Origin of the sequence: Spirillospora sp. NPDC000708 (assembly GCF_040299565.1) — a bacterium.
In the GTDB taxonomy this organism is placed as follows: Bacteria; Actinomycetota; Actinomycetes; order Streptosporangiales; family Streptosporangiaceae; genus Spirillospora.
In genome coordinates this window covers 57,672-115,342 of record NZ_JBEPCJ010000024.1, presented here as the reverse complement: position 1 = coordinate 115,342, position 57,671 = coordinate 57,672, and the positions used below count along the sequence as shown (strand labels likewise).

Sequence of the window (57,671 nt, the reverse complement as noted above, 5' to 3'; positions counted from 1 at the left end):
TGCGCGAGGCCGCCGACCTGCCGGTCGGCCGCGCACGCGTACTGGGTCAGGTCGTTGGTGCCGATGCTGAAGAACTCCACCTCCGGCGCCAGGTCGCGGGCGCGCAGCGCGGCGGCCGGCACCTCGATCATGACGCCGGGATGCGCGATGCCGGCCTCCCGGCAGGCCCCGGCGAAGAACGCGGCTTCCGCCGCGTCCGTCACCATCGGGGCCATGACCTGGAGCTTCACGCTGAGCCCGGCGGCGGCGCGGGCGAGGGCGGCGAGCTGGGCGGTCAGCACGTCCGGATGCCGGCGCGCCATCCGCAGCCCGCGCTCGCCGCGCGCCGGGTTCGGCTCCTCGCCGGGAGGCGGGAGGAACGCGAGGGGCTTGTCGGCGCCGGCGTCGAGCGTCCGGACGACCACGCGGCCCTCCGGGAACGCCTCCAGCACCTTGCGGTAGGCGTCCTCCTGCTCCTCGTCGGACGGCGGCACCGACCGGTCGAGGAACAGGAACTCGGTGCGGTACAGGCCGACGCCCTCCGCGCCGTTCGCGAGCGCGGCGTCCAGGTCCTTCGGCCCGCCGACGTTCGCCAGCAGCGGGACGGCGTGCCCGTCCTTGGTCGCGCCCGGCCCGGACGCCTCCGCGAGCGCGGAGTCGCGGGCCGCGGCCGCGGCGAGCGCGGCGGCGACCTCGGCCTCGGACGGGTCGGGCCGGACGGTCCCGGCGGACCCGTCGACGAGGACGCGGGTGCCGTCGGCGAGCTCCGTCGCGCCCGGCAGCGCCACCACGGCCGGGACGCCCATCGTGCGGGCGAGGATCGCGGTGTGGCTGGTCGGGCCGCCCTCCTCGGTGACGAACGCGACGACCTGCGCCGGGTCGAGCACCGCGGTGTCGGCGGGCGCGAGGTCCCGCGCGACCAGCACGAACGGCTCGTCCGACTCCGGCACGCCGGGCATCGGCAGGTCGAGGAGGCGGGCGATCGCCCGGTCCCGGATGTCGTCGAGGTCGCTGACCCGGGCGGCCATGTACTCCCCCGCCCCGGCGAGCATCTCCCGGTACACCCCGAACGCCTCGAACACCGCGCGGGCCGCGGCCGTGCCCTCGCCGATCTTGGCGGTGACGCCGTCGGCGAGGCCCGGGTCGCGGGCCATCAGCGCCTGCGCGTTCAGCACGTCCCGGCCGTCGGTGTTACCGGCGGCCGCCGCGCGCGCGCCGCGCTCCTCCAGGTCGGCGGCGACGGCTTCGAGCGCGGCCAGCGCGCCGTCGCGTTCGGCCGCCGCGTCGCCGCCGTGCCGGGAACCGGCCTCCGGCTCCGGGACGGCGCCGGCGATGCGCCGCACCGGGCCCGCGCCCACCCCCGGGCTGACGCCCGCGCCGCGCAGGACCTCAGGCACCTTCCGGCTCCGGCGTGGACAGCAGCGCCTCCAGGCTGTCCAGCAGCTCGTCGGCGCCGTCGCCGTCGGCGGCCAGCACGACCTCCTCGCCGTGCCGGGCGTCCAGGCCGAGGACCGCGAGGATGCTTTTGGCGTTCACCGGCGAGCCCCCGCGCTTGGCCACGGTCACGTCCATCGGCGCCTTGGCCGCGGTCTGGACGAACAGCGCGGCCGGCCGCGCGTGCAGCCCCACCCTGGACTCGATCTTGACGTTGCGCTCGCTCACAGAATCTCCCTTGCGCCGCCGCGCACCCGCAGCGCGGGGCCCGGCTCGACATTGACTTCCTTCAGGTCCGCGACCACGTGGTCCGCCGCGGCGAGCGCCGCCACCGGCTGGGTGGTGGCGACGCCGACGCAGGTCATCCCGGCCGCCTTCACGGCCGCGACGCCCGCGGGCGCGTCCTCGAACCCGACCGCCTCGCCCGGCGGGACGCCCAGGTCGCGCGCGGCGGCCAGGTACCCCTCCGGGTGCGGCTTGCCGGTCAGGACGTCCCCGGCGGTCACGACGATGTCCATCAGCTCGCGGATGCCCAGTGCGGCCAGCAGCCGCTCGGCGTACGAGCGCTGCCCCGACGTGACGACGGCCAGCGGGACGCCCGCGTCCGCCAGCGACCGCACCAGCTCGACCGCCCCCGGCACCGGGACGTCCGCCGGCACGCCGGGCGCCGTCTCGTACGCCACGGCCTGCTCGAACAGCTCCTCGGCGGTGCGGCCGGGGAACAGGTGCAGCAGCTCCTCCAGCACCTCGATGCCGCGGCGCCCCGCGAACGACCCGATCAGCTCGTCGTCGAACGGCACGCCGTGCGCGTCGAACAGCCGCGCCCACATCACCCGGTTGCGCGGCTCGGTGTCCATCAGGGTGCCGTCGAGGTCGAACACCGCCGCGCGCAGGCCGATCAGCCCCATCCGATCAGCTCCATGTGAACAGCTCGGCCCCCTTGACGACCTCGCCCGCCTCCACGACGTCCGACAGCGCGTCGGCGCCGGCGTCCAGCGCCACCACGGCGCAGATCGGCGAGCGGCCGCCCGCCTCGATGACGGCGGGGTCCCAGGCGACCACCCGCTGGCCGGCCGTGACCTGGTCGCCCTCGGCGACCAGCAGCTCGAACCCCTTGCCCTTCAGCTTGACGGTGTCGATGCCGAGGTGCACGAGCACGCCGTGCTCCTCCTCGTCCACCACCACGTAGGCGTGCGGGTGCAGCTTGACGATCTTCCCGGTGACGGGGGCGATGGCGTGGCCGGGGCCGCGCTCGGGGTCGACGGCGGTGCCCGGGCCGACCATGGCCTGCGCGAACACCGGGTCCGGGACGCCGGCGAGGCCGACCACCCGGCCGGCCACCGGGGACAGTACTCGGGTCATGCGGGGGTTCCTTCTGCTCGGTCGGTACGCGGGTCGGCGCGCCGCTGGGGCGGACTCGCGGCCCCGGGCGCGCGCCCGGGAACGGATCAGTCGAGGATGTCCTCGATGTCGCTGGCGATGGTGTCGGCCTCCGGGCCGACGACGACCTGCACGACGGTGCCGCTGCGCATGACGCCGAACGCGCCCGCCTTCTTCAGCGCCGCCTCGTCGACCTTGCCGCCGTCGGAGACCTCGGTGCGCAGCCGGGTCGCGCAGGGCTCGATCTCCACGATGTTGTCGGCGCCGCCCAGCGCGGCGACGATGGCCTCGGCCTTGTCCATGTCGTTCTCTTCCCTCGGTGCGTCCGGTCAGTCCGTCTGGGTGACCTTGTTGAGGCCGCGCGGGACGTCGGGGTCGACGCCGAGCCGGCGGGCCAGGTTCTCGACCATGAGCTGGCCGGGGACGATGAGGCCCAGCGGCGCCACCCACTCGGGCAGGCCGGGGCCGGGCAGCGCGGCCGAGCAGGCGTCCGCCAGGCCGTCGCCGCCGCCGACGCCGAACGCCTTGGCGCCCGCGCCCTCCACCCGGCGCGCCAGCGCGATGGTGCCCGGCAGCGTCGGGCCGGAGTCGGCCGCGACCAGCAGCGCGGGGGTCTGCGCGTCGACCACGGCGATCGGGCCGTGCAGCAGGTCGGCGTACGACAGGCCCATGGCGTGCAGGTAGCACGCCTCCTTGATCTTCAGCGCGAGCTCCAGCGCGGTGCCGAACGCGATGCCGCGCCCGGACACGACCGTGCCGGGGACCTTCGCCAGCTCCTCGACGATCTCGGGCAGCGCTGGGGACGCCTCCGCCGCCGCGATCAGCCGCGCCACCTCGTCGGGGACGCGGCGCAGGTCGTCCACGGCGACGTCGGCGCCGAGCCCGAGGCCGAGCACCGCCAGCGCGGCGAGCTGGGTCGTGTAGGTCTTGGTGGCGGGGACCGCGATCTCGTCGCCCGCCTCGGTGATCAGCGCGACCTCGGCGGCCTCCGCCAGCGGCGACCCGGCGCCGTTGGTGACGGCGACGGTACGGGCGCCGCAGTCCTTCGCCCAGTCGAGGGTCTCGACGATCTCCTCGGTCTTGCCGGACTGGCTGATCGCGACGGCGAGCACGCCCGACAGGTCCAGGCGCCGCTTGTAGGTCGTCGCGATGGACGGGGCGGCGAGGGTGGCCAGCCGCCCGGCGTGCGACTCCACCAGGTAGCGGCCGTACACAGCGGCGTTGTCGGACGAGCCGCGCGCGATGAACAGCACCTGCCGCGTCTCCCGGGCGAGCGCCCCGATGTCGGGCGTGCGCGGCAGCAGCGCGTCGATCGTCCGGCGCAGCGCGTCGGGCTGCTCACCGATCTCGGCGCGCATCAGACTGGTCATGATCCCCCTCCGAAGAGTTCCTGCCCGTTGATCCAGGTCGTACGCGCCCGGTGGTCCGGCCCGAGCCAGACGAGGTCGGCGGCCGCGCCGGGCGCGATGCGGCCGAGGTCGGGGCGGCCGATCAGGTCGGCCGGAACGCGGGTCGCCGCGTCGACCGCCGCGGCCGGGTCGAGGCCGAGGCCGATGGCGTTGCCGACCGCCTCGTCCAGCCGCAGCCCGGATCCGGCGATGGTGCCGTCGGCGCGCAGCGGCGGGCCCTGCTCGGGCATGGTGATCGGCTCGCCGCCCAGCTCGTAGGTGCCGGGCGGCATCCCGGCGGCGGACGCGGCGTCGGTGACGAGCACGACGCGTCCGGCGGCGGCGCGCAGCACCAGCCGCGCGACCTCCGGGCCGACGTGGTGCAGGTCGAGGATGAGGCCGGGGTGCAGCCGCTCGTCGATGAGCGCCTGGACGGCCACGCCGGGGTCGCGGTGGTGGACGCCGCTCTGCGCGTTGAAGATGTGGGTGACCTTGCGGGCGCCGGCGTCGGCCGCGGCGGCGACCTGCGCGGCGGTCGCGTCGCTGTGCCCGACGCTGACCAGCACGCCGGCCTCGGTGAGGCGGCGGATCGCGGCGAGCGCGCCGTCCCGCTCGGGCGCGAGGGTGACGAGCTTGACGAGCCCGGTCTCCAGCAGCGCCTCGACCGCTTCGGGCGCCGGGTCGGCGAGGTGCGCGGCGTTGTGCGCGCCCTTGCGCTTCGGGGAGAGGAACGGCCCCTCCAGGTGGACGCCGAGCACGCGGGCGCCGGGCGGGAGCGCGGGCAGCAGGTCGCGGGTGCGGCGCAGCGCCTCGGCCTGCGCCGCGACGGGCGCGGTGATGAACGTGGGCAGGAACGCGGTCACGCCGGTCTCGGGGAGCCGGGCGACGACCTCGTGCCAGCCGGTCTCGCCGGCGTCCGCCATGTCGTGCCCGAAGAACCCGTTGACCTGGAGGTCGACCAGGCCCGGGGCGAGCAGCCCGTCGGCCAGGTGCGCGTCGGCGCCGGGCGGCGTGCCCTCGCCGGCCTCCGCGATGACACCGTCCTCGACGCGGACGTATCCCGGGGAGACCGCGCGGGTAGGACCGTCCGCGGGGGTCATGATCACCCGCTCCGCGGTGATCAGCAGTGATGCCATGGGGGTGCACTCTCCGTGATGCGACCGGTCGCCGCCTGCGCGGCGTACTGGTCTAGTCCGGACTAGACCAGTACGCACCATACTCCACGAATCGGATGGAGCTAAAGATGTCGGCCCGAACTCGTCCGGAACGTCCCTGCCAGGGGGGTCGTGACCTGCACGTTCACCTGATCTTGCACCCCCGGGCATGTGGCCCGGCCGTTACGGTTTCGTGCATTGACACGACTTTCCATAATGTGGTCTAGTCCGGCCTAGACCAGTACGAACAAGTCGATTCACGTCATCCGCCAACGCGTCGATACGGCCGCCGAGGCCATCGAGGACACCCCCAGTGACGACCATCGATCCGCACAGCCCCGTCCCGAAGTACTTCCAGCTGCGCGCCATCCTGCTCGACCTCATCGAGAGCGCCGAGCTCCCCGTCGACGCCCCGATCCCCTCGGAGCGCGAGCTGTGCGTGCGGTACGGGCTGTCCCGCATGACCGTCCGCCAGGGCGTCGACCAGCTCGTGTCGGAGGGGCGGCTGTACCGCGTCCCCGGCAAGGGCACCTTCGTCGCCCGGCCCAAGATCGAGATGCCGCTGCGGCTCGTCTCGTTCACCGAGGACATGCTCGCCCGCGGGCTGCGGCCCGGCGCCGTCGACCTGGACCGCCGCACCGTCCCCGCGGACGCCCGGCTGGCCCGGATCTTCGAGGTCGAGCCCGGCACCGAGATCCACGTGATCGAGCGGCTGCGCACCGCCGACGGCGAGCCCATGGCGCTCGAACGCGCGCACATCCTCGCCTCGCTCGCGCCCGACCTGCTGGACCGCCGCCTCGCCGACCGCTCCCTGTACGGCGTCCTCGAAGCGGTGTACGGGCTGGTCTTCGACGCCGGGGACCAGACCATCGACGCCAGCCTGGCGGACGCGGCCGACGCCAAGCACCTGCAGATCCCGAAGGGCAGCGCCGTGCTGCTCCTGCAACGCCGCTCCTACACCGGAGGCGTCTGCGCCGAGCTGGGAGTGTCGACCTACCGGGCCGACCGCTACCAGATCCACACGGCACTCGGAAATCCCCCGCCGCACTCCTGACACACCCCTGAGGAGGAACCTCTCGATGACTTCGACCACCGTGGACGCCGCGCCGCGGCGGGGGTCGCGCGCCCTCGCGGTGCTGCAGCGGATCGGCCGCAGCCTCATGCTGCCGATCGCCGTGCTGCCCGCCGCGGCCCTGCTGCTGCGCTTCGGCCAGCCGGACATGCTCGGCAAGGACGGCCTCGGCTGGATCCGCGTCGCCGAGGTCGTCGGCGGCGCCGGCCAGGCCCTGTTCGACCACCTGCCGCTGCTGTTCGCGGTCGGCGTCGCGATCGGCTTCGCCAAGAAGTCCGACGGCTCCACCGCGCTCGCCGCCGTCGTCGGCTACCTGGTCTTCGACCAGGTCACCAAGATCATGTTCTCGCACTCGGCCGACCTCAAGGGCCAGGTGCTGATCACCAAGGTGACCGACGGGACCGCCGCGCCGGCCATCGACTTCGGCGCCAAGAACCCGACGGACGTGCTCGGCGGCATCCTCATCGGCGTCGTCGCCGCCCTGCTCTACCAGCGCTTCTACCGGGTGAAGCTGCCCACCTACCTGGCGTTCTTCGGCGGCCGCCGGTTCGTCCCGATCATCACCGCGCTCGCCGCGCTGGTGCTCGGCGTGCTCATCGGCTTCATCTGGCCGGTGTTCGGCGGCTGGCTCACCGACTTCGGCAACTGGATCACCGGCGCGGGCGCCGCGGGCGCCGGCATCTACGGCGTCGTCAACCGGCTGCTCCTGCCGTTCGGCCTGCACCACATCCCGAACTCGCTCATCTGGTTCGTGTTCGGCTCCTACAACGGACCGGACGGCGTCGTGCACGGCGAGATCAACCGGTACCTCGCGGGCGACCCGCACTCGGGCGGCTTCCTCGCCGGATTCTTCCCCGTGCTGATGTTCGGCCTGCCCGGCGCCGCGCTCGCCATGTGGCGCGCCGCTCCCCCGCACCGCCGCTCCGCGGTCGGCGGCATCATGATCTCCGCCGCGCTCACCGCGTTCGTCACCGGCGTCACCGAGCCGATCGAGTTCGCGTTCATGTTCGTCGCGCCCGTGCTGTACGCGGTGCACGTCGTCCTCACCGGCGTCTCGATGGCGATCCTCAACGCCGCCGGCGCCCAGCTCGGCTTCGGCTTCTCGGCGGGCGGCATCGACATGCTGCTGAACGCGTCGAAGGACAACACCAAGGGCCTGCCGCTCATCATCGGCATGGGCGTCCTGTATTTCGTCATCTACTACTTCCTCTTCAAGTTCCTGATCGTGAAGTTCGACTTCGCGACACCGGGACGGGAACCGGAGGACGTGGAGTCCGTCGCCGCCGACCCGGGGTCCAACCCGGAGCTGGCGGGCGGCGAGAAGAAGGCGTCGCGCCGCCGCAAGCCGGAGGCCGAACCCGCCGACTCCTCCAGCACCACCTGACCGACCTCTGCCACCTCGACGGCGGCGGGACGCCCTACAGGGCGCCCGCCGCCGTCCGCATTTCCGGGGTCGGGCTCCGGGGACCGAGACGGCGCCTTTGGCGTTACGGCCGTGGCCGTACGTGGTCAGGGGCGTATTTTTCCGCTGCCTCGCGACTCCTGTTCAGAAACGAATGAGGAGGCACGCATGGGACGACGTCCGGTCAGGAGTTCGGCGGTCCGCATCGTCCGGTACCGCGCCGCGCCGCCGCGGCCGACGGACGGCGCGCTGGCGCGCGATCCCGCGCAGGCGGCGGCGCGGCGGCGGGCAGCAGCGCCCGAACAGAAGGCCGGGGCACCGCCGGGCGGGGCCGTCCTGCCGGGCCGTCGCGAGCCGGGGCCACTGCGAGTGGTGCGGCCCGCGGACGGGATGGACGCGGAGGTCCGGGCCGTCGCCGACACCACGCTGCGGATCGTCGTCGAAGTACTCGCCGGGACGCGCCCGCCGCACCAGCTGTCGCTGGTCGCGGTCCCGGCGGTGTGCCGCGGCCTGGCGCCGCACCGCCGTGCCGTGCCCGGCGGGCGGCGGATCGTCCCGCCGCGGGTGCTGTCCAGCCGGTTGCAGCGCCCGTCGCCCACCGTCGCCGAGGCGTCCGCCGTGGTCGTCGTGGCGGGACGCGTGCACGCGGTCGCGCTGCGCCTCCAGCACCTGCGCGGACGGTGGCGCTGCACGGCCGTCGAGACCACCGCCCCCTGACGGCGCCCCGAACACACGGCGGCCCTGACACAGCTCGGCCCTGCTACGGCGAGGCGCTGCTACGGCGGCCCGTGAAACGGCGAGGCGGCCTCCCGGATGTCCGGGAGGCCGCCTCGTCAGCGCGTCGGCCCTACTTCTTGCTGCGCGGGTCGCCGTGGCAGCGCTTGAACTTCTTGCCGGAGCCGCAGGGGCACGGGTCGTTGCGGTTCACGCCCGCGTACTCGTCCTCGGTCTCCTCGGAGTGGTGCTCCACGCCGCCCTCGCCGTCGACGGTGGGCGCCGAGTAGTCCAGCTTCTTCGGACGCTTCGGCTCGTCGAGGCCCTTGGCGTGGATGACCGGCTCCTCCTCGGCCTCCACCGGGACGGTGTCGGACGGCTCCTCGCCGGCGCCTTCGGACGCCGCGGTCTTGGCGACCGACACCGGCTTCGCGCCCACCTGCGGGGCCTCCGGCTGCTCCTCGACCTCGACCTCGAGGTTGAAGAGGTAGCCGACCGACTCCTCCTTGATGCCGTCGAGCATCGCGTTGAACATGTCGTAGCCCTCGCGCTGGTACTCCACCAGCGGGTCGCGCTGCGCCATGGCCCGCAGGCCGATGCCCTCCTGCAGGTAGTCCATCTCGTACAGGTGCTCGCGCCACTTGCGGTCCAGCACCGACAGCACGACCCGGCGCTCCAGCTCCCGCATGACCTCGGGGCCGAGCTCCTCCTCGCGCTTGTCGTAGGCCGCCTGCGCGTCGTCGCGGATCTTCTCGGCGAGCGTCTCCGCGTCCAGGCCCGAGATGTCACCGTCCGCCTCGTCCTCGACCAGCTGGTCGACGGTGAGGCTGATCGGGTACAGCTGCTTGAACGCCTTCCAGAGCTTCTCGAGGTCCCAGTCCTCGGCGAAGCCCTCGTTGGTGGCGCCCGCGACGTAGCCCGCGACGACCTCGTCGATCATCCGGCGGACCTGGTCGTGCAGGTCCTCGCCCTCCAGCACCTTGCGGCGCTCGGCGTAGATGACCTTGCGCTGCCGGTTCAGCACCTCGTCGTACTTCAGGACGTTCTTGCGCATCTCGAAGTTCTGCTGCTCGACCTGGCTCTGCGCCGACCGGATCGCGTTCGACACGATCTTGGACTCGATCGGCACGTCGTCCGGGATGTTCAGGCGCGTCATGATCGCCTCGACCCGGGCCGAGTTGAACAGCCGCATGAGGTCGTCCTCCAGCGACAGGTAGAACCGGGACTCGCCCGGGTCGCCCTGCCGGCCGGACCGGCCGCGCAGCTGGTTGTCGATGCGCCGCGACTCGTGCCGCTCGGTCGCGAGCACGTACAGGCCGCCGATCTCGACGACCTCCTCGTGCTCGCCCTTCACGGCCTCCTTGGCCTTCTCCAGCGCCTCCGGCCAGGCCGCCTCGTACTCCTCCGGAGTCTCCAGCGGCGACAGCCCGCGCTGGTGCAGCTCCAGGTCCGCGCGGAAGTCGGGGTTGCCGCCGAGCATGATGTCGGTGCCGCGGCCCGCCATGTTCGTCGCGACGGTGACGCCGCCCTTGCGGCCCGCCTCCGCGACGATCGCCGACTCCTGCTCGTGGTGCTTGGCGTTCAGCACCGCGTGCGGGATGCCGCGCCGCTTGAGCATCTTGCTCAGCTTCTCGGACTTCTCCACCGACGTCGTGCCGACCAGGACCGGCTGGCCCTTCTCGTGCCGCTCGGCGATGTCGTCGACCACGGCCTCGAACTTGGCCTGCTCGGTCTTGTAGACGACGTCCGCCACGTCCTGGCGGATCATCGGCTTGTTCGTCGGGATCGGCACCACGCCGATCTTGTAGGTCTTGTTGAACTCCGCCGCCTCGGTCTCGGCGGTACCGGTCATCCCGGACAGCTTGTTGTAGAGGCGGAAGTAGTTCTGCAGGGTGATCGTGGCGAGCGTCTGGTTCTCGTCCTTGATCGCCACGCCCTCTTTGGCCTCGATGGCCTGGTGCATGCCCTCGTTGTAGCGGCGGCCGTGCAGGATGCGGCCGGTGAACTCGTCGACGATCAGGACCTCGCCGTTCATGACGACGTAGTCCTTGTCGCGCTTGTACAGCTCTTTGGCCTTCAGCGCGTTGTTGAGGAAGCTGACCAGCGGCGTGTTCACCGAGTCGTAGAGGTTGTCGATGCCGAGGTAGTCCTCGACCTTCTCCACGCCGGACTCGGTGATGCCGACCGTGCGCTTCTTCTCGTTGACCTCGTAGTCACCGGGACCGTACTCGTCGACCTGCCCGGCGGTGCTGACCAGCTCGGCCCGCTTCAGCCGCGGGACGATCTTGGCGAACTCCGAGTACCACTTGGAGTTCTGCTCGGCCGGACCGGAGATGATCAGCGGCGTCCGGGCCTCGTCGATGAGGATCGAGTCGACCTCGTCCACGATCGCGTAGTTGTGCCCCCGCTGGACGCACTCCTCCAGGCTCCACGCCATGTTGTCGCGCAGGTAGTCGAACCCGAACTCGTTGTTCGTGCCGTAGGTGATGTCGGCGCTGTAGGCCACACGGCGCTCGTCCGGGGTCATCTGCGGGAGGATGACGCCGACCTCGAGGCCGAGGAACTGGTGGACGCGGCCCATCCACTCGGCGTCGCGCTTGGCCAGGTAGTCGTTCACCGTGACCACGTGCACGCCGTCGCCGGACAGGGCGTTCAGGTACGCCGGGAGGACACAGGTCAGGGTCTTGCCCTCACCCGTCTTCATCTCCGCGATGTTGCCCATGTGCAGCGCCGCGCCGCCCATGATCTGGACGTCGTAGTGGCGCTGGCCCAGGACCCGCTTGGCGGCCTCGCGTGCGGTCGCGAACGCCTCGGGGAGCAGGTCGTCGAGGGACTCGCCCTCGGCGATGCGCTCGCGGTACTTGTCGGTCAGCTCACGCAACTCGGCGTCGGACATGTCGACGAAGTCTTCTTCGATCGAGTTGACCTGATCCGCGAGCTTCTTGAGCTTGCGCAGAATTTTTCCTTCGCCCGCACGAAGGATCTTGTCGATGACTGGCGGCACTCTCGAAGGCTCCTTGCAGATCGTGGTTCACCGCTCCCGGCGGCACGCACACCACTCGTACGATGCCCATCGTAGGCGAGACCCAGAATGGTCTAGGTCACTCCGCAGCGCAATCCACGGTCCGCCCCGTTTGACGCACGGGGTCCGGGAGAAGATCTCATGCACCATCGGAGGGGAGACGCAATGTCCGGAGAGTCGCACGGGTCCCACGCCGGCCGGCCGAGTTCCTGGGTCGCCGTCACGATCATCTTCATCGGCTTCGTGGTGGGCGGTGTCGCGCTCTGCAACGGCCCCATGTGGATCACGTTCTGGGTCGGCGTCGGGATCATCGTCCTCGGCATGCTGGCCAGCTGGGTCGTCCACCTGTTCTCCGACGTGGTGCTGGACGCGCCGCGGGTGATCCCCGAGATCGTCGACTACACCCTCTTCGGTTCGCGCAGCTCGAAGCGGCGCGGCGGCGACGCCGGCGAGATCCTCGACCGCCCCACCGCCACCGATCCCCAGCAGACCCCCCACGGCTGACCGACGCCCCAGCGCGCCCGGCTCCCCGCGAGCCGGGCGCGTTCACGTCTCCGGGGGCGAACCACCTCATTTCGGCGGCCCGGAGTTCGCACGGCGAACCGCCCGTTTCCAACCGACCAATTCCGCCCCACGGCCGCTGAAGCCGGACCTCTCCACCCGGATGCTCAAGCCGGACCGCTCAGGCGGGGCCGGCTTTGATGGCGGCGTCGATGAGGGCGCGGTCGACACCGTCCGGGACGATCCGCTCGACGCGGACGTCGTCGCAGCCGACCCACGCCGCCGCCCGCCACAGCGCGGTGGCCAGCGACGCGGCCGACGCCTCGGCGCGCCCTGCGGTCCGGGTCGCCCACGGTTCGAACGACACCTGGCGGGCGACGAGCGTGCCGCCCTCCCGGGCCGGGTCGACCCGTCCGAGCAGGCGCCCGCCCGCTAGCAGCGGCATCGCGAAGTAGCCGTGGACGCGCTTGGCCTTCGGGACGTACGCCTCCAGCCGGTGGTCGAACCCGAACATCCGGGACGTCCGCGCCCTGTCCCACACCAGCGAGTCGAACGGCGACAGCAGCGTGGTGGCGTGCCGTCCCCGCGCCGGGGCGGCGAGGGCCTCCGGATCGGCCCAGGCCGGCTGCCGCCACCCGGCCACCGTCACCGGGACGAGCCCGGCCGCCTCGACGACGCCGGCCACCTGGTCCTGCTTGAGCCGGTAGTAGTCGGCGAGGTCGCCACGGGTCGCCACGCCGAGGGCCCGCCCCGCCCGCGCGACGAGGGCCGTCAGGCACGCCTCGTCGTCCGGGTCCTGCGCGAGAAGCTCCGCGGGGACGGCCCGCTCCGCCAGGTCGTAGACCCGCCGCCAGCCGACCCGCTCGACGCACACGACCTCGCCGACGTCGAGCAGCCACTCGATGCCGATCTTGTGCTCGCTCCAGTCCCACCATTCGGCGCTGGCCTTGGCGCCGCCGAGTTCCTTCGTGGTCAGCGGGCCGTCGGAGCGCAGCCGGTCGCGGATCTCGTCGCACACGCCCTCGGGCACCTTGTGCCAGCGCCAGCCGCGCCGCAGGTAGGCGCGGCGGCGGAACGCGAACAGCGGCCAGTCGCGCATGGGCAGGATCGACGCCGCGTGCGCCCAGTACTCGAAGGCACCGAAGGAGCCGTTCCCCCAGTAGGCGGTCTCGATCGCGCCACGCCCGACGGGCCCCAGGCGCGCGTACGGCACCAGCTCGTGGGACCGGGCCAGCACCGAGATCGTGTCGAGCTGGACGGCCCCCAGCCGTTCCAGCATGCCCGTCACGCCGCCTCTCGGCCGCGCGCCCAGGAATCCCTGGGCGCGCAACTGGAGCCGCCGTGCTTCGTCCGCGCTGAGCTCTGCCTCGACCACGTCCGCGATGCTAGGCCACAACACCGACAAAACCACATTGCCGGTAACCCGACCCCGCTGCCAGCCCGTTCCTGCCAGCAGCCCAAGCCGCCGGTTGCCCACACCCTGTAGGCGGGTGTGGCCGCCGATCAGGCGACGACGCGGCCCCCGCCGGTAGCCACGCCGTGTCGGTGGCGTGGCTTTGCCGGTGGCCGCGCCGTGCCGGTGGCGCGGCCGCCGGTCGGGTGGTGCGGCGCCCCGGGTCAGGTGATCTCTAGGAGCTTCTCGCGGACGGCGTAGACGACCGCTTCCATGCGCGAGTGGAGCTGGAGCTTCTCGAGGATGTTGCGGACGTGGTTCTTCACCGTGTTCTCGGAGATGAACAGCTCCCGCGCGATCTCCCGGTTGCCGAGGCCGCGGGCGACGAGCCGGAGCACCTCCATCTCGCGCTCGGTGAGGCGGGGCGCGGGGACCTGCTGAGTGCGCTCCTCGCTGCGCTTGGCGAGCGAGGCGAACTCGGTGATCAGCTTGGACGCCATCGACGGGCTGATCAGCGACTGCCCGCCGTGCACCGCGCGGACCGCCTGCGGGACCTCGTCGATCGAGATCTCCTTCAGCAGGTAGCCGCTGGCCCCGGCCTTGATCGCTTCGAAGAGGTCCTCCTCCTCGTCGCTGATCGTCAGCATCACGATCTTGGCGCTGGGCGCGGCGTCCTTGATCGCCGTGCACGCCTCGATGCCGCTGCGGCGGGGCATCCGGATGTCCATCAGCACCACGTCGGGCAGCAGGTCGCCGGCCATCTCGACCGCCTCGTGGCCGTCGCCGCCCTCGCCGATGACCTCGATGTCGTCCTCGGCCTGCAGCACCATCTCCAGGCCTCTGCGGAACAGCGCGTGGTCGTCGACGATGAGCACGCGGATCGGGTCGGCCGCATCGCCCGGCCGCGCGGCCCGCCGCTCGGCGGGGGTGGCGGCGGCGCCGCCCTGCCGGGGCACCGTCACGGCTTCGCGAGCCTCGGGATTCTCGCTCACCTGAGTCGCGGCGTGGAGGAGACGCCGCTTCCCCCCTTCACTGTCAGTGATCTGAAACTACCGGAGGGTCGGGGCTCCAGGGTCGCCCCCCGGAGTTCTTCGCCGGGTCCGGGGTGGCCCCGGGACGAACGGGGTCGGGGCCGCGCCGGCGTGACACCGGCGGCGGCAACGCCCCTCAGCCCCTACGTTACGGGGTTTTCCGCCGTTCCCAGCGTCTCGCGGGGCCGACGTCTCCTGACAAAAATCCGGAACGCCGGCCGGCCCGGACGCCCCGCGTGGCCCCACGGGGTGCGCGGGCCGGCCGGCGCCGTTCCGATCCCGGCGCCGCGTGCGCGCCGCCGGGCGCCGTTCCTCACTCCTCGACGAGTCTGATCACTCCGTAGTCCCAGCCCCTCCGGCGGTAGACGACCGAGGGGTGCCCGGTGGCCTTGTCGCGGTAGAGGAAGAAGTCGTGCCCCACGAGCTCCATCTCGAAGAGCGCCTGCTCGATGCCCATCGGCTCGGCCTTGTGGAACTTCTCGCGGACGACGACGGGCCCGTCGCCCTCCATCGGGATCGGGACGATGCTCTCGTCCACCTGGGCCCCGGACCGCGCGGCGCCGGTCTCCTCCTCGGCGACCGCCGTGGCCGTGCGCGTGCCGCTGGACGCGGGCTCGGGCACGGGAGCGGTCATCGGCGCCGGTTCGGGGAGCGGTTCCATCGTGGCGATCTTGGCGCGGCCCTTGCCTCCGTGCGCCTTGCGGCGCCCGCAGTCGCGGCGCAGCCGCGACTCCAGCTTGTCGAGCGCCAGGTCGAGCGCGCCGTAGCGGTCGTCGGCTGCGGCCTCGGCCCGGATCACCGGGCCACGTGAGCGGATCGTGAGCTCCACTCGTTCGCGCTGGTCGGCGAGCCGCGGGTTGCGTTCCTCGGACACCTCCACATCCACGCGGATGACCTTCTGGTCGAGCCGCTCGATCTTGGCCAGTTTGCTGTCGACGTGCCGACGGAACCTGTCGTTGACCTCGGTGTGCCGGCCCCTCACGATGATGTCCACGCGGGACCCCCCTTCTCCCGGTTGCGATTCACGCCCGGTTCGGGACCCCTGTTGGCCCCGTACGGGCACCACAGCACGGTGGGTCGCACCCGCCCGGCCGACCTGGTCTTCGTCCCCACATCCGCCTGCTGAGGGGCTCGCGGCGCTCTCGCCACTACTGCCCTTCTCCCGGTTCGGGGGATGTCGGATCCCTCGACGGGGCAGGACTTACCTCTAAGGCGCACCGTGATCGGTCGACGAGAAGTCGCCTTACGTGGGCCGTTTCGCCTGCGCCTGGCATCGGCTAGCCGGATCGTCTGCCGTGCTCCTGACGAGCACTGCGATCCGACGCAACCACGGACCCGGGCGGGTGCCATGTCAGGAACGCTAACCCCTTACGCCACGAATGTCAGGGGGGTGAGGCGAGGAAAAACTCACTGAACGTCATCGAGAGCCGCCGCTGCGCCTCCCCTGGGCCCGCCCCCGCCTGGCGCCGAAGGCCCCAGAGGCCCCTGGTGCCGGGCGGTTCGGGCGATCGTGACCCGCAGGTCAGGCCACCGTCTCCGCCGGGTGAGTTTGGGAAATCTCTACTCCCGTCATGAAGCGATGTGACCCGAATTACCCCTTCTGTCCGCCGAACGGCGCCCGTCGCCGCCTCAGGACGCCGCTACGTTAGGTAGCTAGCTGCCTTCCTAGCCCGCCGACGTGAAGAAAGTCACCACCGGCCGGGCACGGCCGTCACGATCACCGACCCGGGTGGAACGGAGTCCCGCCGCCCGGGTCACCGCCCGCGGTGCGGGTGGTCGCCACGAGCAGCTTCCCGTGCAGCATGGGATCGCCATACGATTACCGACCCCGCGCGGCGTCTCCGTCGCGATCACCATTCTCGGCGCAGCGGGGTCGCCGCTACGGTGGCCGCTGCCGCGACGTCGGCGCCCGCCTCCCGCAGTGCGCGTGCCGCCTCGGCCAGCGAGGCGCCGGTCGTGACCACGTCATCGACCAGGACGACCCGTCGACCGGCGAGAGGGGCCCGCGCGACCGCCTCCAGCGCGCCGTTCAGGTTGTCCCGGCGCGCCTTCGCCCCGAGCCCGGCCTGGTCGGCGACCCGCCGGCACTGGCGCAGCCCGCCCAGCGCGACCACCGGGACGCCGCCCGCCCGCAACCGCTGCACGGCCACCGCCACGGCCTGCCTCATGGGATCGTGCCCACGCCGCCGTGCCGCTCCCCGGCGCGATGGCACCCACACGATCGGAATCGGCTCCGTTGCCGAGGTCGCCGCCGCCGTCGCCGACGCTGCCGAGGTCGCAGGGGCTGTCGTGGCTTTCGAGGCACTGCGCGGCGGGCCCTGACCGCCCGGCGGGCCTGGCTGGAACGGCGGGTCTGGGCCGCGCAGCGGGCTCGGCTCGCCTGGCGGACCAGACCGGCGCAGCGAGGCTGGGCCGTGCGGTGGGTCGGGTTGGCGCGGTGGGTCGGGTGCCCGGGGGTCTGGTAGGGCCGCGTCCACCGCTCTGGCCAGGGCCTCGCCGAGGGGGGTGGCCAGGGCCGTCCTGCCGTGCTCCTTGTAGGCCGAGAAGATCTTCTGGACGGCGCCCTCGTAGGCGGCGACCGTCCACGGAGGCGGGACGCCCGGGGGCGCCCGACGCGCCGGACGGGCGGGCCCGTACAGCGGCGCGGCACAGGAGCCGCAGAGCAGGCCGGGCTCGCCGCCGCAGCCGGCGCAGGTCTCGGGGAGCAGGAAGTCGATCAGATCGCCGAAGAAGCTCATGACCTCGACGATGGCCGCCGGACCCGGCGGCCGGAAGCCCTTCGCCGAATTGTGGATAACCGCGCGGGCTCAGTGCGCGTAGCTGGGGTCCCGGGCCGCCGTCGGGCAGATCCACTGGCTGTACGAGGTGACGGGCGGGCGCTGGCGGCACACCTGGTCCTTGCCCGACGACCAGGTCCCGATCAGGACCGGGGACCCCGGGGCCGCGGCGATGGTGCGGGGCTCGCCGAGCGCGCCGACGCCCAGGGACGTGATGGCGCTTCCGCTCACGGGCATCAGGTACGGCAGCGTCTGGGAGTCGCGCTTGGCGCGGCCGAGGACGGCGAGGGTGTCGTAGTCGCGCCACGCCAGGTCGACGGCGTCCTGGAGTTCGGACGAGACGGGCAGGAACGACCCCACGTCCAAGGACCCGTCAGGGGCGGTGGCTATCCGGCCCATCTGGACCTCGGGGCGCCCGTCGATCCCGACGATGACGGCGGTACGGACTCCGTCCCGCGCCACGCGGAACGCCAGCACCTGCCGTCCGCCGAGGCCCCAGTGGCCGGCCTTCACCGGCGCCTTGCCGGGACGGCGGACCCACAGCCACGACGCCTTAGGAGTGCTCTCCACCGTCCACAGGGTGCCGTCACGGCTCCACGAGGGCGCGGTGAAGCGCGCGCCCTTGTGGGCGTTCAGCAGGACGTGAAGGGCCGGGCTGCCCGCTACGGGCCCCGCGGTGACGAGCTGGGTGCCGTCCGTGCTGAGCCCCGCCAGCTCCTGGTAGTTCGGTGATACGGCCGGGTGGGACAGCCGTCCGGCGGCGCCGGTGACGACGGGCTGGGCACGGTCGCCCTGGAGGGTGCCGAGGAAGCCGGCGGTGCCGGCGACGTAGGCGGTCTGGCGGACCTGCTCGTCGGGGTCCTGGCCGTCCGGGGAGTTCCCGTCCCAGGAGTGGACGGACTGCGTGGCGTCGGAGCCCTGCGGCGTCACGGTCTCGCCGTCGATCTCCAGCCGCCAGCGCTTGATCTCCGAGAGCTGCCGCAGCGTCCAGCTGAGCTGGGCCGACATGCGCTCCACGTTGCCGCCGCGGGCGTCCTGGCTGAGGTCGACGATCGCGACGTCCTTGTCGATGCGGACGCTGCCGCCGCGCAGCCTGGTCCCCTTGGGGAACGCGCTCTGCACGGCCCCGTTGAGCCAGGACGTGGGGCCCGACAGGAGCGCTTGGACGAGCTGCGTGGGGAGCGTCTCGCGGTCCACCACCGGCAGGAAGATGCCGTTGGGGACGAGGGTGTGCTCGTCAGGGGCGAAGAAGTACAGGTTGACGGTGCGCATGGCGCGCTCGACGTCGTCCTTGGTGAGGAACAGGCCGGCCTTGTCGTTGCCGGGGAGCCCGGTGATGCGCCAGACGCCCTGCTGGGTCTTGGCCAGCTGGAAGTCGGCTTCGACGCTCTTGGGCGCGGCGGTGTACTGGCCGTCGGAGTCGATCGTGCCGAGCTGGTCGCCGGTGACGTGCACGGTGGCCTGGTTCGCGGACGTCTGGTCCACGTGGGGGTCGACCGTGCGGCTCGACAGGACGTCCACGTACGGCCTGAGGCCGGGGTCCCAGGCGTTGGGGGTGCTCAGGTACTCCTTGGCGACCTTGTGGCCGTCGTCGAAGCTCGCGGAGGCGGTGAGGAAGCCGGAGACGAGCTGGGTGGGCCCCCAGTCGGGCTGGGGGCTGACGGGGATGAGGCGGACGTACGGGTCGTCCACGCGTTCGGCCTTCTCGGCGGGCTTGCCGGTGACGACCTGGCCGCCCGTGGGCACGTTGGCGCATCCGGCCGCGCACAGGACGAGCACGGCCGCGACGGCGACGGCGGGCCGCATCCGCCGGGACTGGAGGCGCCGCGCCGGGCGGCGGTCGCCGGTCAATCTCCCGCCTCCAGTTCGGCGAAGAGGGGGCGCGCGTCGCCGGCCCCGGGTGGGACGAGCGGGAGGGGCGATCCGCGCAGTTCGGCTCCGGCGACGCGGGGCAGCGACAGGCGGAACTGGGAGCCGACGCCGGGTTCTCCCCATGCCTGCAGCCATCCGCCGTGCAGCTGCGCGTCCTCGCGCGAGATGGACAGCCCGAGCCCCGTGCCGCCGGTAGTGCGCGCGCGGGCGGGATCCGCGCGCCAGAAGCGGTCGAAGACCATCTGTCCCTCCCCCGGTTTGAGGCCGACGCCGTGGTCCCGCACGGCGACGGCGACGGCGTCGCGGTCGGCGGCCACCGACACCACGATGTCCTCGCCCTCGCCGTGCTCGACGGCGTTGACGACGAGGTTGCGCAGGATGCGCTCGACCCTGCGCCGGTCCACTTCGGCCATGCAGGGCTCGCCGGGGAGCTGCAGGACGACCTTGCTGCCCTTGCGCTCGGCGAGGCCCTGGATGTCGCCGACGACGCGCAGGACCAGATCGCGCATGTCGAGCGATTCCGCGTCGAGCGTGGCGGCGCCGGCGTCGTGGCGGCTGATCTCCAGCAGGTCGGCCAGCAGCGACTCGAACCGTTCGAGCTGGCTCTGCAGGAGCTCCGCGGACCGCCCCACGGCGGGGTCGTCGAAGGTGTCGCGGTTCTCGTAGAGCATGTCGGCCGCGATCCTGATCGTGGTCAGGGGCGTGCGCAGCTCATGGGAGACGTCGGAGACGAACTGGCGCTGCAGCTGCGACAGGTCCTCCAGTTCGCCGATCTTCTCCTGGAGGTTGGCGGCCATGTCGTTGAAGGAGCGGGCCAGGCGCGCCAGATCGTCCTCCCCGCGCACGCGCATGCGCTCTTCGAGCCGTCCTGCGGCGAGCCTCTGCGCCCCCTGCGCGGCCAGGCGCACCGGGATGACGACCTGGCGTGTCACCAGTGAGGCGATGGCGGCCAGGAGCAGCACCAGGACGACGCCCACGCCGACCATGGAGCGGCTGACGTTGGTGAGGGTCTTCTGCTCCTGCTCCAAGGGGAACAGGTAGTACAGCTCGAACTGGCCGGACTTGCCGCCCACGATGAGGCCGCGTTCGGACGGGTGCCCTCCGACATAGGTGAGCTTGCCGTACGTGTAGGCGCGCGCTCCGGCGGGTGCGTGCTTCAGCTCGTCCCGGAGACGCTTGGGGACGCTCTCCTTACGGAGCTCGTTGGTGGCGTACCCGTCGAAGTACTCGGCGGTGGTGTCGCGGATGTACACCTCGTACAGGCCGGACGGGCCGCTACGCGCCTTGAGGCGGTTCACCACGGCGTTGAGGCGGCTGCCGTCCTCGGCGGCCGGCGACGTGCTGTTGCCCAGGTCCCGCTGGACCTGCGCCAGGCCCTCGTCCAGCTGGAGACGGGCCGCCTTGACCTTGCCGTCCATGAGCGCGGTCGACACCTGCTGCATGAGGAACACGCCCAGGATGGCCACCACGATCGCCGAAATGAACAGCGTCGAGGTGACCACCCGTACCTGGATGGAGCGGCGCCACCGCATGTACGCGCGGCTGGCCGTTCCGCGCAGGACGCGCCGCAGCGCCAGCAGGCCGCGCCGCGCGAACCGCTTCGCCCTCGACATGTCGGCCTTCACGAGGGGTCCTGGGGGCGGGGCGGTGTGGCGGTCATCGGCGTGCCGTTCCGGCTGTCACGAGGGGCGCGGGACCGGGGGGTCAGGCGGGCCCGGCCTTGTATCCGACGCCGCGCACGGTGACGACGATCTCGGGCCGCTCCGGGTCCTTCTCGATCTTGGCGCGGAGCCGCTGGACGTGGACGTTGACCAGGCGGGTGTCGGCGGCGTGCCGGTACCCCCAGACCTGCTCCAGCAGGACCTCGCGGGTGAACACCTGGCGGGGCTTGCGGGCCAGTGCGACGAGCAGGTCGAACTCCAGCGGGGTCAGCGGGATGTGGCGGTCGGCGCGCTTCACCGAGTGCCCCGCCACGTCGATGGTGATGTCCCCTATCTGCAGGGTCTCGGGAGCGGGCTCGTCGGTGCGGCGCAGGCGCGCGCGCACACGGGCGACCAGTTCCTTGGGCTTGAACGGCTTGACGATGTAGTCGTCGGCGCCCGATTCGAGGCCGAGGACGACGTCGACGGTGTCGCTCTTGGCGGTCAGCATGACGATCGGCACACCGGACTCGGCGCGGATCTGCCGGCAGACGTCGATGCCGTCGGCGCCCGGCAGCATCAGGTCCAGCAGCACCAGGTCGGGCCGGGTCTCCCGGAACGCCTCGAGCGCCTTGTCGCCGTCGTGGACGAACGACGGCTCGAAGCCCTCGCCCCTCAGCACGATGCCGAGCATCTCGGCGAGCGCGAGATCGTCGTCGACGACCAGTACACGTCCTCTCATGGCCCTCATCGTCACAAAGTCGGGGTTCGGTGGAGTGGGGTGAGACGCTCCGGCCCCACCTCGCCAGGGAGAGATATGCCTTGGCGTGCCAGGTTACCTGCGTTTGCCTCGTACATGACTCCTCCATGCGTCCGGTGGCCGGCCCCTGACGCGCGCCAGGGCGTGACATGGCAGTAGGCCCGCCTTATGCGGGCCTTATGCGTCACCCCATACAAGGGCGGGATTGTAAACGGGACTCCCGAAACACATGCCAGGTTGTCCGGGATCGGAAGCTTTCGTCCCTGTGCGCGCCCGTCAGGGCGCAGATCGGCATCGACCGGGCTCGTGTCGGCATATGCGGCGGCTCGCCCGTGACAGGATGACCTGACCGGCGGCCGCGGCCACCATGGGCCGTCCACGCCGGGACACCCCCCGCCGAAGACCGCAGGGAGCCGACATGCCGGGACCGGACGGCTGGGACGACGACGCGGACGCCGACGTCCCGTTCCGCCCCATGTCCATCTCGGAGATGCTGGACGGGTCGATCGCCGGGATCCGGCGCCGGCCCCGCACGGCCCTCGGCGTCGCCCTGGCGTTCAGCGCGGTGACCCAGGTGGCGAGTTCCGTCGCCGCCTACTTCTTCATCGGCAACGAGGCGCGCGACGAGGTCACGCCCGGGGTTCTGCTGCGGTCGTTCGGGGCGCAGATGACCCTCGCCGTCATGGGGCTGGTGCTGTCGGCCTACGGGATCCTGGTCCTGTCGGGGCTGCTCGCGCCGATCCTGGGCCGCGAACTGGTGGGCCTGCCCATCGCGCCCAGGCAGGCGTGGCGCGACGCACGGCCGCGGCTGGGCCGGCTCGCCGCAACGGCGGCCGTGGTGCTGCTGGTGCCGCTCGCCGCGATGGTGGCGCCGATCATTCCGTTCATCCTGCTGGTGGCGTCCGATGCGCATCCTGCGCTGGGCGTGCTGGCGGCGGTCATCGGCTTCCCCGTCGGCATAGCGCTGATGGTGTGGTCGTACATCCTGCTGGTGCTGGCCGTACCGGCGGTGGTGCTGGAGCGTACGACCGTCGTCGGCGCGCTCAGGCGGGCCCGGGTGCTGTCCAAGGGCCGGTGGTTCCGCACGTGCGGGACGCTCCTGCTGGCGATCCTCATCACGGTGTTCATGGGGTTCTTCGCTCTGCGGATCCCGTTCCTGGTCATCCAGCTCATCTTCTTCGGGGTCGGCTCGGACGGCGGCTCGACGGTCGGCGCGCTGGCGGTCGACACGGCGGGCCGGATCATCAGCTGGGCGGTGGTGCTGCCGTTCGACGCCGGCGTCATCGCGTTGCTCTACATGGACCGCCGTATGCGCCGTGAGGGTCTCGACCTCGACCTGCGTACGCGGGGACGGTCCGCCGCCGCGGTGGCTGCGGCCGGATCCGGCCGTGACGGCAGTGGCGCTAGTGGCGGTAGTGACGGCGACGGAGATGGCGAGGGGGACGGCCGGGCGGACGGCGACGACGGGGAGGGGTTCATCGACCTGTGGCGGCCCCGCCCTGTAGGGGCCTGGCAGGGAACCGGAACGGAAGCGGGGGCGCGCCGGTGATGCTCGACCCGATCGGCCGCGACGAGGCCCGCGACATGGCGCGCCGTGAGCTGGACAAGCAGATCTACCAGCGGGACAAGCCGTCCTGGCTGGAGCGTGTGTGGGAACGCTTCTCCGACTGGCTCCAGAAGCTGTTCAGCCACGCCTCCCATCCGAACGCGCACGGCAGCGGCGGCGGATGGGTCTCCATAGTCGTCATCGTGGTGATCGCACTGGTGGCGGTCGGCCTGGTCGTGTGGCTCATGTGGGACCGCCGGAACCCGCGCTCCCGGAAGGACCCGCTCCTGGAGGACACGCCGTCGACCGCTCTCGACCACCGGGAGGCCGCGGAGCGGCTCGCGGCCGAGGGGCAGTGGGCCGAGGCCATCCGGGAGAGGCTCCGCGCCATCGCCCGCGACCTGGAGGAGCGCGCGGTGCTCGCCCCGCGGCCCGGCCGGACGGCGGACGAGCTGGCGGCGGAGGCGGGCGAGGCCGTGCCCGAGCTGGCGGACGCGCTGCGCGCCGGCGTACGGGTGTTCGACGACGTCTGGTACGGCGACCGTCCCGGCACGGCCGAGCGGTACGCGCAGGTCAAGGAGCTCGACGAGCGGCTGCGCGCGGCGCGTCCGAAGCCGCTGGAGTCCGACGGCCTCACGCCCGCGGGCGTCGGCGCCGACGATCCGGACGGAGGCCAGCGATGGTGATCCAGTCGCCGGCGCGCGCGCAGGAGGCGGGCAGCGGCGGGGGCGGCGGCGAGGCGTCCGCCCGGCAGGTCGCCGGGCGCCGCTGGCGGTCGGCGCGCGGTGTGGTGGCGGCGCTGCTCGCGATGGCGGTGATCGCGGTCATCCTCGCCGCGCTGCGCCCGTCCGGCTCTCCCGAACGGCTCGACCCCACCTCCCCCAAGAGGGACGGCTCGCGCGCGCTCGCGGAGATCCTCAAGCAGCACGGCACGCCCGTCGTGGTGGCGAGGCACGCCGCTCAGGCCGTCGACCAGTCCGGCCCCGGAACCGTCATGGTGGTCACGCGGAGCGAGCGGCTCACCGAGAACGACATCGACCGGATGCGGGGCGCGCAAGGGGCGCTGCTGCTGGTCGAGCCCACGGCGCCGGTGCTGGAGGCCCTCGCGCCCGGCGTCGAGATCGAGAACACCAGCTTCGCCGGCACGGGCGAGCCCGGATGCCCGCTGCCCGCCGCCACGCTGGCGGGCGCGGTGACGTTCGGCCAGTCGCAGACCTACGCCGTGTCCGGCAACGCCGTCACCTGCTACGAGGTGGACCACGAGGCACGCCTCGTCCAGGTGCAGGACGGTCCGAGGACCGTCACCGTGCTGGGCTCCAGCACGCCGCTCACCAACCAGCACCTCGCGGAGGAGGGCGACGCGGCGCTGCTGATGAACCTCGCGGGGGCGGGCCAGTCCGTGGTGTGGCTGGCCCCCGACCTCCCCACCGAGGGCGCCGGCGCGGGGCAGGAGTCGCTCACCGACCTGCTGCCGTTCGGCGTCAAGCTGTTCTTCCTGGAGCTGATCGTCGCCGTCGTCCTGGTGGCGCTGTGGCGGGGGCGGCGGCTCGGCCCGGTGGTGGCCGAGGCGCTGCCCGTGGTCGTCCGCTCCGCGGAGACGGTCGAGGGGCGCGCGCGCCTGTACCGGGCGAGCCGCGCCCGGGACCGGGCCGCGGACGCACTGCGCTCCGGCGCCCGCGAGCGCATCGTCCCGCTCCTCGGCCTGCCGCGCACCAGCGCGCAGGACCCCGCGGCCGCGCAGGAGATCGTCGCGGCCGTGGCCCGCCGGACCGACCGCGGCGAGGAGTACGTCGGCGCGGCCCTGTACGGTCCCGAACCCGTGGACGACGCCGGGCTGATCGCCCTCACCTCCGTCCTCGACGACCTGGAAAGGCAGGTACGCCAGTCGTGAACCACCCTGTTGACCTCGGGAAGGACGACGCGCCCGGCCCGGTGCCGGGCGACGCCCCGCCGGGCGCCGGGGGCATGTCCGAGGAGACCCTGCGGCAGGCCGAGACCGCCCGCGCGGCGCTCGCGGCCCTGCGCGGCGAGGTGGCCAAGACGGTCGTCGGCCAGGACTCGGTGGTGACGGGGCTCGTCATCGCGCTGCTGTGCCGCGGCCACGTGCTGCTGGAGGGCGTCCCCGGAACCGCCAAGACGCTGCTCATCAAGACGCTGTCGCGGGCCCTCGACCTCGACTTCAAGCGCGTCCAGTTCACCCCCGACCTGATGCCGGGCGACGTGACCGGGTCCCTGGTGTACGACAACCGGACCGCGGAGTTCGAGTTCCGCGAGGGCCCGGTCTTCACCAACCTGCTGCTCGCCGACGAGATCAACCGCACCCCGCCGAAGACGCAGGCGTCGCTGCTGGAGGCCATGGAGGAGCGGCAGGTCTCGGTGGAGGGGACGGCCCGCGCCCTGCCGGACCCGTTCGTGGTGTGCGCGACGCAGAACCCGATCGAGTACGAGGGCACGTACCCGCTGCCCGAGGCGCAGCTCGACCGGTTCCTGGTGAAGCTGACCGTGCCCGTCCCCACCCGGGACGAGGAGATCAGGATGCTGCAGCGGCACGCCGCGGGGTTCGACCCCCGCGACCTGTCGGAGGTGAAGGCCGTGGCGGGCGCCGCGGAGCTGGCGGCCGGGCGCGCCGCGGTCCGGGCGGTGCACCTGGACCCGAAGGTCGCCGCGTACGTCGTGGACCTGTGCCGCGCCACGCGCCAGTCCCCGTCGCTCCAGCTGGGCGTCTCCCCGCGCGGCGCCACCGCGCTGCTGGCCACCTCGCGCGCGTGGGCGTGGCTGTCCGGCCGCGACTACGTGACGCCGGACGACGTGAAAGCGCTGGCCCGCCCGACGCTCCGGCACCGCGTGCAGCTGCGCCCCGAGGCGGAGCTCGAGGGCGCGACGGCCGACGGGGTGCTGGAGGGCATCCTCGCCCACGTCCCCGCCCCGCGCTGATGGCGCTCACCGGACGCCTGGGGCTGCTGGCGCTGCTCGGCGCGGTCGCGCCGGTCCTGCTGCCGAGCTGGTGGACGCTCCTCGCGGTGTGGGGCGTCCTGCTGCTCGGCGTCGTGGTGGACCTCGCCCTGGCCGGCAACGTGCGGGCACTGCGCTTCCACAGGTCGGGCGACACAAACGTCCGCCTCGGCGAGACGGCCCGGGTGGCGCTGATCGTGGAGAACCTCGGTCGGCGCCGGCTCAAGGCGCGGCTGCGGGACGTGTGGCCGCCCAGCGCGGCCGCCGCGCCCCGGGCGGTGCGCGTGGACGTCCCGGCCGGGGAGCGCCGCCGCGTCGACATGGCGCTGACGCCGACGAGGCGCGGCGACCGCCGCGCCGTGACCGTCGTGGTCCGGTCGGTGGGGCCGCTGGGGCTGGCCGCGCGGCAGCTGTCGCGGCCCGCGCCCTGGACGGTGCGCGCGCTGCCCGCGTTCCCGTCGCGCCGCCACCTGCCCGCGAAGCTGGCGCGCCTGCGGGAGCTGACGGGCGCGCACGTCGCGCTCATCCGCGGCCAGGGGACCGAGTTCGACTCGCTGCGCGAGTACGTCGACGGCGACGATGTCCGCTCGATCGACTGGCGGGCCACCGCGCGGCGCGCGGACGTGGTGGTCCGGACGTGGCGTCCCGAGCGCGACCGCCGGATCTACCTGGTGCTGGACACCGGCCGCACGTCCGCGGGGCGGGTCGGGGACATTCCGCGCCTGGACTGCTCCATGGACGCGGCGCTCCTCCTGGGCGCCCTGGCGTCCCGCGCCGGGGACCGCGTCGACATGCTCGCCTACGACCGGCGCGTCCGTGCGCGCGTCGAGGGCGCGTCGCGTACCGACCTGCTGCCCGCGATGGTGCACGCGATGGCCCCGCTGGAGCCGGAGCTGCTGGAGTTCGACGCGGCCGGGATGGTGTCGACGCTGATGTCGCGGGTCCGGCAGCGGTGCCTGGTCGTCCTGCTGACCGAGCTGAACACCGCGGCGATCGAGGAGGGGCTGCTGCCGCTGCTGCCCCGGCTGACGGCCCGCCACCTGGTCATGATCGCCGCCGTGGCGGACCCGCGGGTCGGCGAGATGGCCGCCGGGCGCGGCGATCTCGCGGCGGTGTACGACGCGGCGGCCGCGGAGCGGGCGCGGGCCGAGCGGCGCCGGCTCACCGCCGAGCTCCGGGCGCACGGCGTCGAGGTCGTGGACGCGCCGCCCCAGGACATCGCTCCCGCCCTCGCGGACGCCTACCTCGCCCTCAAGGCCGCCGGACGGCTCTGAACGGCTCAGCGGCCCGCTCAGCGACGCCTGGACGGACGCGGGAGGCCGCGCGTCACCCGGAGTGACGAGCGGCGGCGCCGATCGATGGCGGTTCGCCGGGTTTGAGGCGGGACCTGCGCCGCGCTTCGGTCAGCCCGCGACCGGGACGAGATCGGGACGCAGCTCCGCGTCTCCGGTCTCGCCCTGCCGGGTGGCGCGGCGGCCCAGCACGATCACGTAACCGAGGAACGCGGCCTCGGCGACGACGCCGATCGCGATGCGCAGCCACGTGACGTGCACCCAGCCGGTGACGAAGCCCTCGATCAGCCCGGACACCAGCAGCACGCCGACGAGGCCGATCGCGATGCTGATCGCGGCGCGCCCCTCCTCGGCGAGCGCCTGGCCGCGGCGGCGGCGCCCCGGGTCCACGACCGTCCAGCCGAGCTTCAGGCCCCCCGCGCACGCGAGGTAGACCGCGGTCAGCTCCAGCAGGCCGTGCGGCAGGATCAGCCCGAAGAACACGTCGCCCTTGCCGTAGGCGAACATCAGCCCGCCCGTGACGCCGAGGTTGATCTGGTTCATCAGCAGCACGTACACGGTCGGGATGCCCAGCAGGATGCCGAAGATGAGCGCGATCGCCGACACCCACGCGTTGTTCGTCCACACCTTGAAGGCGAACGACGCGGCGGAGTGCTCGGTGTAGTAGTTCGCGAAGTCGTGCTCGACCAGGTCGCGGATCTCGTTGGGGGTGCCGATGCTCGACTGCACGTGCGGGCTGTGCACGATCCAGATCGCCAGGGCCAGCGCCAGCAGGTTGCCGAGGACCGCGTTGCCCAGCCACCACCACCGCATCCGGTAGGCGGCGGCGGGGAACGACACCGTCGCGAACCGCGTGACGTCCCGCCACATCGGCGCGTGGGCGCCCGCGACCGCGGCCCGGCCGCGCGCCACGAGCGACGACAGCCGCCCCACGAGCTCCGGGTCCGGCGAGCTCGACCGGACGACGGACAGGTGCGTGGCCGTGCGCTGGTACAGCTCGACGAGCTCGTCGGCCTCCACGCCGGTCAGCCTGCGGCCGCGGTTGATGAGATGCTCAAGCCGTAGCCAGTCGGCGTTGTGCGCGGCCACATAGGCGTCGACGTCCACCCGGGGAGACTAACGCCTCGCCCCGCGAAGGCGGCAAAATGGACCGGCCCCGGCATTGGAGGATCAGGACATGGCCGAACTCGTCACCGGCGAGGCCGTCGCGCTCGACATCCGGGTCGCGCGGCTGGCCAGCCGGGGCTGTGCCCTGCTGCTGGACCTGCTGTTCCAGCTCATCCTGCTGAACCTCGCCGTCTACGTGACGGGCCTGACGGCCCTGGTCGCGGACGACGCGTGGACCGTCGGGCTGTCCCTGGTCGCGGTCGTCGCCGTGCTGGTCGGCTACCCGTGCGCGTTCGAGACGCTGTCGCGGGGCCGGACGCTCGGGAAGATGGCCCTTCGGATCCGGGTCGTGGCCGACGACGGCGGACCGATCAGGTTCCGGCAGGCGCTCGTGCGCGCGCTCGCCGGCTTCATCGAGTTCTGGACGCTCTACGGCGCGCCCGCCCTGATCACCTCGTTCTGCAACCGGCGCGGGAAGCGCCTGGGCGACCTGTTCGCCGGGACGATCGTCATCCAGGAGCGGATCCCGTCCGGCCGCCTCGGCCCCGTCGCCGTCATGCCCCCTCAGCTCGCCTGGTGGGCACGGTCGCTGGAGATCTCCATGCTCTCGGACGAGCTGGCGATGACGGCCCGCCAGTACCTGTCGCGGTTCTGGGAACTGCTGCCGGAAGTACGGGACTCCCTGGGGCAGCGCATAGCGGCACAGGTTGTTGACGTGATCAGCCCTCCGCCGCCGCCGGGCGTGCGCCCGGAGATCCTGCTGTCGGCCGTCCTCGCGGAGCGCCGCCAGCGGGAGGAATGGCGGCTGGCCCAGCGGCGCGCCCGCCGCTTGCGGCGCACCGGGCAGGCGGGCTGGGCGCAGGCTCCCGCTCCCGGCACGGCCCCTGTTCCCGGCCCTGTTCCCGTCCCGGCGATGGCCATGGCCGGAACAGGCCAGCCTCCCCCGCCCGGCTGGCAGGGGCCGCCGGCGGGCCCGCAGCCGCAGCCCGGCCCTCATCCGGCCGGCCCCTACCCGACGGGCCCCTATCCGACCGGCTCCTACCCAGCCGGCCCCTACCCAGCCGGCCCCTACCCAGCCGGCCCCTACCCAGCCGGCCCCTACCCAGCCGGCCCCTACCCAGCCGGCCCCTACCCGGCAGGCCCTTACCCGACGGGCGCGTACCCGACGGGGGGTCACCCGGCCGGTGGCCGTCCGGCCGGGCCCTACCCGGGCGGCCCGTACCCGCCCGCCCCCTATCCGGTGCAGGGCGTGCCGCCTGCGCCGTACCCCAACGGCGGCGTGCACCCGGGCCGTTAGCCGGACGGGCGTCGAAGGCCCACCGACCAGCGGCCGAAGCACCGCCTTGTCATCAACCGCCGTAAGCCGGCGTTGTTGTTGTGCACTTCTACGACTTCCCCAGGACCTCCCCAGCCTCCTAATATCCGAACAAATTTCACGTTCAGGAGGCGGGATGCGCGTCCGCAGTGCCCTCGGCCGGATCACCCTGACCACCGCGCTGGCCCTCGCCGGGACCGCGGGGACCGCGGCGGCCGGAGCCCCCGCGCACGCGGACGCCGCGCCGCCGCCCACCATCACCGACGACCAGGGCCGCACGCTGATCCTGCACGGCCTCAACACCGCCAGCAGCGCCAAGGGCGACAGCGGCCTTCCCTGGATCGACCGGGACGACGTGGTCCGCGAGGCCCGCGAGATGGGCACCGACTCCGTCCGGTACCTGATCCTCTGGAGGAACATCGAGCCGAAGCCGGGCCAGTACGACGACGCCTATCTCGACGAGGTCGCCAAGCGGGTGGCCTGGTACCGCGAACAGGGGATGCACGTCATCCTGGACATGCACCAGGACATCTACGGCCCGGACGCGTGCAAGGGCGCCGGTGACGGCGCTCCCGCCTGGGCCACGATCACCGACGGGCTGCCCTGCACGCCCCAGGACCCGTGGGTGCTCACCTACCTCCAGCCCGCGATCCTGCGCGCGTACGACAACTTCTGGAACAACACCGGGAAGCACCCGGAGCTGATGCAGCGGTACACGGCGATGTGGCAGCACGTGGCGAAGCGCTTCGCCAAGGACCCCGCCGTCCTGGGCTACGACCTGATGAACGAGCCGTTCGGCGGGACCCGCCAGTTCGGCTTCTTCGAAGGCCCCATCCTGACCCCCTTCTACCAGCGCGTCGTCGACGCCATCCGGAAGGTCGACCGGGACAACTGGGTGTTCGTGGAGCCGGAGGCCCTCGGCTCCAACGAAGGCGCGGAATCCTCCATCGCACCCGTCGAGGACCCGCGTCCAGGGACGCCGCGCATCGTCCTGGCGCCGCACTTCTACCCGGGCGGGGTGGACCTGGGCGGCGCCTACAGCGGCGCTACGAAACTCCTCATCCAGGCGCAGTTCGCGCTGTGGAAGCGCAACATGCCCGCTGCGGCGCGCCGCATGAACGCCCCGATGTGGCTCGGTGAGGTCGGCGGCATGGGTCAGGACGCGCCCGGTGCGGCGGACTTCACCGGCGACTGGCTCTCCATGGCGGACGACCTGGGCATCGGCTGGTCCTACTGGTCCAACGACCCGGGTTCCACGGGCGTGACCGACGGGAAGGGCAATCCGACGCTCTTCACCAAGCTGTTGGCCCGCCCCTATGCCAGGGCCATAGCGGGCACCCCGGTGAAGATGTCGTACTCCTCGCCGACGCTCACGGTCTCCTGGCGGAACAAGGCCGGTGTGTCCGGCCCCACGGAGATCTGGTTCCCGTCCACCCCGAAGGTCACGTCGACCGATCCGGCCGGGAAGTGGCGGACGGCCTGGGACGCGAGCCGCCACGTCCTGTCGGTGTGGGCCGACCCCAATACCGCGTCCCACACCGTCACCGTCACGCAGTAGCCCTCGACCGGCCCTTCTGGACCCGCATAAGCCCCCACCACGCCGGTCAGCGGCCTGCGTGGTGCGGGGCGCGGTCGGACTCCGCGTCCCCCTCGGACGTCCCGTGCCGTTCGAGCCGGAGGAGCGCGGCCAGCGCCGCCAGCGCGAGCACCGCGACGACCGCGGTGAACGCCACGGCGGCGTCGCGGAGGCCGAACGCCTGGGCGGCGACCCCGACGAGGATCACCGGCAGGGAGATCCCGGCGTAGGCGGTGAGGAAGAAGCTCGACACCGTCTGGGCGCGCTGGGCGGCCGGGGTGCCCGCGGTGATGGCGGCAAGCCCGGCGCGGAAGCCCAGGCTCTGTCCTAGGCCGACCACGACGGTCCCGACGACGAGCAGCGGGAGGGACTCGGCCAGGAGCGCACCGGCTATGGCGGCGAGCCCCGTCACGAGCACTCCGCACCCCGTGGGCAGCGCGATCCGCTCCGGCACCTTGGCGAACAGCACCTGCCCGGCCGTGGACGCGCCGAACATGGCGAACACCACGACGCCCGTGAGGGCCCGGTCGGGGCGGTGCAGCACGGTGGCGAGGATCCCCGGGACGACGGCCGTGACGAGGCCGAAGACCGCGAACGCGGAGAACGCGGCGACGGCGGCGGGCACGAACACCGGCCGCACCTCGGGCGGCACCGCGGGCCGCTGCGCCCGGGGCCACGTGACCCGGGGCTCGCGGATGGTCTCGGGCGCCACCAGCACGGCCACCAGCGCCAACGCGAGCACGGCGAGGTCCACGGCGAACGGCAGTTCCAGCGGATGCGGCGCGTACTCGGCGAGGAGCCCGGCGACCAGCGGGCCGCTGCCGAGCCCGAACATGTTGACGGCCGCCGCGAGCAGCGCCGCCGCGCCGCGGCGTTCCGGCCGGACGAGTTCGACCAGCGTGACCGTCCCGGTCGCGGTCACGACACCCGCCGAGAGACCCGAAAGGACCCGCGCCGCCAGCAGGACCGGGACGTCGCCGGCCACCAGGTACACCACGGCGGCGGCCATCGAGACCGCCACGCCCGCCAGCATCATGCGGCGGCGGCCGAGCGCGTCCGAGGACCGCCCGAACAGCAGCGCGAAGATCACGCCGGCCGCGTAGACGGCGAAGACGACGGTCGTGACGAGGCTGCCGAAGCCGAGCTGCCGCTGGTAGATGGGGTACAGCGGCGTGGCGAGCGTGGTGCCGAGCATGACGGCCCAGAAGGCGTACGCCATGCACGCCGGGCCGGCCGCCCTCCGCAGGTCACGCAGCGACCCGTCCCCCCGAATCCCCATCAATGCACTCCTTCCATCCCGAACACCCTTCCCAGGGTGGCGGCGCGAATCATCATCGGTCCAACACATAATTTCGATGCTTACCATCGGTAAGGTCGATCCATGGAGCTGCGCCAGCTGGAGCACTTCGTCGCCGTCGCCGAGGAACTGCACTTCACCCGTGCCGCCGCCCGCGTCCACGTCGTGCAGTCCAGCCTGTCCAGCTCGATCGGCGCCCTCGAACGCGAACTCGGCGCCCGGCTGTTCACCCGCACCAACCGCCGCGTCGAGCTGACCGAGGCGGGCCGCGCGCTGCTGCCGTCCGCGCGCCGCGCGCTGGCCGCCGCGGAGAGCGGCCGCGACGCCGTCGCCGGGGTCCGCGGGCTGCTGCGCGGCCGGCTGACCATCGGCGCGATCCAGATGCTCGGCGTCCTCGACCTGCCCGCGCTGCTCGCCCGCTACCGGCGCCGCCACCCCGGCGTCACCCTCCGGCTGCGGCACGCGGGCGCGCCCGCCCTCGCCCGCGAGACCGCCGCCGGACGGCTCGACCTCGCGTTCGTCGACCACGCCACCGGCGACGCGCGGCTCACCGAGCACCCGCTCGGCGGCGACCGGCTCGTCCTCGCCGTCCCCCGGACGGACCCGCTGGCCGCGCGCGGCGCGATCCGCCTCGCCGACCCCGCGCTCGCCGCCCGCGACTTCGTCGAGTACCGCGCGGACTCGGCGCTGCGCGCCCAGATCGACGCCGCCTGCGCCGCCGCCGGGCTGCGCCGCAGGGTCGCCGCGGAGGTCGACACCATCCAGTACCTGGTGGAACTCGTCGGTCACGGGCTGGGCGTGTCGCTGCTGCCGCCCCAGGCCCTGCGGAACGCGGCGGACCGCGTCGCCGCCGTCCCGACCGATCCGCCGCTGCACCGCGACCTCGTCGCCGTCACCCTCGCCGGGCGCCCCCTGCCGCCCGCCGTGGAGGCCCTGCTGGCGCTCCTTCCGGACCAGTAGGGCGAGGGGTCAGGCGAGGAGGTTCGGCGGCGACTCCAGGTCGGTGAGCTCCACGCCCGGAGCCGCCACGGCGACGTCACCGGCCAGATACAGGGACTCCACCTCGCCCGTCGACAGATCGGTGATCTCGTACTCCGTCACGGGCAGCGGCTCGGTCTCGGTCTCGTAGGAGGACGTCGCGCCCCGGCGCCACCGCCACAGCACCGTCAGCGCCGACAGCGACGTCCCGCTCAACCGGACGAGACGGACATCGGTCGCGGCGCCCTCGTCCAGCTCCAGGGAACGCGCCACCGCGACGAGGAACCCCGGCGAACCGGACACGAAGCCCGACGCCCGCTCCCCGTGCTCGGTGCCCGACTCCCCCGCCGCGCGCACCCACGCCAGCTCGGGCCCGGTCAGCCCGCCCCGCAGCCACCACTCGGGGGTGACGAGCTCGACGCGGATCTGCCGCCAGCGCGCGTCCACGACGAGGTCAAGGCGGACGCCGTCGTCCCGGCGGGACGTGTAGCGCCAGCCGCCGGGCCCGGGAGCGCACTGGAAGCGCTCCTCGATCCCCTCGTCGACGTGCAGGTACGTCCCGGACGGCACGGTCAGGACCCGATGCGCCAGGAGTGCAGGTAGTCCTCCTGGTCCGGGGTGAGCAGGTCGATGGAGATGGCCATGGACGCCAGCTTCAGCCGCGCCACCTCCGTGTCGATCTCCTTGGGGACGTCGTGGACGGCGGCGGGCAGCGACGCGTGCGCCGTCGCGAGCCACGCGCACGTGAGGGCCTGGTCGGCGAAGGACATGTCCATCACCGCGGCGGGATGGCCCTCGGCGGCCGCCAGGTTGACCAGGCGCCCCTCGGCCAGCAGGACCAGGCGGCGGCCGTCGGCCAGGACGTACTCGTCCGTCTGCGGGCGCACGCCGTGGTGGACGGCGACCGCCATCTCCTCCAGCGCGCGCACGTCGATCTCGACGTCGAAGTGGCCGGAGTTGGCGAGGATCGCGCCGTCCTTCATCAGCGCGAGGTGCTCGGCGTTCACCACGTCGCGGTTGCCGGTGACGGTGATGAACACGTCGCCGTCCACCGCCGCCTCGGCCATCGGCTGCACGGCGAAGCCCTGCAGCGCCGCGTCCAGCGCCTTCACCGGGTCGATCTCGGTGATGACGACACGGGCGCCCAGGCCCCGCGCGCGCTCGGCGAGGCCCCGCCCGCAGTAGCCGAAGCCCGCGATGACCACCGTCTTGCCCGCCAGAAGCGTGTTGGTGGCGCGGATGATGCCGTCCAGCGTCGACTGCCCGGTCCCGTACCGGTTGTCGAACATGTGCTTCGTATCGGTGTCGTTCACCGCGACCATGGGGAACCGGAGGGCGCCCTCACGGGCCATCTGGTGGAGGCGTATGACGCCCGTCGTCGTCTGCTCGCACCCGGCCTTCACCGTGGGCAGCAGATCGGTGCGGTCGGTGTGCAGCGTGTTGACGAGGTCGCACCCGTCGTCCAGCACAAGGTCAGGACCCGTCTCCAGAGCCTGGTGGATGTGCGCGTAATAGCCCTCACGGTCGATGCCCGCGCGCGCGAAGACCTCCGTGCCGTCCTCCTGCACGAGCGCCGCGGCCGTGTCGTCCTGCGTGGACAGCGGGTTGGACGACGCGAGCGCCACGCTCGCCCCACCCGCCTGCAGGGTCCGGATCAGGCAGGCCGTCTCCGTCGTGATGTGCATGCACGCCGCGATCCGCAGGCCGTCCAAAGGACGCTCCTTGGCGAACCGCTCCCGGATCTGCCGCAGCACCGGCATGCTCCGGTCGGCCCACTCGATCCGCTTGACGCCCTCGTACGCCAGCGACACGTCCGCGATATCGCTCATCCGTCCCCCTCAAGGCACAAACCGCCGCACGGCCTTGGGCCGTGCGGCGGTCCGAACGCTACAGGCGATCAGTAGCGGTAGTGGTCCGGCTTGTACGGGCCCTCGACGTGGACGCCGATGTAGGCGGCCTGCTCCTTGGTGAGCGTGGTCAGCTTGACGCCGAGCGCGTCCAGGTGGAGGCGGGCGACCTTCTCGTCCAGGTGCTTCGGCAGCACGTACACGCCGACCGGGTACTCCTCGGTCTTGGTGAACAGCTCGATCTGCGCGATGACCTGGTTGGTGAACGAGTTGGACATGACGAACGACGGGTGGCCGGTGGCGCAGCCGAGGTTCATCAGCCGGCCCTCGGCCAGCACGATGATCGAGTGGCCGTCCGCGAACCGCCACTCGTGCACCTGCGGCTTGATCTCGATCTTCTCGATGCCGTCGGTCTTGGCGAGCCCGGCCATGTCGATCTCGTTGTCGAAGTGGCCGATGTTGGAGACGATCGCCTGGTGCTTCATCCGGGCCATGTGGTCGGCGCGGATGATGTTGAAGTTGCCGGTGGTGGTCACGAAGATGTCGGCGATCTCGACGACGTCCTCCAGGGTGGTGACCTGGAAGCCGTCCATCGCGGCCTGCAGCGCGCAGATCGGGTCGATCTCGGTGACGATGACGCGGGCGCCCTGGCCCTTCAGCGCCTCGGCGCAGCCCTTGCCGACGTCGCCGTAGCCGCACACCACGGCGACCTTGCCGCCGATCAGCACGTCGGTGGCGCGGTTGAGGCCGTCGATGACCGAGTGCCGGCAGCCGTACTTGTTGTCGAACTTCGACTTGGTGACCGAGTCGTTGACGTTGATCGCCGGGAAGGCGAGGGTGCCGGCCTTCGCCATCTCGTACAGGCGGTGGACGCCGGTGGTGGTCTCCTCGGTGACGCCCTTGATGCCGGCGGCGGTCTCGGTCCAGCGGCCCGGCTTCTCGGCGATGGTGCGGCGGAGGGTGTCGAGGATGATCCCCCACTCCTCCGGGTCGTCCTCGGTCGCCTGCGGGACGGCGCCCGCCTTCTCGTACTCGGCGCCCTTGTGGACGAGCAGGGTCGCGTCGCCGCCGTCGTCCAGGATCATGTTCGGGCCGGAGCCGTCCGGCCACCGCAGCGCCTGGTCGGTGCACCACCAGTACTCTTCGAGCGTCTCGCCCTTCCAGGCGAACACCGGGACGCCCTTCGGGTCCTCGGCCGTGCCGTCCTTGCCGACGACGATCGCGGCGGCGGCGTGGTCCTGGGTGGAGAAGATGTTGCAGGACACCCAGCGGACGTCGGCGCCGAGCTCCACCAGCGTCTCGATCAGCACGGCCGTCTGGATCGTCATGTGCAGCGAGCCCATGATCTTGGCGCCGCGCAGCGGCTTGGCGGCGGAGTACTCCTCGCGCACCGCCATCAGGCCCGGCATCTCGTGCTCGGCGAGCCGGATCTCCCGCCGGCCGAAGTCCGCCAGCGAAAGGTCGGCGACCTTGTAGTCCATGCTTTCGTTGCTCCTTGTCTGCTTTCTCGCAGCAGGGTCCGCTTTGCAGCAGGTCCGCTCGCGCGCGGCAGGTCCACTTGTGCCCGCGGGTCGCGTCGTTCGTCCGCGAGGACCGGCCCCGCGGGCCGGCCGACCCGGCCGAGTCTACGGGCGGGGACGGTCCGGAGGCACGGTCGGGGGCGCATTTCTAACACGAATTTGTCAGAATCGACGCATGCGCATCACGGAGGCCGCCCGGCGGCTCGGCACCTCGCCCCGCATGCTCCGCTACCGGGAGACGCTCGGGCTGCTGCCCGCGACCCGCGATCCCGCACCGGCCGGCACCGGCACCGGCACCGGACGGAACGGCGGTACCGCGCGGGGCGGCGGGCACCGGCGGTTCGGCGACGCGGAGTTGCGCGCCGTCGCGCTCGCGCTGGCGCTGGAGAAGCGCTACGACATCGGGCCCGCCGAGCTGGCGTTCGGGCTCCGCGTGCTCGCCGAGCCGCAGGTCCAGGCGCACGTCCGGGAGCTGGGCGAGCGCATCGGCCGGCTGTCCGCGCCGCCCGCGCGGGCCCTGGACTTCGAGAAGGAGAAGGCGCTGCGGCTGCTGCGCCGCCGGTAGCGGGCCGGCGGGCGCCGTTCCGTCCGCGGCGGCCACTACCATCCCGCTGGACGGACGGGAGGCGGCGCGTGAAGAACTGGCTCTACGGGGTGCTCGGCCTCGTGCTCGGCATCGGACTGTTCGTGGGCGGCCTGTCGTCGATGCCGGGCGGCACGGTCAAGTGCGGCGAGCGCGTGATATCGCCGGGCGACACCTGCACGACGCTCCGGAAGGGGCGCGCCACCCACCGGTCCTATGACGAGCAGAAGTCCAAGGACGGCCGCGAGGCGGTCATCATGATGATCGTCGGGCCGCTGCTGGCGGTCGGCTGCGGCGTGTTCTTCCTCGGCCCGGCCGTCATGCGCCGCCGCAAGAGCACAGCGCACGCGGCAGGCCCAGCCCAGCCGCCGCCACCTCCGGGCGCCCCGGCCTCCGACCTCCCGCCACCGCCCGCCCGGCCGTACAGTCCCCCGGGCCCGTACCCGCCCGCCTGAGGCGAAGGGCCCGGCGGCCGCTGATCAGGTCGCGTTCTCGCCCGGGACGACGACGCCGGACTCGTAGGCGAGCATGACGGCCTGGGCCCGGTCGCGCAGGCCCAGCTTGGTGAAGACCCGGGCCACGTGCGTCTTGACCGTGTGCTCGCTGACCACGAGGCGGGCGGCGATCTCGGCGTTGGACAGCCCGCCCGCGATCAGCACGAGCACCTCGCTCTCCCGGGCCGTCAGCGTGGACAGCTCCGACGGCGCCTGCGGGCGGCTCCGCCGCTGCTTGGTGAACTCCCGGATCAGCCGCCCGGTGACCTGCGGCGCCAGGAGCGAGTCGCCGCGCGCGACGACCCGGACCGCGGAGACCAGCTCGTCGGCGGTCGCGTCCTTGAGCAGGAAGCCGGACGCGCCGACCGCGAGCGCCTCGTAGACGTACTCGTCCACGTCGAAGGTGGTGAGCACGAGGACGCGGACGCCCTCGGAGCCGGGCTGCGCGAGGATCCGGCGGGTGGCCTCGATGCCGTCCATCCCGGGCATCCGGATGTCCATGACGACGACGTCGGGACGGCCCCGCTCGGCGAGCGCGACCGCCTGCCGCCCGTCGCCGGCCTCGCCGACGACGGTGATGTCCTCCTGCGCGTCGAGCAGGGCGGCGAACCCGGCGCGGACGATGGTCTGGTCGTCCGCCACCAGCACCCGGATCACCGGCGGGGCCCCGTTCCGGAGCGGGCGAGAGCGCGGTCAGCGGCGGCCGGGGGGCGCCTCGGAACCGTGTCCACTGGTGGAATTCCCCTCCCTCGTCAGCGGAAGCTCGGCCTCCACCAGGAACCCGCCGTCGGTCGCGGGGCCGGCGGAGAACCGTCCGCCCAGCATGGTCGCACGTTCCCGCATGCCGACGAGACCGTGTCCGCCGCCCGGCCCGCCGCCGGGCGCGCCGGCCGGCGGCCGCGCGCCCTCCAGCCGGGTCGGACCGGCCGGGCCCGCGCCGGCGGGGTCCAGTACCGCGGTACGGGCAGCGGGATCGTCCAGGTTCAGCACCCGCGTCGATCCGGCCGAGCCGTCGTCGCGGACCCGGACCGCGAGCCGGTCGGGAAGGAAGGTGAGGTCGACGTGCACCCCGGCGCCCGGCGCGTGCCGCCGCGCGTTCGTCAGGGCCTCCTGGACGATCCGGTACGCCGACAGCTCCACGGTCGTGGACAGCGCCCGCGGGTCGCCGTGCACGGCGAGGTCGACGGCGCCGCCCGCGCCGCGGTGCTGCTCGATCAGGTCGGGGAGCCGGTCGAGGCGCGGCTGCGGGGAGTTCGCGGCGTCCGGCTCGGGCTTGGCGTCGGCGCGCAGCACGCTGAGCAGCCGGCGCATCTCCACCAGCGCCTCCCGGGCCGTCTTGGCGATCTCGGTGTAGCCGGCGCGGGCCTCGGGCGACAGGTCGTCCATCGTGTACGGGGCCGTCTCCGCCTGCACGGCGATCATGGAGACGGAGTGCGCGACGACGTCGTGCAGCTCGCGGGCGATGCGGGCGCGCTCGCGCATGACGGCCTGCTCGCGCTGGACGGCGGTGAGCCGGGTGAGGGTCTCGTTGGTGCGCTCCTCCGCCTCCGCCTCGGTGCGGCCCGCGGACTCGACGGCGCGGCGCGCGTCGCCGAGGCCGATCGCGGCCAGCACGGCGACGACCGCGGCCGGCCAGGGGACGTCGTCGAGCGTGCCCGTGGCGAGGTAGACGACGGCGACGGTGGCGACGCTCCCGGCCGCGAGGACGCCCGCGGACTGCCGGGGAAGCTGCCGCCCCAGCGCGTACAGCGTGTAGAGCGCCGCGAACGCCGTGGTGATCAGCAGCTGCTGGCCGGTGAGCAGCCCGGCCGCGAACGCGCCGAGGACGACGGCCGCGACGGGCCGCAGGTTCTCGCGGCGCCAGACGAGCGGGACCGTCGAGGCGACCGCGAAGCCCCCGGCGAGGCTCAGCGGGGACCCGGTGCTCGGCGCCAGCTCGGCCAGCGCGGCGATGGTCAGCGCGAGGCCGGTGAGCGGCGCGAAGTACCAGGCGCCGGTGAACTCGCTCCAGGTGTTGATCCAGCGGGGCAGCGGCGCCGTCTCGCCGGCCGGAGGGGGCGGCGCGCCCGGGAAGCCGGGCGGCATGCCGGGGGCGCCGGGGGCGGGCCCGCGGCCCGCGCCGTTCAGCCGGGCGCCGAGCCTGACGGCGAGCGGCCGCAGCAGGTGTCCGATGCCGGTGAGGATCCAGAGCAGCAACTGCCCCACCCCCGCCACGATCCGGCCGGACAGCCGCCACGCCTGGTGCGCGAGGGCTGGGCCGAACCCCGCGGGGTCGGGTCCGGTCCGGGCCTTGTCATCGGTGGTCACTCCTCAATACTGACCGCTGGACGGGCTCATCACCTCACCGTGCGGTGGTATGCCCGCGGCCTGAATCCCCCTACAGGACGACCCCCGATCCCTCCTTGCGGGGGACGTGCGGGCGACCGGCGGAGACGTAATGTCTTAACCGTGACCGCAACGGCGGCACCGCCGACGTAGGGGGTTCGGCGGGGCTGCCGCGGTCACGCCAACCGCCCGGTTTCAGGGGTCCGGGCGGGGAAGCATGGGAAGCACCTCGCCGGACGGCCGCGCCGCCCGCCTCCGCGGAGGCACTCGCCGGTCTCGCCTGGGCTGGGGTTCGGCCGGCAACAGGTTCCGGCCGCCCGGCGAGGGATCCCATGCGGCCGCTCGTGGCGGCCCGGACCGGGCCGCCACCGGCCCTACACGGCCCCGAAGAGGGCCGCCTTCTCACACGTTCTCGCCCGCGGCCTTCTCGACCGGTTCGGCCGGCGTGGAGGCGGGGGCGTGCTTGCGGTCCGCCTCGTCCAGCGCCGGCTCCAGGTAGATCATGCCCGCCTCGGGGATCACCGCGCGGACCTTGGCCTCGGCCGCGTCGATGCCGCGGGCCACCTCGGCGGCGGTGTCGTCGTGGTAGACGGCGATCTTCGCGGCGATCAGCAGCTCCTCCGGGCCGAGGTACTCGGTCCGCATGTGGATGACGTGGTCGACCTGCTCCACCGACTCCAGCGCCTCGATGATCCGCTTCTCCTGGTCGGCGTCGACGCCCTCGCCGATCAGCAGGCTCTTGGTCTCGATCGCCAGCACCGTGGCGACGAGGCCCAGCAGGACGCCGATGCCGACGGTGCCGATGCCGTCCCAGCGCCCGTCGCCGGTCGCGACCGCCATCGACACGCCGAACAGCGCGAGGATCAGGCCGATCAGCGCCGCCGCGTCCTCCAGCAGGACGACCGGCAGCTCCGGCGCCTTCGCGCGGCGGATGAACGCCCACCACGACTTGCCGGCGCGCAGCCGGTCCGACTCCTTGATCGCGGTGCGGAAGGAGAAGCCCTCCATCCCGATCGCGATGATCAGCACCGCGAACGCCCAGATGGGCGACTCGACGTCCTCCGGGTGCAGGATCTTGTGGTAGCCCTCGTACAGCGAGAACGCCGAGCCGACGGTGAACAGCACGACCGCGACGACGAACGCGTAGAAGTAGCGCTCCCGCCCGTACCCGAACGGGTGCTCGGGCGTCCGGTCGCGCTCGGAGCGCTTGCGGCCGAGCAGCAGCAACCCCTGGTTCCCCGAGTCGGCGACCGAGTGGATCGACTCCGCCAGCATCGACGACGACCCCGTGAACGCGAACGCGACCATCTTCGACGCGGCGATTCCGAGGTTGGCGGCCAGGGCCGCGATGATGGCCTTCGTCCCACCCTCAGCACTCATCTAGGCAATCCTCGCTTTGAGCTCTTGAATGGCCGGCACGGGCGTCGGGTCGACGCCCAGCGTGATGGCCAAGTAAACCGTGACATAGTCGGCCAGCGCGATCAGTGTCGCGATTCTCTCGAGCGGATGGTCGCCCTCGGCGAGGATCTCGGTCACCGCGACGCCCCGGTCCCGGGCCAGCTCGACGGACGCCTCGCGCCGCTTGGCGGTCTGCGGGTGCTCCTCGGTGTCGCGCAGCACGACCAGGTGGAGGCCGTGCTCCGCGTCCTCGGTGCGGTCGCGGAAGAAGTCGTCGGGATCGGCCGGCGAGCCGCCGCCCGCGAAGAGGCCGTCGAACGCCATCACCTGGTTGTGGTCCGCCTCCGGCAGGCCGCCGAAGACGCCCGGGTACTTGGCGTTCTCGTTGAGCTGGCAGCACATCCGGTACGCGGCCGTCTCGGCGAGCGAGGACGTCCCCCACACCAGCGGGACGTCGCCGGCGAGGTCCAGCGCGATCCGCTTCGCCGGGTTCACGAACGGCTCGCTGTCCGGGCGGCACCGGTGCGCGACGTCCTCCAGCCGGGCCGCCGTGGACTCCAGCACCGCGTCGGGGACGTCCGTCAGGCCGAGCGTGCGGGCCGCGACGAGCAACGGGACCGTGAGGCCCCACAGCGTCGACCGCGGCTGCCCCACCGACCGCACCGGGACGAACACGCCGCGGCTGCGGGCGGCGAGATCGGCCAGCGGCGAGCCGGCCCCGCCGACGCACAGCAGCCGGCAGCCGCGCCGGGCCGCCTGCGCCGCCACCTCCAGGGTCTCCTCGGTGGAGCCGGAGCAGGACACCGCGATCACCAGGTCGGCGGCGCCGACCCAGCCGGGCAGCCGGTACCCGCGGACCGTCGTGACCGGGACGGGGCAGCCGAGCCCGCAGACCGCCGCGAGGACGTCCCCGGAGATCCCGGAGCCGCCCATGCCGGTGACCACGACCGCGCGGGGGCGGCCGTCCTCGGCGAGCGCCGCGACGCCGGCCTCCTCGGCCGCGCGCCGCGCCTCCCGGATCTGCGCCGCGGACGAGGCGACCTGCCGCAGCATCCCGCCCGGATCGGCCGCCTCGACGTCCGGCGCCTCCTCCAGCCGTCCCGGATCGAGCGTGCTCACGAAGCGGGGGCCCGGGCCTCGTCGACGAGGAGGACGGGGATGTCGTCGCGGACCGGGTAGGCGTAGCCGCAGGAGCCGGTGCAGACCAGCTCGGCGGCGGCGTCGTCGGCGCGCAGCTCGCCGCCGCAGTTCGGGCAGGCCAGGATCTCCAGCAGCCAGTCGTCCAGCTTCATGCTCATAGCAGCGTCACTTCTCCCTCACGATGGCCAGGACCTCGTCGCGGATCGCCGCCATGGTGGCCTCGTCGCCGGCCTCCGCGTTGAGGCGCAGCAGCGGCTCGGTGTTGGACGGCCGCAGGTTGAACCACCATCCGGCGGCCTCGTCCCCGACGGTCAGGCCGTCCAGCTCGTCGATCGTAACGCCGGGGCGGCCGGCGAACGCCTCGCGGACCTTGCCCGCCGCGGCGTCCTGGTCGGCGACCTCGCTGTTGATCTCGCCGGACGCCGCGTAGCGGGTGTACTCGCCGAGCAGCTCCGACAGGGGGCCGTCCTGCTCGCTCAGCGCGGCCAGCACGTGCAGCGCGGCGAGCATGCCGGAGTCGGCGAACCAGAAGTCGCGGAAGTAGAAGTGCGCCGAGTGCTCGCCGCCGAACACCGCGCCCGTCTCCGCCATCGTCTGCTTGATGAACGAGTGCCCGACCCGGGTCCGGACGGGGGAGCCGCCGTTCTCGGTGACGATCTCCGGGACGGCCTTCGAGGTGATCAGGTTGTGCACGATCGGCGCGCCGGGGTGCTTGGCCAGCTCCCGCACCGCGACCAGCGCGGTGATCGCGGACGGCGCGACGATCTCGCCGCGCTCGTCCACCACGAAGCAGCGGTCGGCGTCGCCGTCGAAGGCGAGGCCGATGTCGGCGCCGGTCTCGCGGACCTTGGCCTGAAGGTCGCGCAGGTTCTCCGGCTCGATCGGGTTGGCCTCGTGGTTGGGGAAGGTACCGTCCAGCTCGAAGTACAGCGGGACGAGGTCGATCGGCAGCCCCTCGAAGACGACCGGGACGGTGTGGCCGCCCATGCCGTTGCCCGCGTCCACGACGACCTTGAGCGGGCGGATCGAGGACAGGTCGACCAGCGTCTTGAGGTGGTCGGCGTATCCGTGCAGGACATCGCGCCGCGATACCGTGCCGGGCTCCCCGTCGTAGGCCGGGACGCCGTTCTCGACCATCTCGCGGATCTCGGTCAGGCCGGTGTCGCGGCCGACCGGCTTGGCGCCCGCGCGGCACAGCTTGATGCCGTTGTACTTCGCCGGGTTGTGGCTGGCGGTGAACATCGCGCCGGGGACGTCCAGGTCGCCGCTGGCGTAGTAGAGCATGTCGGTGGAGCCGAGCCCGGCCTCGATCACGTCCGCGCCCTGCGAGGTCGCGCCGCGCGCGAACGCGGCGGCCAGCGGACCGGACGACTCGCGCATGTCGTGCGCGGTGACGATCGCGTCCGCCCCGGTCACCCGCACGAACGCCGCGCCGGCCGCCTCCGCGACGGCGGCGTCCAGCTCGTCGGGCACGACGCCGCGGATGTCGTACGCCTTGAAGATCTTGGCGAGGTCGCCCACTCCTGCTCCCCTGTACGCAAGTGATGACCGAAAGTCGGCGGGACAACCGAGCCTACCGGGAAGCGCGGCGACGGCCCGAGCCGGTGCCGGTCGTAGGCGTGACCGGGGTCACTCCTGCGGCGGCGTCACTCCTGCGGCCGGGTCACTCCTGCGGCTGGGTGCCCGCCGGTTCGGAGCGCAGCACGCGCAGGTGCCCGCGGCGGCCGACCTCGGTGCCCTGGCCGACGGGCTCCTGCCCGGGGGCCGGCGCGGGGCGGGCGGCCTCGCGGACGGCGTCGGCGAGCGCCTCCAGGTCGTCGGCGCTCGGCTCGGTCTCCTCCTCGACGGGGAGCCGGACCAGCTCCCAGCCCATGGGGGCCGTCAGCCGCTCCGAATGCTCCGCGCACAGGTCGTAGCAGTGCGGCTCGGCGTACGTGGCGAGGGGCCCCAGGACAGCGGTCGAGTCGCGGTAGACGTACGTGAGCGTGAAGACTGCGGGCGCCTTGCAGGCGGTGCGGGAGCAGGTGCGGACGGGGCTCACGATGGCCGACCGTACCTCGCTCCCGCCGCCTCCGCCACCACCCGGGCGCACGTGTCGCCGTTACCGCCCGATTTCGCGGGTAACAACTACATACCGTGTGGACCCGAACTCTCACCGTGCGGCCGCTGTCGGGGCGCGGTGGGGCCGCTGTCCGGGGCGCCACGTTGGTGTTCCCGATGCGGAGACGGGTGTTCCTGGTGCGGGGGCCGGGGTTCGCGTGCGGCGGGAGGTAACCTGAGGGAGTGCGATCCCGTGTGGCAGGCGTACGGCGCCGCGATCGGCACGGTCGCGGCCTCCGTGGCCCTCTGACGCCCCCGCAGGCGCCGGTCTCCCGGACCCGCGCGGAGAAGTTCGACGACCTCGTCCACGACGAGGTGCGGCGGCTCGGCGCGCGCTGGGGCAGGGAGCTGTCCGGTGTGGAGTTCGGCGTGGAGGAGGTGCCGGACGTCGAGCCCTGGTTCGACGGCCCCGTCCCCCTCGGCCGGACGGTGCCCGCCGACGGCGCCCGTCCCCTCCGCATCGTGGTGTTCCGGCGTCCCGTGGAGGCGCGCGCGTCGGGCGAGCAGGAGCTCGGCCGGCTGGTGCGCGACCTGCTGGTGGAGGAGGTCGCCGACCTCCTCGGCCTCTCCCCCGAGTCCGTCGACCCGAGCTATGACTCCCCGGACGACTAGCCGATGACGGCCGGCCGACGGAGACGGGCCGATGACGTCTAGCGGATGAGGGCGGTCTGGCTGTCGCCGGTGGGCGGGAGCCGGACGGTGGTCGGCGCGGGCATCAGCGGCAGCACGGTGAACAGGTAGCCGCCGCCCTTGCCCTTCGCCATGATCCGCGCGGCGTAGACCGGCCCCGAACCCGGCTTGGCCGTGATGACGGCCCCGTAGCCCTTGTCGCCGCCGTGCGGTGCGGCGAGCTTCGTCTCGACGGTGCGCCCCGCGCCGATCTCGACGTTCTGCGGTGCGCCGGGCCCCTGCCCGTCCATCGTGGTGATCTGGACGGCGGCGCGGCCGGCGGGTGCGGTGAGGACGACGGACGCGTCGAACCGGTCGTCGGCGATGACCGCGGAGGCCCCGGACGGGCCGCCGAGCGGCTCGGTGGCGGTGCCGTAGGCGACGTCGGCGCCGCGCGAGGCCGCGTAGCCGGCGATGATCGGCCGGTCGGAGTCCAGCCGGACGGCGGCGGCGCGGCCGGACAGGGCGCCGGCGAGGTCGACGGAGGTGACGCTCTGCGCGGGCGCCTCCACGATGTCCTGGCCCTGCGGGGCGAAGGCGCCGTCGGCGGTGACGGCCCGCACCCGGATCCGGGCGTCGGCCTCGCCGGGCACCGCGATGACGAGCCGGCGCTGCCCGTCGCCGCCGGGCACCCCGGGGACGACCGCGGACGCGGCGGGCGCGGGCGACAGCGGCAGCCACTCGACGCCCTTCTTCTCGCCGATCCGGACCCGCAGCGACGCGGCGACGCGTCCGGCGGTGGTGTGCACGTTGAGCGCGAGGTCGCGGGCGGTCTTGACGATGTCGCCGAGCCCCTCCGGCTGCTCGCCGATCTTGATGACGCTGGTGCTGTACGGCGCGACGGGCGTGGCGAGGCCCTCGGTGGTGTCGAGCGGCCCCTCCCCGGACAGGCCGGTGACGTCGACGGACGCCGGCTGGGCGTCGACGTTGGTGAGGTACAGGTCGAGCCGGTCGGCGGCGAGCGGGCCGGGGCCGAGGAACCACAGGTCGGTGCCGGGACGGGCGCAGCGGGCGCTCGCGAGGCCGCGGTCGGGGCCGCCGGACCAGTGGGTGGTCTGCTCGGCCTCGATCCCGGCGGCGAGGGCGCCGGTGGCCCGGACGGTGTAGGAGTCCTCGGTGGTGCCCGTGTCCTTGTCCCAGCCCTGGCCGGGGGCGGTCATGGAGGCGAGCGGGGAGCCGCCGCGGGTGTCGGCCACGTCGAGGCGTCCGCCGGTCCGCTTCTGCGGGAGGGACTGGAGGGCGACGCGGCCGCCCTCGTGCCCCGGGCAGACCATCACGGCGGCGTCGACGGGCGCGCTGCGGCCCTTGGCCACGGCGTTCCCGGGGCGGGAGAACGACGCGGCGCCGTAGAGGGCCGCGAGGCCGACCAGGACGAGGGCGGCGATGGCGTAGCGCATGCCGAGGAGTTTCAGCACTCGGTCCATGTCAGCTCTGCTCCTCCGAGGCCACGGGTTCGGGCGCGGGCTCGCTCGTGGACCTGGGCTTCGGCAGGGTTCCGGAGGCGGGCTTGGGCTCGTCTCGCGGCGGCTCCGCGGTCTCCGGCGTCTCCGGCCCCTCCGGTATCTCCGCAGGCGGGGCCGGTTCCGGTTCGTGGCGGACGCCGGCGCGGTGCCCGCCGCGCACGCCGCGCACGCCGCGCCTGGCGCGGCGGCCCCGCCGTTCGCGCCGTTCGCGATTGCGGTCGCCGCCCGGCACGAGGGTGTCGGCGCGCGCGCCCGGCAGCGCCAGGACGGCGACCAGGAGCACCGCCACGCCCTGGACGACGAGCCACGTGTGCCGCATCAGCATGCCGCGCGTCAGCGTGACCTCGCCGCCGGACGCGGGGACGTCGTAGCCCTGCGCCCATCCGTCGACGGTCCGCGACTTGAGGCCGCGGCCGTTCAGCTCCGCCTTCCAGCCGCCGTCGGCCGGTTCGGCGAGCAGCAGTGTGCGCGCGCCGGTCCCGGCGGGGATGCGTACACGGGCGTCGATCCTGCCCGCGCGCAGCGGCGTGATCGTGGAGCCCTCCAGGAGCATCATGCGGGCGGAGTTCGCCTGGAGGCGCCACACCGCGAACGATCCCGTCCGGCTGAGGCGCGACAGTTCCGGCGCCGCGTCCAGGACCTTGGTGACGGGGTCGGAGCCGGGGTGCGGCACCAGCACGTACTGGACGCCCATCCGCGACAGCGCCGGGCCGTCGTCGCCCTCCCGGTTGGCGGCCAGGCTCGCGACCAGCTCGTCCAGGCGCCGCTCGCCGGGCCCGTCCGCGATGGTCTCGGCCTCGCCGAGCCTCGGCCGGTCGCCGCGGAGCAGCGTGTAGGCGACGCGTCCGGACGGATCGCCGTGCAGCACGAGCGTGCGCGGCCCGCCCGGCGCCTTGACGAACTCGGGGACGGTGTCCGCGCCGACCGTGCCCAGCGGCCCGTCCGCGCCCCGGGCGATCCACGCGCCCGCCGCGAGCAGCGGCGCCGTGAGCGCGGCGAGGACGACGACCGCGCCGCCCGCCTTGTAGATCAGGTGCTTGCCGGCGAGGACCTCGGTGCCGCGCTGGACGGCGGCGGTCGCGGCCAGCAGGACCCCGGCGCCCGCGAAGACCAGCGCGACGCCCGGCCAGGCCGGCGCCGCGTCCGCGCCCTTGGTGACGGTGGCGGCGCCGGTGAGGATCGCGACGAGCAGCCCGGCGACGGCCAGCAGCCAGCCCGCGAGGACGGCGGTGCGGCGGCCGCGCAGCGGCAGCGCGCAGACGGCGGCGGCGAACAGCCCGGCGAAGGTCCACCACACGGGCGTGCCGGGGCCGCCGGGGTTCAGGGCGAGCAGCTCGGCGGCCGTCGCGGGCTCGAACGCCCGGTGCAGGCCCGCCTCCAGCAGGAACCGCGACGGGTGCAGCAGCAGCCCGACCGTCCAGGGGAACAGCAGCAGCGGCGGGACGGCCAGCGCGATGACGAGGTTGCGGCGGTCCTGCCGGCGGCGCCGGTCGAACAGCGCCCAGACCAGGCCGCCGCCGGCCAGCGCGAGCGGCCACGCGAGCGGGACGAACGCGGTCGCGACGGTCAGCAGCAGCGCGACCGCCCAGGCCGCGCGCCCGGCGCGCTTGCGCAGCGTGGCGGGGTCCGCGGCGAAGCGCGGCAGCCCGTACATGCGGGCGACCTGCACGGCGACCAGCGGGAGCAGGACGAGGACGACCGCGGTGCCGAGCCGGCCGCCCGCGATGGCGCCGGTCGCGGCGGGCAGCAGCGCGTACGCGGCGGCGAACCACACGCGGACGGCGGCGACGGGGATGCGGCGGCCGGTGGAGCGCGCCCGGCGGCCGGTCCGCGGCGGCTCCAGCACCAGGACGCGGGACGCGCGGTAGGCGGTGAGCCCGGCGAGCGGGACGCTGCCGAGCAGCAGGACCGCGACCGCCAGCCACGGTTTGCCGAACAGGACCGTCGACAGCAACGCCAGGAACCCGACGTACGGCGGGCTGCCCGCGCCCGTGCCGAGACCGACCGGGTGGAAGCCGGACAGGTACTGGTCCCACAGGTCGCTCGCGCCGCCCCACGCGGGCACGAGCGCCCCGCCGCCGAGCCGCGCTGCCCCGGTGATCAGCGACCGCTCCGCCGCGACCGTGACGGCGGCGAGCGCCAGCACCAGCAGCACGCCGGGACGGGCGAGCAGCCGGCGGATCGGGCCGGGCTCGTCGGTGATCTCGTCCTCGGACTCCCGGTCGTGCTCATGCGCGGCGAAGAACTCCGAGACCGCCTCGCCGGCGCGGCGCAGCGCGACCATCCGGGGCTGGAACCGCCGGACGCTGCGGTGCACGCGCGCCCGGCCGTCGGCGCGGACGGCGCGGGCCCGCCGCAGCCGGCCCGGATCGCGCAGCACGTCGGCGAGCGCGGCGAGCTCCGCGCGCGCGGCGGCGGGCCGTTTGGTGACCGTCAGGACGAGCGCGTGCACCAGCGACGCCCACACGTTCCGGACCAGCGTCCGCAACATGGTCCGGAACGGCTGGTTCGCCAGCAGCGTCCACAGCGCGTTGCGGCGGTCGCGGCGGAGCGGGTGCTCGGAGGTCATCCCGATCTCGCGGAGCCCCCGCCGCGCCGCCTCGGCGTGGTACACCACCGCGTCGGTCGCGACGACGACCCGGTGCCCGGCCGCGTGCGCCCGCCAGCAGAAGTCCAGGTCGTCGCGGAAGATGCCGTACTCGACGTCGAACCCGCCGAGCCGGTCCCACACGTCGCGCCGCACCAGCATCCCGGCGCTGGAGACGGCCAGCACGTCGCGGACGCCGTCGTGCTGGCCCTGGTCGAACTCGCGGCGGTCGACGCCGGTCCAGCGGCGCCCGGCGGCGTCGACGGACGTCCCGGCCTCGCGCAGCACGCGCCGGTCGGCGAAGTCGCGGATCTTGGGGCCGAGGACGGCGATGCCGGGGTCGGACTCGGCGGTCCGCAGCAGGTGGCCGAGGGCGTCGTGGTCGGGCACGGAGTCGTCGTGCAGCAGCCAGATCCACTCGGACCTGGGGTTGCCCGGCTCGTCGTCGGGGACGGGGGCGGACGCGGCGTCCTGGCGCAGCGCCTCGGCGACGGCCTCGCCGTAGCCGGTGGTGCGGGGCAGCGTGAGGACGCCGTGACCGCCGACGACCTCGGCGAGGACGGCGGGGCCGCGGTCGCGGCTCCCGGTGTCCACGGTCACGAGGCGCTGCACGGGCCGCGCCTGCGTCAGCAGCGCCTTGAGCGCCTCGGGCAGCCAGCGCGCGCCGTCGTGGGCGACGAGGACGGCCGTGACGACATGGCGATCGAGTGTGGGGGCCAAGGATCGCTCGATCTGTGGGACGACGGGTGATTCCCTGCTGGAATGCAGCAGCCGTGCCGGCCCTGGGGCCGACACGGCTGCTTACTGTACGCGTGGCTTCGCTGTATTTCCTGCGATCCCGGCCCAAGGGGCTCGCCTGGCGGCTCGCCGCTCGACCGGGCTCGGGCGAGCGCGACCTCGCTTCGCGAGCCTCCCGGTGGGGGCTCGCCTCCGGCTCCGCCCCCACCGGTCAGACGACGCGCTCGCACGGCGGCTCGGCACGTCGGGCGGGAACTAGACGGCTTGGCGCTTCAGCTTGCGGCGTTCGCGTTCGGACAGTCCCCCCCAAATACCGAAACGTTCATCGTGCTGCAGCGCGTACTCCAAGCACTCCGTCCGCACCTCGCATGCCCGGCACACCTTCTTGGCCTCGCGAGTGGAGCCGCCCTTCTCCGGAAAAAACGCCTCCGGGTCCGTCTGCGCGCACAGTGCGCGCTCCTGCCAGCCCATCTCTTCGCCGTCTGTGCCGTGCGCCAGCGGGATGACGACCTCGCTCACAGCGCACCTCCTGCCCGTGGAACCCCCTGGTCAATGCCGTCCTCAAGATCTCTCCCCCGGGAAGGCATTGAAACTACACCGACGAAATTACACGCGTGTAGCGCCCGCCCCGTCAAGCGGAACGAGTTTCCAGGGCGACATAGCGGGTTATGTGGGGAAGCGCTCGCCGAACCTCAGATGAAGATCAGTTAATCGGCGGGTCAGTGAGGCGGATCACCGCCGGCCGGCGCCGGTCACTGCGGCGGCGGGGGGCGGTTGTCGCGGTACCAGTCGCCGCCCTCGTCGGGCCGCTGCTCGCCCTGCGGCTGCCCGGGGTGGGTGCCCTGCGGGCCCTGCTGGCCCGCGCCCTCCTGGCCGCCGGACCCGCCGTAGGCGCGGGTCCACTCGCCCATCTCCTCCTGCTGGTCGGCGGGCTGCTGCGGCTGCTCGCCTCCCTGCGGCTGCCCCGGCTGCGGCTGGGCCTGCCCCGGCTGGGCGGGCTGGCCGGGCTGCGGCTGGCCGTACTGCTGGTACTGCGGCTGGCCGTACTGCTGCTGCCCGTACTGCTGGCCGTACTGCTGCTGCGCGGCCTGCTGGCCCTCGGCGCCCTGCTGGCCGTACTGCTCGCCCTGCTGGCCGTACTGCTGGTACTGCTGGTAGCCCTGCTGGCCGTAGCCCTGCTGCCCGTACTGCTGGCCCTGCTGGTAGCCGAAGTCGGGGTAGCCCTGCTGCATCTGCGGCTGCGGGCGGGCCGGCTGCATGCCCTGGAAGACGGTGAAGACGAACCAGCCCGCGATGCCGATCACGGCGATCTTGCCGCCGCCGGCGAGGAACACCGCGAGCTTGCTGAGGGCGCTCGCGCCGTCGGCGGCCATCGCGCTCAGCCAGGAGATGACGGCGAACAGGGCGGTGACGCCGAGCACGCCGAGCGCGCCCATGGTGATGGTGCGGGCCTGCGGGGTCGCGGCGGCGCCCCAGGTCGTCAGCACGACCGCGAGGACGGCCAGCCCGACACAGACGATCTGCGTGAACAGGGTGTCCTGGGCGGCCGCGAGCGCACGGTAGGTGAAGGCACCGCCGCCGCCGAGCAGCAGGATGATGCCCGCGAGCAATTGGACGCCCGCGGAGGCGAGCAGTACCCAGGCGGCCGGTTCGCGCAGGCGCTGGACGGCTTCCTTGTTCACGGTGACTTCTCCAGACCGAGGCAATCGGATGACACGCAAAGCTTTGCACATCCCGCCCGGCCCCGTCTCTGTCCCCCGCGGCACGCCAAAACCCTAGAAAGGCGCGGTTCGCGGACGCGGAACGCGCCCTGCGCGTCGAGAGCCGCCCACCGGCGCCCTAGGCTGATCGGCATGAGGATCGTGGCGCTGGCGGGCGGCATCGGGGGAGCCCGCTTCCTGCGCGGGCTCCAGGCCGCCGCCCCCGAGGCGGAGATCACCGTCATCGGCAACACCGGGGACGACATCTCCCTGTTCGGGCTGCGTGTCTGCCCCGATTTGGACACCGTGATGTACACCCTCGGCGGCGGGATCAACGAGGAGCAGGGCTGGGGGCGGACGGACGAGACGTTCGCCGTCAAGGAGGAGCTGGCCGCCTACGGCGTGGGTCCCGGCTGGTTCGGGCTCGGCGACCGCGACTTCGCCACCCACATCGTCCGGACGCAGATGCTGGCGGCCGGGTACAAGCTGTCGTCGGTGACGGAGGCGCTGTGCGACCGGTGGAAGCCGGGCGTGCGGCTCATCCCGATGACCGACGACCAGGTCGAGACGCACGTGGTCGTGGACGACCCGGAGCGCGGCCGGCGCGCGATCCACTTCCAGGAGTGGTGGGTGCGGCTGCGCGCGTCGCTGCCCGCGCTGTCGATCGCGCCGGTCGGCGCCGACGAGGCGAAGCCGGCACCGGGCGTGCTCAAGGCGATCGAGGAGGCGGACGTGGTGCTGTTCCCGCCGTCCAACCCGGTCGTCAGCATCGGGACGATCCTGGCGATCCCCGGCATCCGCGAGGCGGTCGCGGCGAACACCGTGGTCGGTGTGTCGCCGATCATCGGCGGCGCCCCGGTGCGCGGGATGGCGGACGCGTGCCTGACCGCGATCGGCGTGGAGACGTCGGCGAAGGCGGTGGCCGAGTACTACGGGCTCGGGCTGCTGGACGGCTGGCTCGTCGACGAGGCGGACGGCGACGTGCGGGTGGAGGGCATCGAGGTGCGGTCCCGCCCGCTGCTGATGAGCGACCCGGAGGCCACGGCGGCGATCGCGCGCGCGGCGCTCGACCTGGCCCTCCGGCTGAAGAAGGAAGCGCCGTGAATCTGCAGGTGTTCGGCATCCCCGGGCTGCCCGAGGTCGGCGAGGGCGACGACATCGCCGCGCTGGTCCCGGCGGACGCGGTCGAGGACGGGGACGTGCTGGTCGTCACGTCCAAGATCGTCAGCAAGGCGGAGGGCCGGGTCCTGGTCGCGGACGACCGGGAGAAGGCGATCGACGCCGAGACGGTGCGGGTGGTGGCGCGGCGCAGGCACGCCCGCGGCGAGACCCGGATCGTGGAGACGCGGCAGGGGCTGGTGCTGGCGGCGGCGGGGGTGGACGCGTCCAACACCGCGCCCGGCACCGTCCTGCTGCTGCCGGAGGACTCCGACGCCTCCGCGCGCCGCATCCGCGCGGGCGTGCGGGAGCGGACCGGCGCGGACGTCGCGGTCATCGTGTCCGACACGCTGGGCCGGCCGTGGCGCAACGGCCTGACGGACGCGGCGATCGGCGTGGCGGGCCTCGCGCCGCTCAGCGACCTGCGCGGCACCGACGACGCGTACGGCAACCGGCTCGAAGCGACCATCACCGCCGTCGCGGACGAGATCGCGGCGGCGGCGGAGCTGGTGAAGGGCAAGCTCGACGGGGTGCCGATCGCGGTGGTGCGCGGGCTGGCGCACCTGGTGACCGGCGACGACGGTCCGGGGGCGCGGCAGCTCGTCCGGCCGCCCGCCGAGGACATGTTCCGGTACGGGTCGGCGGACGTGCTGCAGGCGCGCCGCACCATCCGCGAGTTCACCGCGGACCCGGTCGACCCGGAGGCGGTGCGGCGCGCGGTCGCCGCCGCGATCACCGCGCCGGCGCCGCACCACACGACGCCGTGGCGGTTCGTCCTGCTGGAGTCGGCCGAGTCCCGGACCCGGCTGCTGGACGCGATGCGCGACGCGTGGGAGGGCGACCTGCGCCGCGACGGCTTCTCCGAGGAGTCGATCGCCAAGCGGCTGCGGCGCGGCGACGTGCTGCGCCGCGCGCCCTACCTGGTCGTCCCGTGCCTGGTCATGGACGGCTCGCACGACTACCCCGACGCGCGCCGCGCGACCGCCGAGCGCGAGATGTTCGTCGTGGCGACCGGGGCGGGCGTGGAGAACCTGCTGGTGTCGCTGGCGGTGGAGGGGCTCGGGTCGTGCTGGGTGTCCAGCACGATGTTCTGCCGCGACGTCGTCCGCGAGGCCCTGGACCTGCCGGACGAGTGGGACCCGATGGGCGCGGTCGGCGTCGGCCACCCCGCCGCTCCGCCCCGCGACCGCCCGCCCCGGACCCCCGACGCGTTCATCGAAGTCCGTTGACCTGCGGCGTGTCGCCCTGATCGGCGGTGCCGTGAGGGCGGCACGCGACGGCTCAGCGTTTCCAGGCGGAGAGCGCCCGGTCGATCTCCTTGGGGGTGGGGAGGCGGAGGGCGCGCGGCGGCCCGGCCGAGAGGCCGTGGTCGCGGGCGTAGGCGTCGCCGAACGTGCCGTCGGGCGCGCGGAAGCCGGCCTGCTGGAGGGCGTCGCGGGCGGACCGCGCGCCGAGCGCGTCGCCGAACGCGGCCGCCGCGTCGCGGTGCCGCCGGTCGCGGGCCGTGACGGCGTACGGGTGGTCGAGCATGAGCGTGCCCTCGTCCGGGACGATCGGGGTGACCGGGTTGGGGCGGTGCGCGCCGTTGTAGGCGATGGCGGCCTGCTCGGTGGTGACGGTGAGGGACCGGGCGAGGCGCGGCGCGGTGGTGAGCCCGGCGAGCACCGCGGCGGAGCCGCCGGACGCGTCGTCCACCGGTGACGGCGCGGCCCCGCGCAGGTCGCCCGCGACGTCGCCCGCCTTCCCGCCGACCTGCTCGACGGCGAGCATCGCGACCATCCCGCTGGTGCCGACGGCCGGGTCCGCCGCCCTGCGGGCGAGGGCGACGCCGTCCGCCTCGTCCTTGAGCAGCAGCTTCCAGCTCATGGCGACGTGGTCGGCGGCGAACTCCTCCGCCACCGGACGGGTCATGGCGAGCACCACGGGCGTCGCGGCGAGCGGCGTCCCTCCCGACGGGACGTTCCTGTCGCCCGCGTCGCGGACGATCCCCAGCCACACCGACGACTCCGGCACCCAGGCGTCCGCGCGCCGCCGCAGCTCAGGACGGCGGGCGAACTCGGCGGGCGCGACGGCCGTCACGCGCGCGCGGACGCACCGTCCGCCGACGCGGTGCTCCTCCACGTTGAACCGGGCCGCGACGTCGCGCAGCGCCGGTGCGATCTCCGGCTGCGCGGCGACCGTGACGCGCACCGTGCCGCCCGCGCACGACGACGGCCCCGGCAGCAGGCCGAGCGCCCACGCCCCGCCGCCCACGCCCGTCACGACGAGCAAGGCGGCCGCCCACACCTTCCACCTCACCCGTCAGTCATACCGGACACACCAGGAGCATGCGTTCATTCGCGGCGAGTCGCCGTCATGAGCGTGGCCATGACGGCGACTCGCCACGTCTCAACGGGGCGTGAGGGTGAGGGTGGGGCGGCCGAAGTGGCCGATGCCGTCGGTCTTGCGGGCGGCTTCGAGGCGCTCCGCCGGGACCTCGCCGTAGAGGGTGGTGCGCTGGCGGGCGGGACGTCCCGCGCGCGCGGCGATCTCCTCCAGCTCGCTGATCGGCTTGAACGACCCGTTCTCCGACCCGGCCATCCGGCTGATGGTCTCCTCCATCAGCGTCCCGCCGAGGTCGTTGACGCCGCCCTTCAGCACCCGCGTGCACAGCTCGTCGCCGAGCTTCACCCAGGACGTCTGGATGTTGGAGATGGCGCCGTGCAGCAGGATCCGCGCGAGCGCGTGGACGGCGACGTTCTCCCGCACGGTCGGCCCCGGACGCGCGAGCCCGGCCAGGTAGATCGGCGAGTTGTGGTGGACGAACGGCAGCAGCACGAACTCGCTGAACCCGCCCGTCCGCTCCTGGATGGAGCGCAGCAGCCTGAGGTGCGCGACCCAGTGCGCCGGGGTGTCCACGTGCCCGTACATCATCGTGGACGTCGTCGGGATGCCGATCTCGTGCGCGGTGGTGACGACCTCGACCCACTGGTCGGTGGGCAGCTTGCCCTTCGTCAGCACCCAGCGGACGTCGTCGTCGAGGATCTCGGCGGCCGTCCCGGGCAGCGAGTCGACGCCCGCCTCCTTCGCCGCCTCCAGCCACTCGCGGATGGACAGGTCGGTGCGGGAGGCGCCGTTGACGACCTCCATCGGGCTGTAGGAGTGCAGGTGGATGCCGGGGGCGCGGCGCTTCACCTCGCGGGCGAGGTCGAAGTAGGCGGTGCCGGGCAGGTCCGGGTGGATGCCGCCCTGCATGCAGATCTCGGTGGCGCCCGCCTCCCACGCCTCGTCCACCCGGTCGCCGACCTGCTGGAGCGACAGCGTGTACGCGTCGGCGTCGGTGCGGCGCTGCGCGAACGCGCAGAACCGGCAGCCGGTGTAGCAGACGTTCGTGAAGTTGATGTTCCGGGTGACGACGTAGGTCACGTCGTCGCCGACCGTGTCGCGGCGCAGGTCGTCGGCCAGCTTCGCGAGCGCGTCCAGCTCGGGGCCGTCGGCGTGCAGCAGCGCGAGGGCCTCGTCGTCGGTCAGGCCGGCCGGGTCCCGCTCGGCGGCGGCGAGGGCGGCCTTGACGTCGGCGTCGAACCGCTCGGGGGCGGCCATCCGCTCCTTGAGCGCGTCCCAGTCGCCGTAGACCTCGTCGAAGTCGTCGCGCCGGTCGGACGTGCGGCCGGTCGTGTCGATCTCGGTGTGCAGGTCGGTGCGCCCGGACGCCTCGAACCCGCCGTCGGGCTCCTGCCACGGACGCCCTTCGAGCACGGCGTCCTCGCGGGCGAGCCCGGTCGCCGGGTCGGCCAGCGCGGACACGTGCCCGAGGAGCCGCGGGTCCAGCCACGGCTCGCCCCGCTTGACGTACTCGGGGTAGATCGTGAGGCGTTCGCGCAGCTCGAAGCCCGATTCGGCGGTCCGCGCGGCCAGCTCGTCGATCTGCGGCCACGGACGCTCGGGGTTCACGTGGTCCGGCGTCAGCGGGGACACGCCGCCCCAGTCGTCGATACCGGCGCGCAGCATCAGCGCGTACTGGTCGGCGACGAGGTTCGGCGGCGCCTGGACGCGCGCCTTCGGGCCGAGGACGATCCGCGTCACCGCGATCGTCGCGGCGAGCTCCTCCAGCTCGGCGTCGGGCGTGTCGCGCATCTTGGTGTCCGGCTTCGCGCGGAAGTTCTGCACGATCACCTCCTGGACGGCGCCGTACTCGCGCATCGTCCGGCGGATCGCGAAGATCGCGTCCGCGCGCTCCTCGACCGTCTCGCCGATCCCGATGAGGATGCCGGTGGTGAACGGGACGTTCGTCCGGCCGGCGTCCTCCAGCACCCGCAGCCGGACGGCCGGGTCCTTGTCCGGCGAGCCGAAGTGCGGGCCGCCGCGCTCGCTGAACAGCCGCGTCG

50 protein-coding genes (2 of these 50 cut by a window edge) are annotated in these 57,671 nt (G+C 73.4%); 17 read left to right on the top strand and 33 right to left on the bottom strand.

Annotated elements, in window-relative coordinates; all coding sequences use genetic code 11:
* The 7 genes from ptsP to nagA all read right to left on the bottom strand — a co-directional run.
* On the bottom strand, positions 1 to 1,376 hold the 5' portion of the coding sequence (ptsP, locus tag ABT299_RS19440) for a phosphoenolpyruvate--protein phosphotransferase (protein WP_500251589.1). Its footprint begins 307 nt before the window's first position; the window shows 1,376 of its 1,683 coding nt (coding positions 1-1,376); its start codon is at positions 1,374 to 1,376; its stop codon lies off the left edge, out of view.
* Entirely contained in the window at positions 1,369 to 1,641 is a 273-nt protein-coding gene (locus tag ABT299_RS19435) for an HPr family phosphocarrier protein (protein ID WP_190860103.1), read from the bottom strand. The genes ptsP and ABT299_RS19435 overlap by 8 nt, the downstream gene beginning before the upstream one ends.
* Positions 1,638 to 2,321, bottom strand: coding sequence for an HAD family hydrolase (locus ABT299_RS19430; protein ID WP_500251588.1), 684 nt, complete (start codon positions 2,319 to 2,321; stop codon positions 1,638 to 1,640). Before ABT299_RS19430 ends, ABT299_RS19435 begins: the two co-directional genes overlap by 4 nt.
* Positions 2,322 to 2,325: 4 nt before the next feature.
* Positions 2,326 to 2,775 carry a PTS sugar transporter subunit IIA gene (locus ABT299_RS19425; RefSeq protein ID WP_190860107.1) on the bottom strand — a complete coding sequence of 150 codons (450 nt, stop codon included), beginning with the start codon at positions 2,773 to 2,775 and terminating at the stop codon, positions 2,326 to 2,328.
* A gap of 86 nt (positions 2,776 to 2,861) precedes the next feature.
* A complete protein-coding gene (locus ABT299_RS19420) occupies positions 2,862 to 3,095 on the bottom strand; it encodes a PTS sugar transporter subunit IIB (protein WP_151538615.1) in 234 nt (77 codons plus the stop codon).
* Between the two features lie 27 nt (positions 3,096 to 3,122).
* Positions 3,123 to 4,163, bottom strand: coding sequence for an SIS domain-containing protein (locus tag ABT299_RS19415; RefSeq protein ID WP_241755887.1), 1,041 nt, complete (start codon positions 4,161 to 4,163; stop codon positions 3,123 to 3,125).
* Entirely contained in the window at positions 4,160 to 5,317 is a 1,158-nt protein-coding gene (gene nagA, locus ABT299_RS19410; RefSeq protein WP_500251587.1) for an N-acetylglucosamine-6-phosphate deacetylase, read from the bottom strand. Before nagA ends, ABT299_RS19415 begins: the two co-directional genes overlap by 4 nt.
* 331 nt (positions 5,318 to 5,648) lie before the next feature.
* Here nagA and ABT299_RS19405 point away from each other — a divergent pair, with 331 nt between their 5' ends.
* The 3 genes from ABT299_RS19405 to ABT299_RS19395 all read left to right on the top strand — a co-directional run bounded on the left by ABT299_RS19405 (position 5,649) and on the right by ABT299_RS19395 (position 8,526).
* On the top strand, positions 5,649 to 6,389 hold the full coding sequence (locus tag ABT299_RS19405; protein WP_190860110.1) for a GntR family transcriptional regulator: 741 nt from the start codon (positions 5,649 to 5,651) through the stop codon (positions 6,387 to 6,389).
* A gap of 25 nt (positions 6,390 to 6,414) precedes the next feature.
* On the top strand, positions 6,415 to 7,791 hold the full coding sequence (locus tag ABT299_RS19400; protein ID WP_500251586.1) for a PTS transporter subunit EIIC: 1,377 nt from the start codon (positions 6,415 to 6,417) through the stop codon (positions 7,789 to 7,791).
* Positions 7,792 to 7,977: 186 nt separating this feature from the next.
* On the top strand, positions 7,978 to 8,526 hold the full coding sequence (locus ABT299_RS19395) for an Rv3235 family protein (protein WP_500251585.1): 549 nt from the start codon (positions 7,978 to 7,980) through the stop codon (positions 8,524 to 8,526).
* 130 nt (positions 8,527 to 8,656) lie between these two features.
* Here the strand turns inward: ABT299_RS19395 and secA are convergent, their stop codons facing one another.
* Positions 8,657 to 11,527: a preprotein translocase subunit SecA gene (secA, locus tag ABT299_RS19390; protein ID WP_500251584.1), complete on the bottom strand. Its 2,871-nt coding sequence runs from the start codon at positions 11,525 to 11,527 to the stop codon at positions 8,657 to 8,659.
* Positions 11,528 to 11,710: 183 nt separating this feature from the next.
* On the opposite strand from secA, the gene ABT299_RS19385 reads away from it, so the two are divergent.
* Complete coding sequence (locus ABT299_RS19385; RefSeq protein WP_500251583.1) at positions 11,711 to 12,049, top strand: HGxxPAAW family protein; 339 nt, start codon at positions 11,711 to 11,713, stop codon at positions 12,047 to 12,049.
* A gap of 178 nt (positions 12,050 to 12,227) precedes the next feature.
* Here ABT299_RS19385 and ABT299_RS19380 read toward each other — a convergent pair whose 3' ends face one another.
* The 7 genes from ABT299_RS19380 to mtrA form a co-directional block, all read right to left on the bottom strand.
* The gene (locus ABT299_RS19380; RefSeq protein WP_500251582.1) at positions 12,228 to 13,421 is read right to left on the bottom strand and encodes a winged helix-turn-helix domain-containing protein; all 1,194 of its coding nucleotides are present in this window, start codon (positions 13,419 to 13,421) and stop codon (positions 12,228 to 12,230) included.
* Positions 13,422 to 13,663: 242 nt separating this feature from the next.
* Complete coding sequence (locus ABT299_RS19375) at positions 13,664 to 14,395, bottom strand: response regulator (RefSeq protein WP_151538674.1); 732 nt, start codon at positions 14,393 to 14,395, stop codon at positions 13,664 to 13,666.
* 388 nt (positions 14,396 to 14,783) lie between these two features.
* Positions 14,784 to 15,464: a ribosome hibernation-promoting factor, HPF/YfiA family gene (hpf, locus tag ABT299_RS19370; RefSeq protein ID WP_500251581.1), complete on the bottom strand. Its 681-nt coding sequence runs from the start codon at positions 15,462 to 15,464 to the stop codon at positions 14,784 to 14,786.
* Between the two features lie 856 nt (positions 15,465 to 16,320).
* Complete coding sequence (locus ABT299_RS19365) at positions 16,321 to 16,638, bottom strand: phosphoribosyltransferase family protein (RefSeq protein WP_206700093.1); 318 nt, start codon at positions 16,636 to 16,638, stop codon at positions 16,321 to 16,323.
* Positions 16,639 to 17,277: 639 nt separating this feature from the next.
* The gene (locus ABT299_RS19360) at positions 17,278 to 19,098 is read right to left on the bottom strand and encodes an LpqB family beta-propeller domain-containing protein (RefSeq protein ID WP_500251580.1); all 1,821 of its coding nucleotides are present in this window, start codon (positions 19,096 to 19,098) and stop codon (positions 17,278 to 17,280) included.
* Positions 19,095 to 20,732, bottom strand: coding sequence for an MtrAB system histidine kinase MtrB (gene mtrB / locus ABT299_RS19355; RefSeq protein ID WP_190860122.1), 1,638 nt, complete (start codon positions 20,730 to 20,732; stop codon positions 19,095 to 19,097). Before mtrB ends, ABT299_RS19360 begins: the two co-directional genes overlap by 4 nt.
* Positions 20,733 to 20,823: 91 nt before the next feature.
* Complete coding sequence (gene mtrA, locus ABT299_RS19350) at positions 20,824 to 21,501, bottom strand: MtrAB system response regulator MtrA (protein ID WP_151538627.1); 678 nt, start codon at positions 21,499 to 21,501, stop codon at positions 20,824 to 20,826.
* Between the two features lie 436 nt (positions 21,502 to 21,937).
* On the opposite strand from mtrA, the gene ABT299_RS19345 reads away from it, so the two are divergent.
* The 5 genes from ABT299_RS19345 (at position 21,938) to ABT299_RS19325 (ending at position 27,291) form a co-directional block, all read left to right on the top strand.
* Entirely contained in the window at positions 21,938 to 23,068 is a 1,131-nt protein-coding gene (locus tag ABT299_RS19345) for a hypothetical protein (protein ID WP_500251579.1), read from the top strand.
* Positions 23,068 to 23,751 (top strand): DUF4129 domain-containing protein, encoded by a 684-nt coding sequence (locus tag ABT299_RS19340; protein ID WP_194737144.1) that lies wholly within the window; start codon positions 23,068 to 23,070, stop codon positions 23,749 to 23,751. The genes ABT299_RS19345 and ABT299_RS19340 overlap by 1 nt, the downstream gene beginning before the upstream one ends.
* Positions 23,745 to 24,956, top strand: a complete 1,212-nt coding sequence (locus tag ABT299_RS19335) for a DUF4350 domain-containing protein (RefSeq protein ID WP_387021340.1) — start codon at positions 23,745 to 23,747, stop codon at positions 24,954 to 24,956. Before ABT299_RS19340 ends, ABT299_RS19335 begins: the two co-directional genes overlap by 7 nt.
* A gap of 74 nt (positions 24,957 to 25,030) precedes the next feature.
* On the top strand, positions 25,031 to 25,999 hold the full coding sequence (locus ABT299_RS19330) for an AAA family ATPase (protein WP_387022204.1): 969 nt from the start codon (positions 25,031 to 25,033) through the stop codon (positions 25,997 to 25,999).
* A complete protein-coding gene (locus ABT299_RS19325) occupies positions 25,999 to 27,291 on the top strand; it encodes a DUF58 domain-containing protein (RefSeq protein ID WP_190860130.1) in 1,293 nt (430 codons plus the stop codon). The genes ABT299_RS19330 and ABT299_RS19325 overlap by 1 nt, the downstream gene beginning before the upstream one ends.
* 129 nt (positions 27,292 to 27,420) lie before the next feature.
* Here ABT299_RS19325 and ABT299_RS19320 read toward each other — a convergent pair whose 3' ends face one another.
* Entirely contained in the window at positions 27,421 to 28,416 is a 996-nt protein-coding gene (locus tag ABT299_RS19320; protein ID WP_190860132.1) for a stage II sporulation protein M, read from the bottom strand.
* Positions 28,417 to 28,486: 70 nt separating this feature from the next.
* Here ABT299_RS19320 and ABT299_RS19315 point away from each other — a divergent pair, with 70 nt between their 5' ends.
* On the top strand, positions 28,487 to 29,713 hold the full coding sequence (locus tag ABT299_RS19315) for an RDD family protein (RefSeq protein WP_500251578.1): 1,227 nt from the start codon (positions 28,487 to 28,489) through the stop codon (positions 29,711 to 29,713).
* Between the two features lie 154 nt (positions 29,714 to 29,867).
* Complete coding sequence (locus ABT299_RS19310; protein ID WP_500251577.1) at positions 29,868 to 31,289, top strand: cellulase family glycosylhydrolase; 1,422 nt, start codon at positions 29,868 to 29,870, stop codon at positions 31,287 to 31,289.
* A 46-nt stretch (positions 31,290 to 31,335) separates the two neighbouring features.
* Here the strand turns inward: ABT299_RS19310 and ABT299_RS19305 are convergent, their stop codons facing one another.
* Positions 31,336 to 32,586, bottom strand: coding sequence for an MFS transporter (locus ABT299_RS19305; protein WP_500251576.1), 1,251 nt, complete (start codon positions 32,584 to 32,586; stop codon positions 31,336 to 31,338).
* Positions 32,587 to 32,688: 102 nt separating this feature from the next.
* Here ABT299_RS19305 and ABT299_RS19300 point away from each other — a divergent pair, with 102 nt between their 5' ends.
* A complete protein-coding gene (locus ABT299_RS19300; RefSeq protein WP_500251575.1) occupies positions 32,689 to 33,564 on the top strand; it encodes a LysR family transcriptional regulator in 876 nt (291 codons plus the stop codon).
* Positions 33,565 to 33,573: 9 nt separating this feature from the next.
* Here ABT299_RS19300 and ABT299_RS19295 read toward each other — a convergent pair whose 3' ends face one another.
* The 3 genes from ABT299_RS19295 to ahcY (ABT299_RS19285) form a co-directional block, all read right to left on the bottom strand.
* Positions 33,574 to 34,152 (bottom strand): hypothetical protein, encoded by a 579-nt coding sequence (locus tag ABT299_RS19295; protein WP_500251574.1) that lies wholly within the window; start codon positions 34,150 to 34,152, stop codon positions 33,574 to 33,576.
* Between the two features lie 2 nt (positions 34,153 to 34,154).
* On the bottom strand, positions 34,155 to 35,411 hold the full coding sequence (gene ahcY / locus ABT299_RS19290; RefSeq protein ID WP_190860145.1) for an adenosylhomocysteinase: 1,257 nt from the start codon (positions 35,409 to 35,411) through the stop codon (positions 34,155 to 34,157).
* 68 nt (positions 35,412 to 35,479) lie between these two features.
* Complete coding sequence (ahcY, locus tag ABT299_RS19285) at positions 35,480 to 36,910, bottom strand: adenosylhomocysteinase (RefSeq protein ID WP_190860147.1); 1,431 nt, start codon at positions 36,908 to 36,910, stop codon at positions 35,480 to 35,482.
* A gap of 214 nt (positions 36,911 to 37,124) precedes the next feature.
* Between ahcY (ABT299_RS19285) and ABT299_RS19280 the strand changes: the two genes are divergently transcribed.
* The gene (locus ABT299_RS19280) at positions 37,125 to 37,514 is read left to right on the top strand and encodes a MerR family DNA-binding transcriptional regulator (protein WP_433141525.1); all 390 of its coding nucleotides are present in this window, start codon (positions 37,125 to 37,127) and stop codon (positions 37,512 to 37,514) included.
* A gap of 68 nt (positions 37,515 to 37,582) precedes the next feature.
* Positions 37,583 to 37,987 (top strand): hypothetical protein, encoded by a 405-nt coding sequence (locus tag ABT299_RS19275; protein ID WP_500251573.1) that lies wholly within the window; start codon positions 37,583 to 37,585, stop codon positions 37,985 to 37,987.
* A gap of 24 nt (positions 37,988 to 38,011) precedes the next feature.
* Here ABT299_RS19275 and ABT299_RS19270 read toward each other — a convergent pair whose 3' ends face one another.
* The 7 genes from ABT299_RS19270 to ABT299_RS19240 all read right to left on the bottom strand — a co-directional run bounded on the left by ABT299_RS19270 (position 38,012) and on the right by ABT299_RS19240 (position 44,930).
* Positions 38,012 to 38,683, bottom strand: coding sequence for a response regulator (locus ABT299_RS19270; RefSeq protein WP_190860153.1), 672 nt, complete (start codon positions 38,681 to 38,683; stop codon positions 38,012 to 38,014).
* A gap of 36 nt (positions 38,684 to 38,719) precedes the next feature.
* A complete protein-coding gene (locus ABT299_RS19265) occupies positions 38,720 to 40,333 on the bottom strand; it encodes a sensor histidine kinase (RefSeq protein ID WP_500251572.1) in 1,614 nt (537 codons plus the stop codon).
* Between the two features lie 420 nt (positions 40,334 to 40,753).
* On the bottom strand, positions 40,754 to 41,731 hold the full coding sequence (locus ABT299_RS19260) for a cation diffusion facilitator family transporter (RefSeq protein WP_500251571.1): 978 nt from the start codon (positions 41,729 to 41,731) through the stop codon (positions 40,754 to 40,756).
* Positions 41,732 to 42,868, bottom strand: coding sequence for a bifunctional phosphoglucose/phosphomannose isomerase (locus ABT299_RS19255; RefSeq protein ID WP_500251570.1), 1,137 nt, complete (start codon positions 42,866 to 42,868; stop codon positions 41,732 to 41,734).
* On the bottom strand, positions 42,865 to 43,047 hold the full coding sequence (locus tag ABT299_RS19250) for a Trm112 family protein (RefSeq protein ID WP_151538645.1): 183 nt from the start codon (positions 43,045 to 43,047) through the stop codon (positions 42,865 to 42,867). Before ABT299_RS19250 ends, ABT299_RS19255 begins: the two co-directional genes overlap by 4 nt.
* 7 nt (positions 43,048 to 43,054) lie before the next feature.
* On the bottom strand, positions 43,055 to 44,410 hold the full coding sequence (locus tag ABT299_RS19245) for a phosphomannomutase/phosphoglucomutase (RefSeq protein ID WP_500251569.1): 1,356 nt from the start codon (positions 44,408 to 44,410) through the stop codon (positions 43,055 to 43,057).
* A 142-nt stretch (positions 44,411 to 44,552) separates the two neighbouring features.
* Entirely contained in the window at positions 44,553 to 44,930 is a 378-nt protein-coding gene (locus ABT299_RS19240) for a DUF3499 domain-containing protein (protein ID WP_190860159.1), read from the bottom strand.
* 254 nt (positions 44,931 to 45,184) lie between these two features.
* Between ABT299_RS19240 and ABT299_RS19235 the strand changes: the two genes are divergently transcribed.
* Positions 45,185 to 45,601 (top strand): metallopeptidase family protein, encoded by a 417-nt coding sequence (locus ABT299_RS19235; protein WP_190860263.1) that lies wholly within the window; start codon positions 45,185 to 45,187, stop codon positions 45,599 to 45,601.
* A 38-nt stretch (positions 45,602 to 45,639) separates the two neighbouring features.
* On the opposite strand, the gene ABT299_RS19230 is transcribed toward ABT299_RS19235, so the two are convergent.
* The 4 genes from ABT299_RS19230 to ABT299_RS19215 form a co-directional block, all read right to left on the bottom strand.
* Positions 45,640 to 47,082: a DUF5719 family protein gene (locus ABT299_RS19230; RefSeq protein WP_500251568.1), complete on the bottom strand. Its 1,443-nt coding sequence runs from the start codon at positions 47,080 to 47,082 to the stop codon at positions 45,640 to 45,642.
* A gap of 1 nt (position 47,083) precedes the next feature.
* Positions 47,084 to 50,428: a glycosyltransferase gene (locus ABT299_RS19225; RefSeq protein ID WP_500251567.1), complete on the bottom strand. Its 3,345-nt coding sequence runs from the start codon at positions 50,426 to 50,428 to the stop codon at positions 47,084 to 47,086.
* A gap of 273 nt (positions 50,429 to 50,701) precedes the next feature.
* Entirely contained in the window at positions 50,702 to 50,917 is a 216-nt protein-coding gene (locus ABT299_RS19220) for a WhiB family transcriptional regulator (protein WP_171064042.1), read from the bottom strand.
* Between the two features lie 281 nt (positions 50,918 to 51,198).
* Positions 51,199 to 52,128, bottom strand: coding sequence for a hypothetical protein (locus tag ABT299_RS19215; protein ID WP_190860165.1), 930 nt, complete (start codon positions 52,126 to 52,128; stop codon positions 51,199 to 51,201).
* A 171-nt stretch (positions 52,129 to 52,299) separates the two neighbouring features.
* Between ABT299_RS19215 and cofD the strand changes: the two genes are divergently transcribed.
* On the top strand, positions 52,300 to 53,250 hold the full coding sequence (gene cofD / locus ABT299_RS19210; protein ID WP_190860167.1) for a 2-phospho-L-lactate transferase: 951 nt from the start codon (positions 52,300 to 52,302) through the stop codon (positions 53,248 to 53,250).
* Positions 53,247 to 54,533 (top strand): coenzyme F420-0:L-glutamate ligase, encoded by a 1,287-nt coding sequence (locus ABT299_RS19205; RefSeq protein ID WP_500251566.1) that lies wholly within the window; start codon positions 53,247 to 53,249, stop codon positions 54,531 to 54,533. Before cofD ends, ABT299_RS19205 begins: the two co-directional genes overlap by 4 nt.
* 52 nt (positions 54,534 to 54,585) lie before the next feature.
* On the opposite strand, the gene ABT299_RS19200 is transcribed toward ABT299_RS19205, so the two are convergent.
* The gene (locus ABT299_RS19200) at positions 54,586 to 55,602 is read right to left on the bottom strand and encodes a substrate-binding domain-containing protein (protein ID WP_190860170.1); all 1,017 of its coding nucleotides are present in this window, start codon (positions 55,600 to 55,602) and stop codon (positions 54,586 to 54,588) included.
* A 90-nt stretch (positions 55,603 to 55,692) separates the two neighbouring features.
* Positions 55,693 to 57,671, bottom strand: the 3' portion of a protein-coding gene (locus ABT299_RS19195; RefSeq protein ID WP_500251565.1) for a bifunctional FO biosynthesis protein CofGH. The gene runs 574 nt beyond the window's last position; the window shows 1,979 of its 2,553 coding nt (coding positions 575-2,553); the start codon falls outside the window, past its right edge; its stop codon occupies positions 55,693 to 55,695.

Coding starts and splice junctions, on each gene's coding strand:
- ABT299_RS19305 (WP_500251576.1), bottom strand. CDS start 32,586: ATGGGGATTCGGGGGGACGGGTCGCTGCGTGACCTGCGGAGGGCGGCC.
- ABT299_RS19300 (WP_500251575.1), top strand. CDS start 32,689: ATGGAGCTGCGCCAGCTGGAGCACTTCGTCGCCGTCGCCGAGGAACTG.
- cofD (WP_190860167.1), top strand. CDS start 52,300: ATGAGGATCGTGGCGCTGGCGGGCGGCATCGGGGGAGCCCGCTTCCTG.
- ABT299_RS19230 (WP_500251568.1), bottom strand. CDS start 47,082: ATGGACCGAGTGCTGAAACTCCTCGGCATGCGCTACGCCATCGCCGCC.
- ahcY (WP_190860147.1), bottom strand. CDS start 36,910: ATGGACTACAAGGTCGCCGACCTTTCGCTGGCGGACTTCGGCCGGCGG.
- ABT299_RS19335 (WP_387021340.1), top strand. CDS start 23,745: ATGGTGATCCAGTCGCCGGCGCGCGCGCAGGAGGCGGGCAGCGGCGGG.
- ABT299_RS19325 (WP_190860130.1), top strand. CDS start 25,999: ATGGCGCTCACCGGACGCCTGGGGCTGCTGGCGCTGCTCGGCGCGGTC.
- ABT299_RS19395 (WP_500251585.1), top strand. CDS start 7,978: ATGGGACGACGTCCGGTCAGGAGTTCGGCGGTCCGCATCGTCCGGTAC.
- mtrB (WP_190860122.1), bottom strand. CDS start 20,732: ATGTCGAGGGCGAAGCGGTTCGCGCGGCGCGGCCTGCTGGCGCTGCGG.
- ABT299_RS19425 (WP_190860107.1), bottom strand. CDS start 2,775: ATGACCCGAGTACTGTCCCCGGTGGCCGGCCGGGTGGTCGGCCTCGCC.
- nagA (WP_500251587.1), bottom strand. CDS start 5,317: ATGGCATCACTGCTGATCACCGCGGAGCGGGTGATCATGACCCCCGCG.
- ABT299_RS19345 (WP_500251579.1), top strand. CDS start 21,938: ATGCCGGGACCGGACGGCTGGGACGACGACGCGGACGCCGACGTCCCG.
- ABT299_RS19415 (WP_241755887.1), bottom strand. CDS start 4,163: ATGACCAGTCTGATGCGCGCCGAGATCGGTGAGCAGCCCGACGCGCTG.
- ABT299_RS19250 (WP_151538645.1), bottom strand. CDS start 43,047: ATGAGCATGAAGCTGGACGACTGGCTGCTGGAGATCCTGGCCTGCCCG.
- ABT299_RS19280 (WP_433141525.1), top strand. CDS start 37,125: ATGCGCATCACGGAGGCCGCCCGGCGGCTCGGCACCTCGCCCCGCATG.
- ABT299_RS19315 (WP_500251578.1), top strand. CDS start 28,487: ATGGCCGAACTCGTCACCGGCGAGGCCGTCGCGCTCGACATCCGGGTC.
- ABT299_RS19430 (WP_500251588.1), bottom strand. CDS start 2,321: ATGGGGCTGATCGGCCTGCGCGCGGCGGTGTTCGACCTCGACGGCACC.
- ABT299_RS19220 (WP_171064042.1), bottom strand. CDS start 50,917: ATGGGCTGGCAGGAGCGCGCACTGTGCGCGCAGACGGACCCGGAGGCG.
- ABT299_RS19365 (WP_206700093.1), bottom strand. CDS start 16,638: ATGAGGCAGGCCGTGGCGGTGGCCGTGCAGCGGTTGCGGGCGGGCGGC.
- ABT299_RS19400 (WP_500251586.1), top strand. CDS start 6,415: ATGACTTCGACCACCGTGGACGCCGCGCCGCGGCGGGGGTCGCGCGCC.
- ABT299_RS19340 (WP_194737144.1), top strand. CDS start 23,068: ATGCTCGACCCGATCGGCCGCGACGAGGCCCGCGACATGGCGCGCCGT.
- mtrA (WP_151538627.1), bottom strand. CDS start 21,501: ATGAGAGGACGTGTACTGGTCGTCGACGACGATCTCGCGCTCGCCGAG.
- ABT299_RS19330 (WP_387022204.1), top strand. CDS start 25,031: ATGTCCGAGGAGACCCTGCGGCAGGCCGAGACCGCCCGCGCGGCGCTC.
- ahcY (WP_190860145.1), bottom strand. CDS start 35,411: ATGAGCGATATCGCGGACGTGTCGCTGGCGTACGAGGGCGTCAAGCGG.
- ABT299_RS19385 (WP_500251583.1), top strand. CDS start 11,711: ATGTCCGGAGAGTCGCACGGGTCCCACGCCGGCCGGCCGAGTTCCTGG.
- ABT299_RS19420 (WP_151538615.1), bottom strand. CDS start 3,095: ATGGACAAGGCCGAGGCCATCGTCGCCGCGCTGGGCGGCGCCGACAAC.
- ABT299_RS19310 (WP_500251577.1), top strand. CDS start 29,868: ATGCGCGTCCGCAGTGCCCTCGGCCGGATCACCCTGACCACCGCGCTG.
- ABT299_RS19260 (WP_500251571.1), bottom strand. CDS start 41,731: ATGAGTGCTGAGGGTGGGACGAAGGCCATCATCGCGGCCCTGGCCGCC.